General features: G+C 72.9%; 43 protein-coding genes (1 of these 43 only partly in view). 13 read left to right on the plus strand and 30 right to left on the minus strand.

Translation table 11 applies throughout. The annotated features are described in order from the left end of the window. On the plus strand, positions 1–165 hold the 3' portion of the coding sequence (locus ACZ4Z1_RS00225; protein WP_468484316.1) for a PP2C family protein-serine/threonine phosphatase. Its footprint begins 1,308 nt before the window's first position; 165 of the gene's 1,473 nt are visible here — the last part of the coding sequence; its start codon lies beyond the left edge, outside the window; its stop codon occupies positions 163–165. Between the two features lie 230 nt (positions 166–395). Here ACZ4Z1_RS00225 and ACZ4Z1_RS00230 read toward each other — a convergent pair whose 3' ends face one another. Beyond that, positions 396–1,904, minus strand: a complete 1,509-nt coding sequence (locus ACZ4Z1_RS00230; RefSeq protein WP_468484317.1) for a DNA-binding protein NsdB — start codon at positions 1,902–1,904, stop codon at positions 396–398. Positions 1,905–2,164: 260 nt separating this feature from the next. Here ACZ4Z1_RS00230 and ACZ4Z1_RS00235 point away from each other — a divergent pair, with 260 nt between their 5' ends. Beyond that, the gene (locus tag ACZ4Z1_RS00235) at positions 2,165–3,298 is read left to right on the plus strand and encodes an aminoglycoside phosphotransferase family protein (RefSeq protein WP_468484318.1); all 1,134 of its coding nucleotides are present in this window, start codon (positions 2,165–2,167) and stop codon (positions 3,296–3,298) included. 249 nt (positions 3,299–3,547) lie between these two features. Further along, positions 3,548–5,566 carry an N-acetylmuramoyl-L-alanine amidase gene (locus ACZ4Z1_RS00240; RefSeq protein WP_468484319.1) on the plus strand — a complete coding sequence of 673 codons (2,019 nt, stop codon included), beginning with the start codon at positions 3,548–3,550 and terminating at the stop codon, positions 5,564–5,566. Between the two features lie 58 nt (positions 5,567–5,624). Here the strand turns inward: ACZ4Z1_RS00240 and ACZ4Z1_RS00245 are convergent, their stop codons facing one another. The 5 genes from ACZ4Z1_RS00245 to ACZ4Z1_RS00265 all read right to left on the minus strand — a co-directional run bounded on the left by ACZ4Z1_RS00245 (position 5,625) and on the right by ACZ4Z1_RS00265 (position 13,652). Further along, entirely contained in the window at positions 5,625–6,125 is a 501-nt protein-coding gene (locus tag ACZ4Z1_RS00245; RefSeq protein ID WP_398351098.1) for a hypothetical protein, read from the minus strand. Between the two features lie 42 nt (positions 6,126–6,167). After that, a complete protein-coding gene (locus ACZ4Z1_RS00250) occupies positions 6,168–9,098 on the minus strand; it encodes an ATP-binding protein (protein WP_468484320.1) in 2,931 nt (976 codons plus the stop codon). A 264-nt stretch (positions 9,099–9,362) separates the two neighbouring features. Beyond that, entirely contained in the window at positions 9,363–10,739 is a 1,377-nt protein-coding gene (locus tag ACZ4Z1_RS00255) for a protoporphyrinogen/coproporphyrinogen oxidase (RefSeq protein WP_468484321.1), read from the minus strand. A 157-nt stretch (positions 10,740–10,896) separates the two neighbouring features. Further along, positions 10,897–12,081, minus strand: coding sequence for a terpene synthase family protein (locus tag ACZ4Z1_RS00260; protein ID WP_468484322.1), 1,185 nt, complete (start codon positions 12,079–12,081; stop codon positions 10,897–10,899). Positions 12,082–12,095: 14 nt separating this feature from the next. After that, complete coding sequence (locus ACZ4Z1_RS00265) at positions 12,096–13,652, minus strand: cytochrome P450 (protein WP_468484323.1); 1,557 nt, start codon at positions 13,650–13,652, stop codon at positions 12,096–12,098. Between the two features lie 522 nt (positions 13,653–14,174). On the opposite strand from ACZ4Z1_RS00265, the gene ACZ4Z1_RS00270 reads away from it, so the two are divergent. The 4 genes from ACZ4Z1_RS00270 (at position 14,175) to ACZ4Z1_RS00285 (ending at position 17,870) form a co-directional block, all read left to right on the plus strand. Then, on the plus strand, positions 14,175–14,423 hold the full coding sequence (locus ACZ4Z1_RS00270; RefSeq protein ID WP_468484324.1) for a hypothetical protein: 249 nt from the start codon (positions 14,175–14,177) through the stop codon (positions 14,421–14,423). A gap of 65 nt (positions 14,424–14,488) precedes the next feature. Then, on the plus strand, positions 14,489–15,283 hold the full coding sequence (locus ACZ4Z1_RS00275) for a DUF2637 domain-containing protein (RefSeq protein ID WP_468484325.1): 795 nt from the start codon (positions 14,489–14,491) through the stop codon (positions 15,281–15,283). A gap of 431 nt (positions 15,284–15,714) precedes the next feature. Continuing rightward, on the plus strand, positions 15,715–16,398 hold the full coding sequence (locus tag ACZ4Z1_RS00280) for a hypothetical protein (protein ID WP_468484326.1): 684 nt from the start codon (positions 15,715–15,717) through the stop codon (positions 16,396–16,398). 257 nt (positions 16,399–16,655) lie between these two features. Further along, positions 16,656–17,870 (plus strand): RICIN domain-containing protein, encoded by a 1,215-nt coding sequence (locus tag ACZ4Z1_RS00285; protein WP_468484327.1) that lies wholly within the window; start codon positions 16,656–16,658, stop codon positions 17,868–17,870. 264 nt (positions 17,871–18,134) lie between these two features. On the opposite strand, the gene ACZ4Z1_RS00290 is transcribed toward ACZ4Z1_RS00285, so the two are convergent. From ACZ4Z1_RS00290 to ACZ4Z1_RS00310, 5 genes are all read right to left on the minus strand, one after another. Then, positions 18,135–18,359 carry a DUF397 domain-containing protein gene (locus ACZ4Z1_RS00290; protein ID WP_032926544.1) on the minus strand — a complete coding sequence of 75 codons (225 nt, stop codon included), beginning with the start codon at positions 18,357–18,359 and terminating at the stop codon, positions 18,135–18,137. Positions 18,360–18,444: 85 nt separating this feature from the next. Continuing rightward, positions 18,445–19,641 carry a thiolase domain-containing protein gene (locus ACZ4Z1_RS00295; protein ID WP_468484328.1) on the minus strand — a complete coding sequence of 399 codons (1,197 nt, stop codon included), beginning with the start codon at positions 19,639–19,641 and terminating at the stop codon, positions 18,445–18,447. Next, positions 19,638–20,714, minus strand: a complete 1,077-nt coding sequence (locus ACZ4Z1_RS00300) for a thiolase domain-containing protein (RefSeq protein ID WP_468484329.1) — start codon at positions 20,712–20,714, stop codon at positions 19,638–19,640. Before ACZ4Z1_RS00300 ends, ACZ4Z1_RS00295 begins: the two co-directional genes overlap by 4 nt. Continuing rightward, positions 20,714–21,694, minus strand: a complete 981-nt coding sequence (locus ACZ4Z1_RS00305) for a Zn-ribbon domain-containing OB-fold protein (RefSeq protein ID WP_468484330.1) — start codon at positions 21,692–21,694, stop codon at positions 20,714–20,716. Before ACZ4Z1_RS00305 ends, ACZ4Z1_RS00300 begins: the two co-directional genes overlap by 1 nt. 95 nt (positions 21,695–21,789) lie before the next feature. Beyond that, a complete protein-coding gene (locus tag ACZ4Z1_RS00310) occupies positions 21,790–22,590 on the minus strand; it encodes a crotonase/enoyl-CoA hydratase family protein (RefSeq protein WP_468484331.1) in 801 nt (266 codons plus the stop codon). Between the two features lie 246 nt (positions 22,591–22,836). Between ACZ4Z1_RS00310 and ACZ4Z1_RS00315 the strand changes: the two genes are divergently transcribed. After that, positions 22,837–24,531 (plus strand): acyl-CoA synthetase, encoded by a 1,695-nt coding sequence (locus tag ACZ4Z1_RS00315; protein WP_468484332.1) that lies wholly within the window; start codon positions 22,837–22,839, stop codon positions 24,529–24,531. Between the two features lie 379 nt (positions 24,532–24,910). Then, a complete protein-coding gene (locus tag ACZ4Z1_RS00320; RefSeq protein WP_468484333.1) occupies positions 24,911–26,212 on the plus strand; it encodes a cytochrome P450 family protein in 1,302 nt (433 codons plus the stop codon). Between the two features lie 129 nt (positions 26,213–26,341). Here ACZ4Z1_RS00320 and ACZ4Z1_RS00325 read toward each other — a convergent pair whose 3' ends face one another. From ACZ4Z1_RS00325 to ACZ4Z1_RS00350, 6 genes are all read right to left on the minus strand, one after another. Next, positions 26,342–26,998 (minus strand): chorismate mutase, encoded by a 657-nt coding sequence (locus ACZ4Z1_RS00325; RefSeq protein WP_468484334.1) that lies wholly within the window; start codon positions 26,996–26,998, stop codon positions 26,342–26,344. 186 nt (positions 26,999–27,184) lie between these two features. Then, positions 27,185–28,843 carry an adenosine deaminase family protein gene (locus ACZ4Z1_RS00330; RefSeq protein WP_468484335.1) on the minus strand — a complete coding sequence of 553 codons (1,659 nt, stop codon included), beginning with the start codon at positions 28,841–28,843 and terminating at the stop codon, positions 27,185–27,187. A 199-nt stretch (positions 28,844–29,042) separates the two neighbouring features. After that, a complete protein-coding gene (locus tag ACZ4Z1_RS00335; RefSeq protein WP_468484336.1) occupies positions 29,043–29,495 on the minus strand; it encodes a hypothetical protein in 453 nt (150 codons plus the stop codon). A gap of 109 nt (positions 29,496–29,604) precedes the next feature. After that, positions 29,605–30,690: an RNA polymerase subunit sigma-70 gene (locus ACZ4Z1_RS00340; protein WP_468484337.1), complete on the minus strand. Its 1,086-nt coding sequence runs from the start codon at positions 30,688–30,690 to the stop codon at positions 29,605–29,607. Positions 30,691–30,820: 130 nt separating this feature from the next. Further along, positions 30,821–31,066, minus strand: coding sequence for a hypothetical protein (locus tag ACZ4Z1_RS00345; protein ID WP_468484338.1), 246 nt, complete (start codon positions 31,064–31,066; stop codon positions 30,821–30,823). 146 nt (positions 31,067–31,212) lie between these two features. After that, the gene (locus ACZ4Z1_RS00350; protein WP_468484339.1) at positions 31,213–31,911 is read right to left on the minus strand and encodes an alpha/beta fold hydrolase; all 699 of its coding nucleotides are present in this window, start codon (positions 31,909–31,911) and stop codon (positions 31,213–31,215) included. A 119-nt stretch (positions 31,912–32,030) separates the two neighbouring features. Between ACZ4Z1_RS00350 and paaK the strand changes: the two genes are divergently transcribed. Continuing rightward, complete coding sequence (gene paaK / locus ACZ4Z1_RS00355; RefSeq protein WP_468484340.1) at positions 32,031–33,395, plus strand: phenylacetate--CoA ligase PaaK; 1,365 nt, start codon at positions 32,031–32,033, stop codon at positions 33,393–33,395. A 309-nt stretch (positions 33,396–33,704) separates the two neighbouring features. Here paaK and ACZ4Z1_RS00360 read toward each other — a convergent pair whose 3' ends face one another. Both ACZ4Z1_RS00360 and ACZ4Z1_RS00365 read right to left on the minus strand, forming a co-directional pair. After that, positions 33,705–34,499 (minus strand): VOC family protein, encoded by a 795-nt coding sequence (locus ACZ4Z1_RS00360; protein WP_468484341.1) that lies wholly within the window; start codon positions 34,497–34,499, stop codon positions 33,705–33,707. A gap of 175 nt (positions 34,500–34,674) precedes the next feature. Further along, the gene (locus ACZ4Z1_RS00365; RefSeq protein WP_468484342.1) at positions 34,675–36,222 is read right to left on the minus strand and encodes an acyl-CoA synthetase; all 1,548 of its coding nucleotides are present in this window, start codon (positions 36,220–36,222) and stop codon (positions 34,675–34,677) included. 244 nt (positions 36,223–36,466) lie between these two features. Between ACZ4Z1_RS00365 and ACZ4Z1_RS00370 the strand changes: the two genes are divergently transcribed. Continuing rightward, positions 36,467–38,896, plus strand: a complete 2,430-nt coding sequence (locus tag ACZ4Z1_RS00370) for a penicillin acylase family protein (protein WP_468484343.1) — start codon at positions 36,467–36,469, stop codon at positions 38,894–38,896. Between the two features lie 16 nt (positions 38,897–38,912). On the opposite strand, the gene ACZ4Z1_RS00375 is transcribed toward ACZ4Z1_RS00370, so the two are convergent. Continuing rightward, entirely contained in the window at positions 38,913–40,478 is a 1,566-nt protein-coding gene (locus ACZ4Z1_RS00375; RefSeq protein WP_468484344.1) for an acyl-CoA synthetase, read from the minus strand. Between the two features lie 29 nt (positions 40,479–40,507). Further along, entirely contained in the window at positions 40,508–41,611 is a 1,104-nt protein-coding gene (locus ACZ4Z1_RS00380) for an NAD(P)H-dependent flavin oxidoreductase (protein WP_468484345.1), read from the minus strand. Between the two features lie 146 nt (positions 41,612–41,757). Here ACZ4Z1_RS00380 and ACZ4Z1_RS00385 point away from each other — a divergent pair, with 146 nt between their 5' ends. After that, the gene (locus tag ACZ4Z1_RS00385; protein WP_468484346.1) at positions 41,758–42,936 is read left to right on the plus strand and encodes an FAD-dependent oxidoreductase; all 1,179 of its coding nucleotides are present in this window, start codon (positions 41,758–41,760) and stop codon (positions 42,934–42,936) included. Between the two features lie 13 nt (positions 42,937–42,949). Here the strand turns inward: ACZ4Z1_RS00385 and ACZ4Z1_RS00390 are convergent, their stop codons facing one another. Further along, a complete protein-coding gene (locus ACZ4Z1_RS00390; protein ID WP_468484347.1) occupies positions 42,950–44,530 on the minus strand; it encodes a phytoene desaturase family protein in 1,581 nt (526 codons plus the stop codon). 191 nt (positions 44,531–44,721) lie between these two features. Between ACZ4Z1_RS00390 and ACZ4Z1_RS00395 the strand changes: the two genes are divergently transcribed. Beyond that, positions 44,722–45,996, plus strand: a complete 1,275-nt coding sequence (locus tag ACZ4Z1_RS00395; protein WP_468484348.1) for a glycoside hydrolase family 27 protein — start codon at positions 44,722–44,724, stop codon at positions 45,994–45,996. 88 nt (positions 45,997–46,084) lie between these two features. Here the strand turns inward: ACZ4Z1_RS00395 and ACZ4Z1_RS00400 are convergent, their stop codons facing one another. From ACZ4Z1_RS00400 to asnB, 8 genes are all read right to left on the minus strand, one after another. Next, the gene (locus tag ACZ4Z1_RS00400; RefSeq protein ID WP_468484349.1) at positions 46,085–48,328 is read right to left on the minus strand and encodes a serine/threonine-protein kinase; all 2,244 of its coding nucleotides are present in this window, start codon (positions 48,326–48,328) and stop codon (positions 46,085–46,087) included. A 301-nt stretch (positions 48,329–48,629) separates the two neighbouring features. Next, on the minus strand, positions 48,630–49,889 hold the full coding sequence (locus tag ACZ4Z1_RS00405) for an acyl-CoA dehydrogenase family protein (protein ID WP_468484350.1): 1,260 nt from the start codon (positions 49,887–49,889) through the stop codon (positions 48,630–48,632). Positions 49,890–50,091: 202 nt separating this feature from the next. Then, complete coding sequence (locus tag ACZ4Z1_RS00410; protein ID WP_468484351.1) at positions 50,092–50,436, minus strand: hypothetical protein; 345 nt, start codon at positions 50,434–50,436, stop codon at positions 50,092–50,094. 198 nt (positions 50,437–50,634) lie between these two features. Further along, positions 50,635–51,807, minus strand: coding sequence for an FAD-dependent monooxygenase (locus tag ACZ4Z1_RS00415; protein ID WP_468484352.1), 1,173 nt, complete (start codon positions 51,805–51,807; stop codon positions 50,635–50,637). Between the two features lie 74 nt (positions 51,808–51,881). Then, complete coding sequence (locus tag ACZ4Z1_RS00420; RefSeq protein WP_468484353.1) at positions 51,882–53,006, minus strand: polyprenyl synthetase family protein; 1,125 nt, start codon at positions 53,004–53,006, stop codon at positions 51,882–51,884. Positions 53,007–53,345: 339 nt separating this feature from the next. Further along, positions 53,346–54,671 carry an MFS transporter gene (locus ACZ4Z1_RS00425; RefSeq protein ID WP_468484354.1) on the minus strand — a complete coding sequence of 442 codons (1,326 nt, stop codon included), beginning with the start codon at positions 54,669–54,671 and terminating at the stop codon, positions 53,346–53,348. A gap of 429 nt (positions 54,672–55,100) precedes the next feature. Next, complete coding sequence (locus tag ACZ4Z1_RS00430) at positions 55,101–55,529, minus strand: MarR family winged helix-turn-helix transcriptional regulator (RefSeq protein ID WP_468484355.1); 429 nt, start codon at positions 55,527–55,529, stop codon at positions 55,101–55,103. A gap of 30 nt (positions 55,530–55,559) precedes the next feature. Beyond that, positions 55,560–57,404, minus strand: coding sequence for an asparagine synthase (glutamine-hydrolyzing) (gene asnB, locus ACZ4Z1_RS00435; RefSeq protein WP_468484356.1), 1,845 nt, complete (start codon positions 57,402–57,404; stop codon positions 55,560–55,562). Between the last annotated feature and the right edge of the window lie 267 nt (positions 57,405–57,671).

Consider the following 57,671-nt stretch of genomic DNA (forward strand, 5'->3'; position numbering starts at 1 on the left):
GGCACGCTCGCACCCCACGAAGGGACCCAGCGCCTCCTGTCACTGGCACCGCGGTTCGCCACGGCGCGGAACGCGCAGGACTGCGTCCGCGTCATCGCCGAGGAGTTCGGCAGTGCCGAGCGCGAGGACGACGCGTGTGTGCTGATCGCCAGGGTGAGCGGCTGACCCGCCGGCCCGGGGTGAGCGCGTGGCGGAGAGCGGCACCGTTACGCCACGGGGACACCCCGCCACAGGTCAAGTGGGGCACGTACGTACAGGCAGCTACGTACGCGTACGCACAAGGAGGTACGCGGCGTCCCTACGGCCAGGACCGGGGTCACGGGTCTTGGCTTTTCAGTAGGACCTCTCAGTAGGACTTCACTGGGCTTCCCGCTGCCCGCGGATGCCCGCGGACGTCAGATCCGCATGCTGCTGCTCACCGGGCCGATCCCCGGCCCCAGCCCCTTGGCCTTGGCCTTCGGCATCACCCGCTGGATCTCCTCCCGCAGGTCCTGGATCTTGGCGTAGTTCGCGTACTGGCCGGTGAGCCGGTACATCTCCCGCAGCCGGTCCCAGGTGCGGTGGGAGGAATTCTCCTTGATGGAGACCAGGGCCAGCCGGGCGTAGCGGTCGGCCTGTTCGGGATCGTTGCCGATGAAGCAGGCGGAGGCGAGCGAGAGGTAGTCGAAGATCTGCGACCGCTGCCGGCCGTTGTCCCGCAGCCGCAGCGCCTGCTTGGCGTGCGCCTGGGCGACCTTCGCAGCCCGGGGGTCGTGCTCGGCCAGCGTACGGAAGGCCAGTGCCTGCATACCGTGCAGGTCCGCCTCGTCGAACATCTGCATCCAGCTCGGCGGCGGCACGTCACCCCGGTCGGAGACGAACAGCTCCTCCGCCTGGCCCAGAGTGCGCCGCATGGCCTGCCCCTGGCCCTTGCTGGCCTGGGCCCACGCCTCGATGGTGTAGAGCATCGCGCGGGTCCGCGGCAGGGTCTCCCCGCCGGAGCCCGACTTGGCCAGTTTCATCAGGTCCAGGGCGTCGTCGGGACGGCCCAGGTGCACCATCTGGCGGGCCGCCCGGGAGAGCGCCTCGCCCGCGCGCGGCCGGTCGCCGCCCTCGCGCGCCGCGTGGGCGGCGATGACGAAGTACTTCTGGGCGGTGGGCTCCAGGCCCACGTCGTGGGACATCCAGCCCGCCAGGACGGCGAGGTTGGCCGCCACCCCCCACAGCCTGCGCTGCAGGTGCTCGGGGTGGCGGTAGGCGAGCATGCCGCCCACCTCGTTGAGCTGGCCCACCACGGCCTTGCGCTGCAGTCCGCCGCCGCGGGCCGCGTCCCAGGCGCGGAAGACCTCGACCGAGCGCTCCAGGGCGTCGATCTCCTGCGACCCCACGGGGGCCGCCTCGTACCGGTCGAAACCGATCTGGTCGATGGTGTTGTCGGCGAAGGGGTCGTCGAATCGGGGGGCGTCGGCTGCCAGCGCCGGATCGGTGTGCAGCCAGTCGTGCATGGCGCTGCTGAGTGCGGAGCCCGCGGCGAGCGCCGCGCCCGCGCCCACCAAGCCGCGTCGGTTGAGCATGAGGTCCATTCCCGTGAATTCCGTGAGGACCGCCGCCGTTCGCTCGGGCGGCCACGGGAGACCGTCCGTGGCCTGTTTCCTCCCCGCGCGCCCGGAACGACCGAACCCGAGGTCCTCGATGGTTACGACACGGCCGAGACGCTCGGTGAACAGGGCCGCCAGCACCTTGGGCACCGGGTCGCGCGGGGTCTCCCCCGTGTCGATCCAGCGCCGGACCCGCGAGGTGTCGGTCGCCAGCTGCGGATGCCCCATGGCGGCCGCCTGCCGGTTGACCAGTCTCGCCAGCTCGCCCTTGGACCAGCCGGCCAGGCCGAAAAGATCCGCGAGACGGGTGTTCGGCTCCCTGTCCACGTCAAGCCCCCAGGTTCCTCGACTGACTTGACAGTAACGGGCCCCGAAGGACGCCCGCGAGCATTCGCCAGGGTTCGCCAGGGTCCGCCAGATGGTCTGCCACCCGCGCCCGCGTGTTCTGTAGGAGTGCAGCCCCCGGCCCGGTGTCGGTACCGCATTCCCCAGGGTGCGGACACCGGATCCGGGACCTTCGGGCCCCGGGTCGCCGGGCCGGGAGCCGCACTGCAACTCGTCGGCGCACGAAGGGATCTGTCTCACCCATGTACGCAGCATCGTCCGCCGTGAGCGCCCCGAACCGGCCGTACCGTCCGCAGCCTCCGGGAAGCGGGCCGTATCTCGACCCCTCCCAGTCTCCGGGGGCGGTCTCCGGCCTCACCGGCGGCCGCAACCGGCGGGTGCAAGGGGGAGGCACCCAACCGCTCAGCGGGAGACTCGACTTGTCCGGCCCCCAAGGTGCTCAGCTGCGCGCCGCGGTCGCCTCCGTGCACCGCATCTGTCCCGAGTTCCATCCGGTCCAGGTGCTGCGCCGGAGCGGCAAATCTGTCCTCCTGGTGGGCACCACCGGCCGGACGACCGCGGTCGCCAAGTGTTTACTGGACCACTCCCCCGCCTGGGCCGAGCGGTTCCGGCACGAAATAGCTGCATATCGGTCCTTCGTACGCCACCGCCCGCCGGTGCGCGTACCCAGGCTGGTCGCCGCGGATCCTGACAACTGCACCCTGGTCGTCGAGCGGATGCCCGGCCGGGTCGCCTCCCTCCAACGGCATCCGACCGAAGCACCGCCGCGCGCCGACGTGCGGGCCGCACTCGGCGCGATCTGCCGGGTCAACCTCTGGCGGCCGCCGGCCGGGATGTTCGACGCGCCGCTGGACTACGCGGGCCGGATCGGGCGCTTCCACGACCTCGGCCTGCTGACCGACCGGGACCTGGGCGACCTGCAGAAACTTCTGCACGGCCTGGCCCACACCCAGGGCCAGTTCTGCCACGGCGACGCGCTGCTGAACAACGTCCTGCTCTCCCCCGCCGGCCCGGTGCTGCTCGACTGGGACCACGCCGGCTGGTACCTGCCGGGTTACGACCTCGCCACCCTGTGGTCGGTGCTCGGTGACGCCCCCGTGGCGCGCCGCCAGATCAGCCAGCTCGCGCAGGCCGCCGGACCGGCCGCGCGGGACGCCTTCCTGGTGAATCTGATGCTGGTGCTCACCCGCGAGATACGGCGTTACGAGACCGCCGTGCAGCGCACCATGCGCGAGCCCACGCCGACGGGCACGCCGGGGCCGGGACACCCTGGTGCGCTTGCGACGGGCGAGGAGCAGCGGCTGCTGCTGCGCCGGCTGCACGACGACTGCCAGATGGCGCGCCGTGCGGTACGGGCTGCGGTCGGCACCCGCTGATCCGCCGAGGGGGGTATGTGAGCGGCACGCCGTACGGGGCGTGCCGCTCATGTGTGTCCGGGGCCGCGGTGGTCCGCGTGCTCGCACGGGGTTCCGGGAGACGTGCTGACATACGAAACCCGTGCGCCGCGCGGTGATTGACGGATCGTCGGCCAGGCGATAGCTGTAGGGATTCCGTCCCGCGCACGGCCGTATGCACACCATCCGCCAGACGCCCCGGCTCGTTCCGGTCGGCCACAGGAGGCTGCATTGCGAGGATCCGACGAGAAGAGAGCCCCCCGCTCCAGAGCGCGCAGGGCCGCCACCGCTGTCGCGGCGGCGGCCTTGTTGCTGCCCCTGGTCTCCGCCGCGCCGTCCGGCCCGGCCGCGCCGTCCGGCCCGGCCGGGCCGTCCCGCGCCGCGGCGGCACAGCCCGCCGCCGGCGCCCTCCAGCAGGCGTTCGCCGACGCCGCCGCGCGGTACGGCGTCCCGCGGGACGTGCTGCTGGCCGTCGCGTACCTGGAGTCACGCTGGGACGGGCACGGCGGCGCGCCCAGCGTGTCCGGCGGTTACGGCCCGATGCACCTGACCGACGCCCGTACGGCGCTGGACGGGCGGCCGCACCACAGCGACGGCGACGAGGACCCGCGCGGCGACGACTCCCGGGCCCGCAAGCGGGCGCACGCGCGGCTTCCGGCCGCCACCGAGCTGCCCGCCCGGCTGCGCACCCTGGAGCGGGCGGCGCGGCTGACCGGGCTGCCCGCCGAACGGCTGCGGCGCGACCCGGCCGCCAATATCCGCGGCGGTGCGGCGCTGCTGGCCGACGAGCAGCGCCGTCTCGGGCTGCGGACCGCCGACCCGGCCCGCTGGTACGGGGCCGTCGCCCGCTATTCGGGCGCCGACGACGCCCGGACGGCGGCGGGCTTCGCCGACGACGTGTACGACGTGCTGCGGCAGGGCCAGTCCCGTACGACCGACTCGGGCCAGCGGGTGACGCTGCCCGCCGCGCCGGGGCTGGGAGCGGACCGGGCCCAGCTCGGCCGTCTGGGGCTGCGGTCCGCCGCCGCGCCGGCGGGCGGGTCCCGGCTCGAATGCCCGCGTACGGTCTCGTGCGTGTCCGTCCCCGCGCCGTACGAGGAGTTCGGCGACGGTGACTACGGCAACCACGACAAGGCGGACCGGCCGCGGGACCAGCGGGTCGACGCCATCGTCGTCCATGACACCGAGGGGTCGTGGGAGACGACGCTGAAACTGATCAAGGACCCGACGTACGTGTCCTGGCACTACACGATCCGGTCGTCGGACGGGCTGATCGCCCAGCACGTGCCGACGAAGGACGTCGCCTGGCACGCGGGGAACTGGTACGTCAACGCGCACTCCGTGGGCATCGAGCACGAAGGTTTCCTCGCGGCTCCGGACGCGTGGTACACCGAAGCGATGTACCGGGCCTCGGCGCGGCTGGTGCGCTACCTGGCGCGCAAGTACGACCTGCCGCTGGACCGGCAGCACATCATCGGCCACGACAACGTGCCCGGCACGACGCCCGCCACGATCAAGGGCATGCACACCGACCCGGGCCCGTACTGGGACTGGGCGCACTACTTCCGGCTGCTGGGCAAGCCGTTCGTCCGTACGGCGGGGCCCCGCGGCGGGCTGGTCACCATCCGTCCCGATTACGACCGGCACCGGCCCGTCTACACCGACTGCGGGAAGCCGGGGCAGCCGTGCCCGCCGCACGGCTCGACGGCGGTGCGCCTGCACACGGCACCGAGCGGGAGCGCGCCGCTGGTCCGGGACATCGGGCTGCGGCCGGACGGCAGCCCCTCGACGACCGGCGTGAACGACACCGGCGCCCGCGCCACCACCGGCCAGCGGTACGCGGTCGCGGAGCGCCGGGGCGAGTGGACCGCCATCTGGTACCTCGGCCAGAAGGCGTGGTTCCACAACCCGCCGGAGCAGCCCACCGCGGTCGACGCGAAGGGGCTGGTGATCACGCCGAAGGCGGGCCGGGCGGACATTCCGGTCTACGGACGGGCGTACCCGGAGGCGACGGCCTATCCGGCGGGCGTACCCGTACAGGCCGTCACTCCGCTCCCGTACAAGCTCCTGGCAGGCCAGCGCTACGCGGTCGGTAACCGCGTCCGCGGCGAATACTTCTACGCCCCGACGTACGACCTGTCCCGGCACGCGGTCGTGCGCGGCAAGGATGTCTACTACGAGATCCAGGTGGGGCACCGGGTCGGGTACGTACGGGCGGCGGACGTCGACGTGCGGCTCTCGAACAGGTAGCACGCAGGCGGCGCCGTGCCCGGGAACGTCCGGGCGCGGCGTCCGGCCGGCCGAAGGCTCAGCCCTGCTGGAACATCTCCGCCGGCAGCGGCTTCAGGAGGGCGTACAGGTCGTCGGTGATCGGGCGGTCCCAGCTGGCGATGGTGACCAGCACGCCGTCGCTGCGGTCGAACTGGGCGCAGGAGATCCGGCCCTCCGAGCACTTGACGCGCTTGACGATCAGCAGGTTGTCGTCGTGCATGACCGGGGTGTCCTCGGTCTCGACGACGGTGACCGGCTCGTCGTTGCCGAGCGCGGCGAGCAGCTGTGCCACCTCGAACGGCACCTGGCCGTCGGCCAGGTCGCGCGCCGGGGAGCCCTCCGGGAGGTTGCCGATGATCATCGCGGGGCCGCGGCCGCCGAACAGGTCGTAGCGCAGGAAGACCCCCTGGCAGCTGCCGTCGGGAGCGGGCAGCAGCCCCGCTCCGAGGTTGCCGGGCCAGTCCCCGGGGTCCATGGCGAGGACGTCGAAGTCAGGCCCGGCGGGCGTGGCTGCGCTGCGGCGGCGGAGGAAGGACATACCGCCATCGTACGTGGCCGCCGGCGGCCGGCGGGCCCGGCGTCAACCCGGCGGCGGCCCGTCCGGGGCCGCACCCTGGGCGGACATCTCCAGCAGCCGTGGCAGGCCCGCGTAGTCCGTGCCCATCTTGCGGCAGACGCTGGACAGCAGGCGGGTGACGACCGTCTCCGGGGCGGCCAGCTCCTCGGCGATGCGGCGGGTGGGCCAGCCCAGCGCGAGCCGTTCGGCGGCCGCCCGCTCCTGGGCGGTGAGCGCCTCGGTGCCGGTGCTGTGGAGCTGGAGCGGGCGCAGGCCGGCGGCGGACAGCTCGTCGCGGGCGCGTTCCGCCAGGCCGTCGGCGCCGCAGTGCACCGCGCCCTCCAGCCCGCGGTAGAGGCGTTCGGCGGCGTCCTGGGGCAGGCCGGCCCGGCGCAGGGCCGCGCCGTGGTCGACCAGGGCCTCGGCCAGCGCGTAGCCGGCGGGTGAGTGCTCCAGCTCCCGTACGGCCTCGGCGAGCAGTTTCAGGGCCCGGCCGCCGCCGATGACGGTGGCGGCGCAGTGCAGCGCCTCGCCGACCGCCGTGGCGGTGCCGAACCTGCGGGCGCGCCGTACGCCTTCCTCGGCCAGCTCGACGGCGCGCGGGCTGTCGGTGAGGGCGGTGGCGCGGGCGAGGTGCAGCTGCCAGGGGCACCAGGCGGGGTTGCGCATGCCGCGGGCCTCCAGGCGCCTGCCGACCGCCTTGAGGTGGTGTTCGGCGTGCCGGTGCAGTCCGCGGGCCAGCAGCAGTTCGCTGTAGACCGTGCGGGAGTCGGGGTAGACGACGGCGTTGGGCACGACGTCGCCGTAGCTGAAGCGGTCGGCGAGATCCTGGGCGTCATCGACGCGGCCGCGGGCGAGCAGGATCTCGATGAGGATGCCGATGGCGTACCACTGGGCGGGCACCGCGCCGCCGACGCGCTCGGCGATCCGCAGCCCCTCGCGGACCAGCGTCTCGGCCTCGGCCAGCGCGCCGCGGCGGTAGCGGATGTAGCCGAGCAGGGCGTGGCCGAAGGCCAGGTGGGCGCCGCGCCAGCCCTTGCGCTCGCATTCGGCCATGCCGCGGGTGAACAGTTCCTCGGCGCGGCCGGGCTGGTCGCAGTACATGAACGTCATGGCGACGGCGACCGGGACCTCGAACCCCCGGTTGTCCTCGGTCCAGCTCAGCCCGCCGACCAGCGCCGCCTCGGCGTAGCGCAGGGCGGTGGTGGCGGGCTCGCCGTGCACCACGCAGTCCCAGGCGCGCAGGCCCAGGATGTAGCGCTCGGCGAGGCCGTCGCCGGTGAGGTGGTCGGCGAGCCGGGCCAGCCTGCGGGAGCGGGCGGCGGAGTCCGGTTCGTCGGCGCGGAAGGCGCTCCACACGAAGTTCTCGGCCTGCATCCGCAGCCGGGTGCCGGGCAGGCTGGTGCGGCGGGCCTCGTCGGCGGCGAGCGCCGCGGCCTCGGCGACCTGGTCGGTGTGGGCGAGCGCCTGGGCCAGCCGGTAGGTGACGGCCTCGCGCAGCTCGGGGTCTACGTCCGGTTCCTCCAGGGCTTCGCGCAGGTAGTTGACGGTGACCTCGGGGGCCGAGAGGAAGGTGGCGGCGCCCAGTTCGAAGAGGACGGCGGCACGGTTCTCGGGCGGGGGCGGCTCGCGCAGGGCGCGGGCCAGGACGCGGCGGGCGGCGTCGGGTGCGCCGGCCCGTACGTACTCCCGCGCGGCCTGGCGCAGCCGGTGGACGACCCAGTCGTCTCCCTGGCAGGGCACCTCCAGCAGGTGCCGGGCGGCGACCGTCGGCCCCAGTCCGGCTTCCACCACGGCTTCGGCGGCCATGTTGTGCATACCGACGCGCAGCGCGGTGGGGATCGCCCGGTGGACGGCGGTGGCGATCAGCGGGTGGGCGAACTGCAGGACGCCGTCCGGGGCCTCGGCCTGGGCCAGGATGCGCGCCTCGCGCAGCTGGGCGACGGCTTCGACGGCCGACTCGGTGCCGAGCGCGGCGACGCCCGCGGTGATGTCGGGGGTGGCCGAGGTGCCCAGGACGGCGACGGCCCAGGCGAGGCGGACGGCGGCTCCGCCGAGCCGGTCCAGCCGGTCGGTCAGGCCCTTGCCCTTGACGGCGGAGGCGAGTTCACGCAGGGCGGGCAGGTCGTCCCGGCTGCCCTTGAGGCCGCGGTCGCGGAGTCCGGCGGCGAGTTCCACGGCTTCGAAGGGGTTGCCGTCGGTGACCGCCCAGCATTCGGTGCAGAACTTGTCCTCGGCGCTCGCGCCGATCGCCTCGCGGATGATGCTGGCGACCGCTTCGCAGGTGAGCGGGGTGAGGGTGAAGGGGCGGGTGGCGTGGCGTTCGGCGAGTTTGCGGAAGGGGGCCGCGTCGCGGGGCAGTTCCTCGGGCCGGTAGGCGACCACCACGAGCATCGGCAGGTCCTCGGCCCGGGGCGCGAAGGCGGTGAGCCAGCTCAGGGACTCCTGGTCGGCCCAGTGGGCGTCGTCCAGGACCAGCACGGTGGGCGCCTGCTGCACGGCGAGGCGGGTCACCAGCCAGTCCAGGCCGTCGCGCACACCGGTCGGGTCGGGCACGCTGCCGCCCGCGTCGGCCACCAGGCCGAGTGCCGGGGCGACGATGTCGTACCAGCTGCCCAGGACGGTGCGGGAGGCGGCTTCGTCGTACGCGGCCAGGACCGGCTGTACGAGCTGGCGTACGACGTGGAAGGCCATGCCGTGTTCCTGCTCGCCGCCGCGTGCGGAGAGGACGGTGCAGCCGCGCGCGGCGGCGCGGGTGCGGACCTCGGCGAGCAGCGCGGTCTTGCCCATGCCGGCCGGTGCGGCGAAGGAGAGCAGACCACCGCGCGGTGCGGTGGCGGGGCCGCCACCAGGGCCGCAGAGTCGGGCCAACGCCGCTTCCAGGGCGCTGATTTCGGCTTTCCGTTCGAGCAGGACGCGTCGTGCATTGCGCACCTGCTCCCATGCGTTGGCCATGACTGAATCCGTTCGCCGCGTGGGTGCTCCCGCCCGCCGCCAGTGCGGGCCCGTCCGGCCGCACTCTGCCTGCGATAGCGCAGAGCGTACGCCCATACGGACCCGCGGTAACCAGGATGGGTGACATGCTGCACACCGGCGGCCGGGCCGTGCTATAAGCGCCCGCGCACAGCCGTTCCGGCCAGCCCGGGACACCCGGGAGCAGCCACTCCCGCAGGTGAACCAGGGGTGTTCCGGGGGTGGTTGACCCGACCGGTGCACGGGTCAGCGGCTTGCCGGCGTGAGCGCCCCTTCGGTACGCAGCCGGGTCACGAGGTTGCGGGCGGCCCGCTCGCCGGAGCAGACGCTGCTGTTGGTGGTGGAGTGCCCCAGCATGTCGCCGCCGGCGAGCTGGACGCGGCCGTGCGCGTCGAATCCGGCCGCGAAGCGGGCGACGGCGCGGTAGTCGCCCGGCCGCCGGCCGATCAGGCACGGCGAGACGCGCCAGATGTGCGTCATCGTGGTGTGGCGTTCCAGCTCGGGCAGGATGCCCAGCCGCCGGACGCCCGCCAGGACGTGGTCCACCACCTTGTCGTTCCCCAGATCCCAGTTGCGGTCCGACCAGGCGCCCCGCAGGTGGGTCATGACCAGACCGGTCCCCTCGGGTACGCGCTGCGGGGAGAGGTTGTGCTCCAGCACGAAGGCGCAGAGGTCCGGGTGTTCGACGCGGGACGCCTGGACCAGCATCGCCCGTTCCGCCGTCGGGCGGTCCAGTCCGAAGGCGACGTGGATGCTGCGGGCGTACGGGGCGTCGTCCAGGAATTCACGCTGATCGGGTGTGAGTTGGCCGTAGAGCGGCGGCACCTGCGGCGGCGGTACGGCCAGCACGCACGCGGCGGCGGTCTCCAGGTGCTCCGCCTCGCCCGGCCGGTGCCAGGTGACCGCCACCTCGTCCCCGCGGTCCTCGACCGAGGTGACCCGGGCGCGGTATTCGACGGTGAGCTGCCGGGCCAGTCCCTTGGGCAGGAAGCCGACGCCTTCCCTGGAGGTGAAGAAGCCGCCGCCGCAGAGGATGACGTCGATGAAGACGAACGGCATCGCGGCCGAGACCTCTTCCGGCTCGCCCAGGCACAGGCCCGAGACGAGCGGGTCGAGCAGGTACTCCAGCGTCTCGGGCCGCAGGCCGCGGCGGGTGGCGTACTGGTGGACGGACTCGAAGTCGGCCGCGGCCATCGGGGACATGTCGTGCGGGGCCAGCAGCGGGCGCATGCGGCGGTAGTCGCGCAGCAGCTTGGCGACGTCGCCGAGGGGGAAGCTGGTCAGCAGTCCGCCGGTGGCGAGCTGCCGGCGGGAGCCGAGGCGGACGCGGTCCACCCGGCCGCCGCGGACCAGACCGAACAGGTCGCTCCCGGGGACGACCTCGCCGGCCAGGCCGGCCGCGGCGATCAGGCGGATCAGTTCGCGGTAACTGTGGATGAGGATGGTCGCCGCCCGGTTGACCGCGAATCCCGAGACGTTGACGGTGGCCATCCGGCCGCCGGCCATCTCCGGTCCGGCACTCTCCAGGACGACGGTCTCGCAGCCGGCCCGCTGGAGCCGGAAGGCCGCGGACAGGCCGGCGATACCGCCGCCCACCACGACGACACGGGGTTGTGCACTCACAACGGTTCACCCTTCCTGCCGGTGCCCGGCGGCGCCCGCCGGGGCGCCGGCACGGGGACCGGGACGTGGGGACAAGGCCGAAGGGTCCGCGGAGGCCGCCGGGAGGGGGCCGGCCCCCGCGGACCGCGGAGCCGGGGGACGCGGCGTCCCCCGGGGTTCACATCGCGGGGCTCAGCTGGTCCCACCACCACGCGACCGGGCGCAGCGGCAGCGGTTCGAGACTCCCATCACTGGGCGAGTCCGCCCAGACACCGAACGCGGGCGCCGGATCGGGGGCGGCGCCAGGGTCGGAGCGGTAGCGCGGGGTCACGGCACTGTAGTCCAGGTTTCCCCGGATGAAGTGGTCCAGTTGTCCGAGGTAGCACCGCACCTCGGGAGCGGCCCGCGCGGCGGTCTGGTCGCGCAGGGTGACGTACAGGCACATCAGACGGTCGTGCAGCGCGGCCGCCCTGACCATGGCTTCCTGGGGTGGCACGCGCAGTTCGTGCTCCAGGACGCCGACGAGGTTGGACTCCAGGGACTGCTCCTTGACCTCGCGGTGGTACGAGTACACGTCGTTGGCGAAGGTCACCAGCGCCGACGCGATCTGCGTCAGGGCTCGTATTCGGGGTGTCTCGGCCTCCTCGTTGGGCAGCGAGGTGCCCTCGGCCATCTCGATGACGGCGATGGACGCCTTGGTGCCGCGGTCCCGCGGGCCGATCACGAGGTACTCCTCCAGGCTCGGTACGGTGCCCGAGGCCCGCTGGCCCATGCCGACGCACGCGGCCAGGAACCATTCGGCGACACCGTCGACCCAGCGCCGCACGACCGTGCCGGAGGCGTGCCGCCGGTAGCGGTGCGAGACCTCGCCGAAGGCCGCGGTGTAGGGGTCGGCCGTCGAGTCGTCGGTGGTCTCGGGGTGGTCGGCCCCGTGGATCACCTGGACGGCCATCGGGAGGAAACGTTCCGGGTTCCGGCTGAAGAGCCCGCCGTCCAGGTAGACATCGTCCAGCAGCAGGCCCAGGCAGGACCAGTCGGCCCCGATCTGCAACGGGTCGGTGGCGCCGTCGGGCGCGATCCGGCACGCCCACTCGGCGGTGCGGTTGGCCAGTACCTGTGCGTGGTGGAAGTCGTCGTCGCAGAAGCCGAACCGCGCCATCCAGTCCACCACCCGCCGCTCGATGCCGGCGGTCTCGTGGTGCGGCGCCGCCGGGATGGGGCAGAAGAGCTGGGGGACGACGACGGCGGCGTGCGTCGCCGTCGTGTCCGGGTCGTTCTCCGGCCGGGTCCCTGATAACGGGACCGTGGCCGAACGGGTGGCGGGGATCTCGTGTTCCGGGGCGCCGTAGCCTGTTGCCTGCATGGTTCTCTCCATGTTCACGGTGCTTGAGGCGGCACTTCCGGCGCTGCGCCGCCGTCCGGCCTGCCGCGGAGCTCGCAGACCATGGGCAGCGGGCCCGGGCTCAGCACGGCCGCCGGGACCGGTCGTACGGTCCTGGCGGACGGCGGGCGCAGGCGCCAGCGCGCGGTGATGGCGGCAAGGGCGAGCACGGCTTCGGTCATCGCGAAGTGGTCGCCGATGCACTTGCGGTTGCCGGCGGCGAACGGGAGCATCGCACCGCTCGGAACGCTCCCCGCGCGTTCCGGCAACCATCGGTCGGGGTCGAACCGTTGGGGGTCGGGGAAGGCCACCGGGTCCTGGTGCAGCACGTACGCGCTGTACAGGACGGTGCTTCCCGGTGCCAGCCGGTGGCCGGCCAGGGTGGTCTCGGTGGTGGTGACGCGGGTGAGCGCCCAGCCGGGCGGATACATGCGCAGGGCTTCGGTGACCACGCGCCGGGCGTGGCCGAGCCGGGGCAGGTCCGCGGGGGCCGGCGGGCGGCCGGCGAGCACGGTGTCGACTTCGGCGTGCAGCCGGCGTTCCTCCTCGGGGTGGGTCGCCAGGAGGTGGAAGGTCCAGGCGAGCGCCAGCGCGGTGGTCTCGATCCCGGCCACCAGGAAGGTCATCAGCTGGTCGTGGGCCTCTTGGTCGGTGAGCGGTTCCTGGGCGTGGGGTGCCTCCCGGGTGGTGGGGGCGGTGGCGGGGCGGCCGGGCGCCGGGCCGTCCGCGCGGGGGGCCGGGGCGTGCGAGGCGTCCGGGGCCGGGGCGTCGCCGGTCGCGGGGCCGCCGTCGTCCGTGGCCTGGAGGAGTGTGGCCAGCAGGTCGTCGTGTTCGGCGGGGTTCGCGCGGCGTTCGGCGATGATGCCGTCGATGATGCGGTGCAGCCGGGTCAGGGCCCGGTCGAAGCGAAGGTTGCCGGGGGTCGGGAACTTGTAGAGGGGGCCGAGCGGGACGACCGCGCGCAGCAGCACGCCGCGCATGGCGGTCGCCAGGCAGGCGCGTACCTCGGCGGCGATGCCCTGGTCGAGGGAGGTGGACATCAGCACGCCGGTGGTCACCCGGGCCGAGAGGTCCATCATCGCGTCGGTGACGTCGAGTGTCCGGCCCGGCCGCCACTCCTCGACGACGGCGCCGATCTCGGCGCTCATCACCGTCGCGTAGTCCGCGATCCGGGACGGCCGGAAGCAGGGCTGGGCCAGGCGGCGCTGCCGCCGGTGCGCGTTCTGGGGGCAGGTGACCAGGCCGTTGCCGAGCACCATGCGCATCGTGTCGTACAGCGGCCCGCCTTTGTCGTACGTACGCGGGTCCATGAGGATCTGCTGCACCAGGGCCGGGTCGCAGGCCAGCCACACGCGCTGCGGCCCGAGGCGGATCGCGACCAGGTCGCCGTGGGCGGGCAGCGAGGCGAGGAATTCGAGCGGGCGCCGCCACAGCGGGAGCGCGTGCCCCAGCAGCGGGACGCCGCCGGGTGCCGTCGAGACGACCCAGGGGTCCGGTGCGGCGGCCGCGGGGCCGTGCGGGGCGCGGACGCCCGCCTCTCCAGGTATTCCCATCGGGTACCACCTCGGTGTTCGGCCGGTGCCCCGGGCCGTCGTCGGACGGGCCCGGGTGCGGAGGGGACAGGTAGATGTGACGCACCATTACCTACCCGGGGCACCCTGGCGGTCCCATGGACATACTTTCTGGAGGGGGCGCGTCGGAGTGGGGGCCAGCTCACCGGAGCGGCATACGCTGAAACGGTACGGCGCGCGCCGGAGCCGCCCCGACGTCGGCAGTAACGATTCGCTCCCGAGGTGGGCGCCCTTGGGCGCACAGCCGTTCGTGCGCACGCGGCCGCGCGCCGCGGCCGTCCGCCCGAACACGCCGTTCCACGCCGTGGTGACGCGCGACGGGGGCCGGTGGTATAGGGGCGCCCGCACCGGCGGCCGGTGGACGGCGCCGGCGGCGGACCGGATGTGAATCATCCGCCTTTCCGATCACCTCCTCTTCGCACCCTCCACCTCTTCTTGAGTTCACTTCGGTTCGACAGGACCGGCTACCCGTCCCTTTGTGACGGGCGAATTCGTTCCGCATGTATGCCTGACACTCCTGTGGATCAGCCGGTACGACGTCTCGGCCGGCGCTTCTTCAAGCCCGTTGGCATCTCCGACTCCCCCGCAACCGACCGGCCACAGGCCGAAACGGAATGCGAAAGGGAATACTTCCGCCCGGAACTCTCCGCCGATCTGCTGGACCGCCTCGGCGCGGAACTCGACCGGATCAAGGCGACGCTCTGGTCGCAGCAGACCGAAGCCGAGTACGGCACCGGGCCCCGGCGGTGCTGAGGGCGGCCCGCGCCGCCTGACAGCCCGGGCCTCGACGCCGCCGCCCAGCCCGCAGGGAAGTTGCCGTGTACGATCCCCCCACCCTCCACCTGCTGATGCCGTCCACCGCCGACGGGTACCGGATCCCCGCCCAAGTCACCTCCGAGCCCGACCTGACGGCCGGGTTCGGCCTCGCGGATGGTCCCCTCTTCCGCGACCAGCCGGCCCACGAGAGCCTGGCCGACGCCTACGACGCCTACGCGGCGGCACCGATGGCCGTCCCCGACGACCTCGACGCCGAACTGGCGCAGCTGCTGGACACCGCCGAGCAGCCGCCCGTCGCCGCCGAACAGCCGGTCTCCGAGCGGCACAGCCACCGTAAGCCGTCCCTCCTGCGCGCCGCCCGCGAGGGCCGGGAGGGCGGCACCCGGTCGTGGCGGCGCACGCTGAGCCTGGTCACCGTCACCCTGACGTCCGTGATCGTGGTGGCGGTCGCCATGCTCGCCGCGGTGGCGTCCTACCCGCCGCTGCGGGCCCTGGCCGGTGAGGCCACGACACCGCGCATCGCCCAGGTGTGGCCGCTGCTGGTCTACGGGCCGTGGGTGGCCGCCATCCTGTCCATCCTGCGGGCCCGCACCCACCGGCGCCGCACCGCCCACTCGTGGTGCGTCGTGATCTTCTTCGCAGCCGTGGCCACGGTGCTGTGCATCGCCAAGGCGCCCACCACCCCGGCGGGCATCACCGTCGCGGGGCTCCCGCCGGTGACCGTACTGCTCTGCTTCCACCAGCTCATCCGCCAGCTCGACCCCGGGCCGCCGGCGGCCGCCACCCGGCACGCGTACTCCCACCGCGGCGCCCACCGGCACCGTTCCGGCCGCTGAGCCCCGCCGGCCGTCCGCGGCCCCGGCGGCCCTTCACGCGAAGGGCCGCCGGGGTGCGGCGGTCTTCGGTCCCCGTTGTCCGGTCCTTCTCCTTTTACCGTGCCGTGGCTCTCGGACGGCGGCGGGAAACAATTCTCGGCGTTTCTCCTGGCGTTGCCGAAATACTTGCCGGCAAACGGCCGTCCGATCCTCCGATCAGCCTGCCGAGCGGGCTCGTCGCGGCATGTCCCGGAATGCCGGTGGCATTTCGGGCGGTCGTGCGCGGGCGCTCCGGCACCCCTGTCTGCCTACGCCCCCATGCGCCCGGCTGTCCGGAGGAAACTCCACCGCAGAAACGTTGTTTGACCCGGGCGAGCGTATCCGGTAATTCCGTTGTTCGTTGGTGGAGGCGTGAACCCGTGCGTCCGTGCCCGACGAAGGAGTGAGCAGCGATGGCAGTGAGTTGGGCGAAGAGAATCGCTGTCACGGAACCCGCCCCGAAGCCCGTCCGCTACGCCCGTTACCTGGCGCCGCACTGGCAGGGTCTGCTCCGGGTGGACAGCGAGAACGGGATCGGCATCGTGCCGGCCGTCGCGTTCTTCGGCGTGCTCGCCTCGGTCCTATTCGGCGCGGGCGGCGCGGGGGTGGCGCTGCTGGTCGGCGCGGCCATGGAACGCGACCACATGGCGCGGGCGTGGGTGACGTTCGACCTGGTGGCGGCCGCGGCGCTGTCCCTCTCGTACTGGCTCGTCGGCCGGTACGGCCTGCGGTTCTACGACATCGACCCGGCCACCAACGACCTGTGGCGGCTGATCACCGTCGCCAACACCGCCTGGCGGTCGCTGCCCCGGGCGCACCGTACGGCCCAGAAGCCGCGGCTGCGTGCCGTGAACACCGCCGCCCGCATCCTGCTGGCCGACCCCGAGGACACCCGTACGCACCAGATGCTGCACGCCCACGCGGACGTGCTGCGGCACCTGGCCACCACGGTCCTGGCGGACCCCCAGCAGGGCCCGCCGCCGGAGCCTCCCACCGCGTACGCGTCCCGCGCCGTGGACCCGGCTGACCACCCCGAGCACGGCCCCGCCCAGGCGAACTCGCTGGAGCGCGCCCGCCCCATTCCCAACCAGCACTGACAGCACGGCCCTTCGGGCACCGCCGCGCGGGTGGCGGGCGCCTTTCCTGCGTGCTGTTCCGGTCGTTGCTGAGGTGCCGACCGGAGCGACGGAGTGCGGCCGCCGGGAATCGGGCCTTGTGGGCGGTGCGCACCCGGCCGGGGGCCGGGACCTGACCTTGGCCGGTCTGGTGGCCGCACCGTCGCGCCCCGGGGAGCGGGCTCCTAGGGTGGGACGCCGGAACCGGAACTCTTTCCGTCCGCTCCCAGGAGGTCCCCGTGAGCGTCAGCGCCAAGGGCACGTACCTGATCAAGAACGTGAGCAGCGGCCTGTACCTGACCGTCAAGGGCCACACCAAACAGTCCCCCGCGGACATCGTCCAGGAGCGGCTGTACGACTGGCCGCAGCGGGCCGCCCAGGCATGGCGGCTGGAGTCCGCGCCGGGGGGCGAGCGCACCTTCCGGGTGCAGAACCAGCACAGCGGCGGGTACCTCCAGGCCCGCAGGTGCGGCAAGGACAAGGGCACGCCCCTGGTCCAGGAGCACCTGGAGGAGAACACCCCGGCGTACCGCAGCCAGTCGTGGCAGCTGGTCGACGAGGACCCGTACCGCATCGCCAACCTGCACAGCGGCCTGTGGGTGAACGTGCGCGACAACGCCGCCGCCACGGGCGCGGTGATCGACCAGTCGACGGAGAACACCGGCGCCTACCGCTCCGCCGAGCAGTGGATCTTCGAGCCGGTCGAGGCACGCGGCGGCGACCCGGTCTTCGACGCGCTGTCCGGGCTGCTGGTGGAGCCGGGCGGCGGCATCATCTCGACCGTCACGCACGTCTTCAAGGCGTCGCTGGAGGCCGCCGGGGGCGTCTTCGGGACCGTCGCCAAGTACGTGCCGGGCGACACCACGCCGTACGTACGGTTCGAGGGCTTCCGCGGCGACGAGGTGATCCGGTTCTCCTCGCGCAACCGGGTCGAGGAGGGGCCACGGAAGATCAGTACGCGCTTCCCGCACCTGCCCAAGGAGTTCCACGGCGGCTTCGACTTCGTCACGCGGGCCCCGCGGCACAGTGCCCGTACGTACCTCGGAGTCAAGGGTGACCTGACGGTCGCCTTCTCCGAGAAGGGCGACGACGGCATCGACCGGACCGAGGAGTACTTCCCGTCCCGCGAGCTGGAGCCGTACGGCCGGGTCCTGGAGGCGGCGCCCGCGCGGCCCGACGACTCGCAGTACCTGCTCTTCTGCGAGCAGGCCACGGTTCTGATCGACGGCCGGTTCCGCGCGCCGGATCTCCGCGAGGTGCAGCCGGTGCCGCTGGACCAGCTGCCCGAGGGCTGGCAGGCCCCGGACGCGCTGGCCTCCGCCACCGTGGGCGACGAGGTGCACTTCTTCGCCACCAAGGGCACCGAGTACACCGTCTTCACCCTGCGCGACCTCGTCCAGGGGCCCGCGCCGGTCCTGAACGCCTATCCGTTCCTGCTGGGACTGTGGGCGTAACGCAGCGGCCGCGCGCGGCCGGGTGACCGGCGGCCGTCTCCGCCCGGTCACCCGGTTCCGCCCGCCCTGACAGGCGGGCCGGGCCGTCCGCCGGCCTGCGTGCATGACATGCGCGGCAACGGTCCGCACGAAGTACCGCACTGAATGGCCTAGTTGCCGTGCCCGGAAAAGCTGGACCTGCGCCGGAACGCCGTGGACCACGACGCGCCATCCCTGCGCGAGCGCGGCTGTGTCACGCCTGTCCGAGAACGCCCCCGCTGAACGTCAGGTGAGGTCGAACTCCCCGTCCCGGGCGCCGAGGACGAAGCCGCGCCACTCGGCCGGCGTGAAGACCAGCGCGGGTACGTCCGGCGTGCGCCGGTTGCGCATCGCGATCCAGCCCTCGACGAAGGCCACCTGCACGTCCCCCATTCCCTGGCTGCTGGACTGCCACGCGGCGCCGGTCAGGTCGAGCTCCGGCCTGGTCCCGTCCGCGAGCCGCTGTTCCATGATGCCCTCGGCCACGTCGCTGCTCCTCCCGGTTCGGCGTCGCGGTCAGCCTAGTCACCCCGCCCGGTGTCGGACAGGGCGCGCCTCAAGTGGCGGGCGGTTCGGCGCCCACGAGCCACATCGAGAAGAACTGGGAGCCGCCTCCGTAAGCGTGGCCCAGGGCCCGGCGCACGCCGGGGACCTGGTGTTCCCGCGCCTGCCCGCGTACCTGGAGCGCCGCCTCGGCGAAGCGGATCATGCCGGAGGCGCCGATGGGGTTGGCGGACAGCACCCCACCGGAGGGGTTGACGGGCAGGTCGCCGTCGAGTTCCGTGGCGCCGGACTCGGTGAGCTTCCAGCCCTCGCCCGGCGCGGCGAAGCCCAGGTTCTCCAGCCACATCGGCTCGTACCAGCTGAAGGGCACGTACATCTCGACCGCGTCGATCTCCCGGCGCGGGTCGGTGATCCCGGCCTGCCGGTACACCGCCGCCGCGCAGTCCTTGCCCGCCTGCGGGGAGACGAAGTCCTTGCCGGCGAAGAGGGTCGGTTCGCTGCGCATCGCCCCGCCGTGCACCCAGGCGGCGGGCCGGGGCGCCCGTCGCGCGCCCGCGCGGTCGGTCAGGATCATCGCGCAGGCGCCGTCGGAGGACGGGCAGGTCTCGGAGTAGCGGACCGGGTCCCAGAGCATCGGGGACGCCTGGACCTTCTCCAGCGTGATGTCGTGCTCGTGGAGGTGGGCGTACGGGTTCTTCAGCGCGTTGCGGCGGTCCTTGTAGGCGACCAGGGAGCCGACCGTGGCGGGCGCGCCCGTACGCCGCATGTACGCGCGTACATGCGGGGCGAAGAAGCCGCCCGCACCGGCCAGCAGCGGCTGCTGGAACGGCACCGGCAGCGACAGCCCCCACATCGCGTTGGACTCGGACTGTTTTTCGAAGGCCAGGGTCAGGACGGTGCGGTGCACCCGGGCGGCGACGAGGTCGGCCGCGACCAGGGTGGTGGAGCCGCCGACGGAGCCGGCGGTGTGCACGCGCAGCATGGGTTTGCCGACGGCGCCGAGCGCGTCGGCGAGGTACAGCTCGGGCATCATGACGCCCTCGAAGAAGTCGGGGGCCTTGCCGATGACCACCGCGTCGATGTCCCGCCAGGTCAGCTCGGCGTCGTCGAAGGCGCGTCGGGCCGCCTCGCGGACGAGCCCGGCCAGGGAGACGTCGCGGCGCGCGGCGACGTGCCGGGTCTGGCCGATGCCGACGACGGCGACGGGCTCTTTGGAGGCTGCGGCCCGGGACGCTCCGGCCTTGCTCATCGCGGCTCCCCTTCGAGTACGGCGACCAGGTTCTGCTGGAGGCAGGGCCCCGAGGTGGCGTGGGCCAGCGCCCGCCGCGACGCGCCGCGCCGGATGCGCAGCGCGGCCTCGCCGATCCGGATCAGGCCGGTGGCCATCATGGGGTTCGCGGCGAGCGCGCCGCCGGACGGATTGACGCGTACCGCGTCGTCCAGCCGCAGCGCCTTGCGGAGCACCACCTCCTGCGAGGTGAAGGGCGCGTGCAGTTCGGCGGTGTCCACCGGCCGTTCGAAGGCCCCGGCGCGTTCCGCGGCCAGCCGGGTGGAGGGCGAGTCGGTGAGGTCCCGTACGCCGAGCCCGTGGGCCTCGATGCGGTGGTCCATGCCGCGGATCCAGGCGGGCCGGTCGCACAGCCGCCGCGCGGTGTCGCCGGCCGCGAGGACCACGGCGGCGGCGCCGTCGGTGACGGGCGGGCAGTCGCCGGTGCGCAGCGGCCGGACGACGTAAGGGCCGTGCCGCACGGTGCCGCTGAGCTGGGCGTGCGGGTTTTCCGCCGCGTCGGCGCGGCTGCGTGCCGCGACCCCGGCCAGCGCCGCCTCGTCCGTGTCGCCCGCGTCGATGAGGGCCTGGGCCTGGAGGGCGGCCAGGGAAACGGAGTCGGGCCACAGAGGCGCGAGGTGGTACGGGTCGAGCTGGCGGGTCAGCACGTCGCGGACCTCGCCGGGCGAGGACTTGCCGTACGCGTACACGAGCGCCGTCTCGGCGTCACCGGTCAGCAGCTTGACCCACGCCTCGTACAGCGCCCAGGCACCGTCCGTCTCGACGTGCGACTCGGCGATGGGCGGCCAGGCACCGACGCTGTCCAGCGCCATGGTGAAGGAGAAGGCCCGCCCGGCGAGGTAGTCCGACGACCCCGAGCAGGTGAAGTCGATCTCCCCGGCCCGCAGTCCGGCCTGGCCCAGGGCGTCCTGGAGCACCGGCAGCAGCAGCTCGGCCTCGGAGACCTCGGCGGTGTCGCGGGTGTGGTCGCTCTGCGCGAAGGCGACGACCGCGATCTCGCGCGGGGGCCCGGCCGGTTCGTGGCTCGCGGGCATCAGACCAGCTCCTTGTAGCTGTCGTAGTCGGCGTCGGGTTCGCCGGTGGGCCGGTAGTGGTCCGGGTAGCGGCCGTCACCGCGCCACACCGGCTCCACCCGCAGGCCCATGCGTACCTCGTCGTACGGGATGCCGCCGATGCGCGCGTGCAGGGCCAGGTCCGCGCCGTCCAGGGCGATGTGCGCGTAGACGTACGGCACGTCGATGTCGAGGTTCTTCGCTTTGATGTTGACGATGCAGAAGGTGGTGACGGTGCCCTTGGGGCCGACCTCGACCTGGTCCCGGGTGGCCACGCCGCAGGTGGGGCAGGCGCCGCGGGGCGGTACGTACACCTTCCGGCAGGACGGGCAGCGCTCGCCGACGGTCCGGTGCCCGGCGAGGGCGGCGAGGTAGCGGGACTGGGCACGGCCGGGTGAGTAGGTGTAGTCGAGGCGGGCGGGGGCGGTGATGCCGGTGACGGGGTCGGTGAACTCGCCGCTGTGGGGGGCGGCTTCCGCCGTCGCGGCGCCCTCGTACGGCCCGGCGGACTCGTACGGCTCGAAGCACGCGATGTCGGTGATGGCTCCGGTGCGCTCTCCCGCCCATCGGACACGCACCCGCATCCCGGTGTGCACGGCCTCCGGCCCGGGTGCGTCCAGGGCGTGCAGCAGCGCCGTGTCCGCTCCGTCGAGGCGGACCAGTGCCCAGGCGAACGGCGTGTCCAGGGGCTGGTTGCGGCGGGGTGCCGGGTTCCAGGCCCAGGTGGTGACGGTGCCGGTGGCGCCGACCTCGACCAGGTCGCGCAGTTCCTCGGCGGTGGCCGGGTCGTACTCGACGGGCGGGACCAGCACCCGGCCGTCGACGGTCCGGACGCCCAGGACGACCCGCTCGCGCAGTCCGGTGAGGAAAGCGCTCTGCACGGGTCCGAGGGACCGGGTGAAGGGGAACTCGACGACGAGCGGGGCCGACAGCACGTCGGGGGTGCGGGAGGTCGGGGGCATTCGGGCTCCTCGCTTCCGTACGGGTCGGGCGCGGCCAGGGCCGGGGTCGGATGCGGCCGGCCGTGAGGCGCGGCAGCGGGCAGGCACGCCGGCCGTCAGGCGCGCCGGAAGACGGGCGGGCGTTTCTCGGCGAAGGCCCGGGCGCCTTCCTTGGCGTCGGCCGTGTCGAAGACCGGCCAGCCGCGTTCCAGTTCTGCCTTCAGCCCGTCCTCCTCGGTCATCGCGGCGGTCTCGTAGACGGACGCCTTGACCGCCTCGACGGCGAGCGGGCCGCACGCGTTGATCTGTGCGGCGATCTCCAGGGCCGTGCCGAGCGCGTCGCCGTCCGGCACGACGCGGCCGATCAGCCCGATGCGCGCGGCCTCCTCCGCGGTGTAGGGGCGCCCGGTGAGCAGCATCTCCAGGGCGTGGGTGCGCGGGATCTGGCGGGGCAGCCGGACCGTCGATCCGCCGATGGGGAACAGTCCGCGCCGTACCTCGTAGAGCCCGAACGTGGCGCTCCGCCCGGCCACCCGGATGTCGGTGCCCTGGAGGATCTCCGTGCCGCCGGCGACGCACGGCCCTTCGACGGCGGCGATGACCGGCTTGCGCGGGCGGTGGTGGCGCAGCATCGCCTTCCAGTGCAGGTCGGGGTCGGCCTTCAGGCGCTCGCGGTACTGCTCGCCGTCCATGCCCCGGCCGGCCAGCGCCTTGAGGTCCATGCCGGCGCAGAAGGCGCCGCCCGCGCCGGTGAGTACGACCGAGCGCACGGTGTCGTCCTCGTCGGCCGCGGTCCAGCCGTCGTACAGGCCCACCAGCATCGGCAGGGAGAGCGCGTTCTTCGCCTCCGGCCGGTCGAGGGTGAGCACCAGGGTCGCGCCGTCGCGTGCCACGGTGAGGTGTTCGGTCCCGCCCATGCGTCCTCCTGTCCGTACGGTCGCGAGCCGTGCGGTGCCGGCCGGGTCGCTCGCGAGCCGTGCCCGTACGTCGCCGCCCGGCCGGCGCCCGTCCGCCCGGAACGTAGAACAGGTTGCAGTAGCCCGGGGCCGACTTCAAGAGTTTCCTGACACTCAGTCAGTTTTGGTTGCCGGGCCCCTTCCCCCGTACGGCGCGCGGCGCTCTAATGACCGCGAGCCGACGCCGCCGCCCGTTCTGGAGGAGACGTGGAATACAACCTCGCCGATCTGTTCGAGTCGGTCGCCGACACGGTTCCCGGACGCGAGGCGCTGGTCTTCCTCGACCACCCGGGTACGGGCGCGGAGCGCCGGCTCACGTACGCGGAGCTGGACCGCGCCGCCACCCGCCTCGCCCACCACCTGCGCGACCACGGCGTCGCCCCCGGCTCCCACGTCGGCCTGCACCTCTACAACGGCGTCGAGTACCTCCAGACCCTGTACGCCTGCCTGAAGATCCGCGCCGTCCCGGTCAACGTGAACTACCGCTACGTCGAGGACGAGCTGGCCTACCTCTACCGGGACGCCGACCTCGTCGCGCTGGTCTTCGACGCGGAGTTCACCGGCCGGGTCGCGGCCGCCCTGCCACGCACGGAGCGGCTCTGCCACCTCGTACGGGTGGGCACGCCGCCCGCGGACGCCCCGGAGCCCGCCGTCGCGCCGGTGCCGTTCACGGACGCCGAAGCGTCCGGATCACCTGACCGCGACTTCGCCCCGCGCTCCGGCAACGACCGGCTCGTCATCTACACCGGCGGCACCACCGGGATGCCCAAGGGCGTCCTCTGGCGGCACGAGGACATCTTCTTCTCCGGCATGGGCGGCGGCGCGCCGACCGGCGAACCCGTACGGCGCCCCGAGGAGCTGGCCGAACGCGTCGCCGCCGGCGGGGACGGGCTCGTCTTCTTCCCCACACCCCCGCTGATGCACGGCACCTCCACCCTCACCGCCTTCATCGCCTTCCACTTCGGCCAGAAGGTGGTCCTGCACCGCAAGTTCGTCCCGGAGGAGGTGCTGCGCACCATCGAACGCGAGAAGGTGACCAGCGTCTCGCTGGTCGGCGACGCGATGCTGCGCCCACTCGTGGACGCGCTGGCGGGCCCGCTCAAGGGCACCGACTGCTCCTCGCTGTTCAGCGTCAGCAGCTCCGGGGCGGTCCTCTCGGAGACCGTACGGGCCCAGTTCGCCGCCCTCGTGCCGGGCGCCCTGCTGCTCAACAACTTCGGCTCCTCCGAGTCCGGCTTCAACGGCACCGCCACCGAGGACTCGGGCCCCGGCCGGGGCTTCCGGTTACGTGTCAACGCGCACACCGCGGTGGTCGACCCGGCCTCCCCCGTACACGCCCGGGTCGCGGCGGGCGAGGTGGGGCGGCTCGCGCTGCGCGGGCACGTACCGCTCGGTTACTACAACGACCCGCGCAAGACCGCCGAGACGTTCTTCGAGGCGGACGGCGAGCGGTGGGTGCTGCTGGGCGACATGGCAACCGTCGACGAGGCGGGCATCGTCACCGTCCTCGGCCGGGGCTCGCAGTGCATCAACTCGGGCGGCGAGAAGGTGTACCCGGAAGAGGTCGAGCAGGCGCTGAAGGCTCATCCGGACGTGTATGACGCGCTGGTGGCCGGGGTGCCGGACGAGCGGTGGGGCAGCCGGGTCGCCGCGGTGGTGCAGCTCCGGGACGGAGCCGCGCCGCTGGGCCTGGAGGCGGTGCAGGACCACTGCCGCACGCGGCTGGCCGGTTACAAGATCCCGCGGTCGGTCGTCTTCACCGGGCACATCCAGCGCTCCCCGAGCGGCAAGGCGGACTACCGGTGGGCGAAGGCGGTGGCTTCGGGGGCCGGGGCTTCCGGAGTGGTTGTTTCGGAGGCGGGTACTTCCGGAGTAGGCGCTTCCGGATCGGGTGCTTCCTGAAGCACGGGGATCACGGGGCGCGGGCTGCCGGACACGGCTCCGCACCGTACGGGCCGGGTTCCGGCCGCCGCCCCGACGGCGGCCGGAGCCCCTGACCGGCTGGTTCAGGCGGTACGGCGGTGGTGGCGGCGCGGCCCACACACCGGGGAACCGGTGTGCGCCGCGCCGGGCCGGGGTATGACGGCGAGAATCTTCGGCATGAGGACGTTCTCCTGAGTGGGAGGAAGGGGACATCCGCACGGTTGCCCGCACCCCGCGCCGGGTCGACAACCGGTCCCGTCCCTTCACCCGCTTGGCACACGCCGCGCCCCCCGAATGCAGCAAGCCGGGGCCCGCGCCAAGGGTGGGAAGGGGCCCGGCGGCGGTTCTAACCTGAAGCATGGACTTCGACGGCGTGGAGCTCGGCGGCGCCCCCTCCGGTCCGTACGGCAACCCGGTACGGCTCGACCCCGCTGCGCACGACCCCCGCTCCGGCACGGCCGCACTGTGCGCGGCGGGCCCGGTGGTGCCCGTACTGCTGCCCGGCGGCGTGTCGGCCTGGCTGGTGACCCACCATCAGGCCGGGCGCGCGGTGCTGGCCGACAGCCGCTTCGTCAAGGACATCGGCACCTGGCGCGCCTGGCGCAGCGGTGAGATCCCGCGCTCCTGGCCGCTGGCGCCGCTGCTGACCGTCGCCAACATGACCACCGCGACGGCGGGCGACCACACCCGGCTCCGCGCCCCGCTGGCCCGCGCGTTCACCGCGCGTCGCGTGGAACAGCTCAGGCCGCGCATCGAGGAGCTGTCCGGGGAACTGCTGGACGGCCTCGCCGAGGTCCTGCCGGGAGAGCCGGTCGAGTTGCGTGCCCGTTACGCCCATCCGCTGCCGATACGGGTCATCTGCGAGCTGTTCGGCGTGCCCGACAGCCGCCGCGACCGGCTGCGGTCGCTGTGCGGGGCGCTGTTCGGCGCCCCGGCGGACCCGTCCGAGGCGCTGGCGGTCCACCGCGAGCTGCGCGCCGCGCTCGCCGGCCTCCTCGGCGAGAAACGCGAACGGCCCGGGGACGACCTGACGAGTGCGCTGGTGGCTCCCGGCACCCACACGCTCAGCGCGGCCGAACTCGTCGACACGCTCCTGCTGATGATCGTGGCCGGACACGAGACCACCGTGAACCTGCTGGTCAACGCCGTACACGCGCTGCTCACCCACCCCGGCCAGCTCGCCTTGGCGCGCAGCGGGCAGGTGCCCTGGAGCGCGGTGGTCGAAGAGGCGCTGCGCTGGGATCCGCCGGTCGCCCACTTCCCGTTCCGCTACGCGCTGTGCGACGTGGACGTGGCCGGCCGGACCGTCCGCGCGGGCGATCCGGTGATGCTCTCGTACACCGCGTTCGGCCGCGATCCGCGGCAGCACGGGCCCACGGCCGGGCGTTTCGACATCACCCGGCACCCCACCCGCCACCTCACCTTCGGGCACGGCATCCACCACTGCCTCGGCGCGCCGCTCGCCCGGCTGGAAGCGGCCGTCGCCCTGCCCGCGCTCTTCGCCCGCTTCCCGGGCCTCGCCCTGCACGATCCGGAACGGCCGCCCGCCCGGCGTCCGTCCCTGGTCTTCAACGGGTTCGACGAGCTGCGGGTGCTGCCGACGGCGTCGCGGGAGGGACGGCGGGCGGCGCGTCCGCAGCGGCCGCCGGACGGTTCATGACGGCGGGCCGGTTCCGGTCGTGACGCCGGGGCCGGGGGTCGGGATCGTGGCCGGGATCGGGGCCGGTTCTGGCGTTGCGGCCGGTCGTAGGGTTGCGGCCGGTCGTAGCGTTGGCGCCGGAGCCCGTCTCTACCTGCCGCACACGGACCGTACGGAACGCGCCAGCGCCACCGTGTGCAGGACGTCCAGGTGCCGTTCCTGTCGTACGCGCGCGGCGGCGCCCGCCAGCGACGGGACGCAGCGCGGTGACGTCCGCGCCTCCCCGGACGTGGCGATCGCCCGTACCAGCGCGTCGTTGACCCGGTTGATCTCCTGACGCACTTCGCCGAGGTCCGGCCGCTCGGCCGGTGCCTGCGCGGGGTCGGCGGCCCACCGGCGGTGCAGTCCGCGCTGCACGGTCTTGTTGGCCTCGATCTGGTCCCGGAAGATCCGCGCGGTCCGCCGCGGGTCGGTGCCGAGTTCGGCCGCCTGCCGCGCGACCGTGTCCAGTACTTTCTGCTCGCGTGCCGGATCGTCGACGGGGCTGCCGGTGCCCCACTTGGCGGCGGCCACCAGGTCGGCGGCGGCGAGGCGGCGGGCGGACAGGACGGCGAGGGGGCGCAGCGCGGCCGTGTCCCACATCGCGGGGGCGGTGGCGGGGGCGCGGTGGGCCGTACCCGACGCGCGGTGGGCCGTGGGCGACACGGGATGGGCTGTCGCCGTCGTCGGCGTGGCGGTGAGGAGGACAGTCGTGGCGGCGGCCGAGGTCAGCAGCCGGCGCAAGGGAGTTCGCGCGTTCCGTATCACCAGTGCCACCCTCAGCCCTTCCGGCCGCTCGCTGGTCGTCGCCGGCCGCCCCGAACGATACGGGAAGGGGCACCGGTACGGGAGCGAGGGACCGCTCTCGCTCCCGTACCGTGCCGCCCCGCCCCTTCCGCTTCTTACCTCCCTTGCATCCCTAGCATCCTTTGCATCCCTTGCGTCTCGTCCCGCTCAGCGCCGCGCGTGCAGAATGCGGTGCTCGAAGCGAGCGAAAGCCACCTCTTGCCGCCACTCCAGGGCCGCCTTCAGGTTCTTGGCGAGGAACCGCGTGCAGGCCGCGCGCGGCTCACGCACCCCCGGGCGTTCCATACGGCACGGGCGCGCCAGTTCGTACGCGCGCTGCCCGATACTCCGGTCGCCCCACAGGCCGCGCCCAGGGAGGAAGGCGTGCTCCAGGGAAGCGCGCGCCAGGTCCTTCAGTTCCCGGTACCGCAATCCGTAGGTGACGGCCGCGTACCGGTACTCGTTGCCGATGTTGCTGCGCGAGATCCCGGGGTCGTCGGTGGCGAGCACCACCGGTACGCCGTAGCGCCGGTAGAGCGGGAACGGGTGGTCGGCGCCGGAGACCCCGAGGATCTGCCGGTTGCTGGTGAACGGCACCTCCACCGCGATGCCGCGCCGGGCCATGGTGCGCAGGAGGGCGGGCGCGTTGTCCTCGTGCGCCACGTCGACGCCGTGGCCGATGCGCTCCGCGTGCCCGGTGCGTACCGCCTCGTTGATGTGGAAGCGCAGGTCCTCGGGCTTGACCAGGCCGGGCACGAGTTCACCGGCGTGCAGGGTGATGTGGGCGCGCGGGTAGACGCCGTGCAGGTAGTCCAGCATCCGCATGTGGAGCCGGTAGTTGCGCAGCGCGTTCTTCTCGTCCTCCGGCTGTACGAGGTTCACCGCGACGTACCGGGGGTCGCGTTCGGCGAGGCGCATACCGAGCGCCATCTGGGTGAAGACCCGCTCGGGCGTACTGCCGCGCGAGACCTGCGAGATGTAACGGACGGTCATCCGGCAGCCGGGCCCCGGCCTGCCGGTGTCACAGCCCGCCGCCTTGCGGAACTCCGCGTTGCCCTTGTCGATCTCCCGGCCCGCGTCGCGTACGAGCCTGTCCAGTTTGCCGCCTGCGACCAGCAGTTGGTGCATCCGGCGCAGGTCCGCGTGGTAGCCGACCTGCTCGGCCAGCTTCTTGCTGCCGCCGGAGGCGGGCGTCAGCATCGTCTCCAGGTAGAACTGGTTCTGCCGCGCCGCGGTGTTCGCCACGTCGGCCAGCAGCTTGCCGCCATGGCGCCAGCTGACCTCACCGAACTTCCCGAAGGCCGCGAAGAAGTGGTCGTGCCCGGACTCACCGGACGCCGACGAGAAGTCCTGCATCGACCAGGCCCGCAGGATCTGCCGGTGGAAGGCGCGGTCCTTACGGGCCTGCACCGCCGGACGCGTCCCCGGCCCGCACGGGGCGGGCTTGGCGGTCATCGTCCTGGTCTCGATGCACAGGCCGTCGTCCCCGGCCAGCTTGATCAGCAGTTCGGTGGAGGCCGCGCCGGACAGGTGATTGTGCAGGTCGCCGCCCTTGGGCAGGCCGCGGAAGAAGGCGCGCAGCGCGGCGGGCCGCTTCCTGATCCCGTCGAGGTAGGCGGAGACCCGCCGTTCGGCGCCGGTGGGGGCGGTGACCGCCTGCGGGAAGGCCGCCTCCGGGTCAGCCGGATCCGAGACGGTGGCCTCCGGGGCCGGTGGCGCGGCGAGCGCGGAGGAGGGCAGCAGCGACAGCACGGCCAGAACGCCCGTACCCAGTACGAGCGGGACGGACCGGCGGTGCCGTCGGCGATGGCGAGGGGTAGTGATCACCGGCTCATCCTGGCGATTCCGGCGGGCCGGCCGGCGACGGCAGGCGGGGCTGCGTCCCCTTGGGTGAACAAGATCCCGCCTACGCGCGGAACGGCCATACGGAACGGCCGTACGGAAGAGCCACACGGAACGCTCGTGCGGAGCGAGTCGACGCGTTGCGGTGGCCGGGGTGAAGGCCCGCCCCGGCCACGGCAGACGGTCAGCCGACCCGGGTCATCGTGGACTCGTAACCGCCTCCGCCCGGGTAGACCCAGGCGCCGACGAGGGTGTTGCCGTCCGCGGCGAAGGTGCCCCGGAAGTACGCGGGCGAGCCCTTCTCGCCGCCCCAGATGGTCAGGGTGTCGCCCGCCACCTCGTACACGTAGTCGAAGGTGTGGCCCTCGTTGTCATAGAAACGCGACGCGATGTCGTCTCCCGGAACTCGCGCTCCGAAGGGCTTCTCCCTGCCGATCACCTCAATACCGGTGATCTGCCGGCCGTACTGCTCCAGCTCGACCTCCTGCACCAGGAAGAACCCTCCGTCGAGACGCCGGTAGGTGACCGTGCCGGTCGCCCCGCCCTCGACCCTCCAACGGCCCACGAGCCGCTCCAGTTCCCTGATCCCCTCGTCCAACCGCGCCACTTCGGCGGCCTCGGGCTGCTGTTCCGTCACGACAGTCCCTCCGTTCGTCCCGTACCTGTCCGCGTGCGGCCGGGGCGCCGCACTGCCCATACGACCGGCGGGCTCCCGGAAAGGAATCGGTGACCGGAGGTGACCTGCGTCACTCTCGGCCCGCGGTGCCGTTCCGGAGGTCGTCGGGCGTCAGGGCGGAAGCCAGACCGAGGGCCGGCAGCAGGTCCGGCGCGAAGGTGGTGATCTCGGCGATCCGGCCGTCCTCGACGCGCAGCACGTCGATGTTGACCGCGGTGTACGACGGCGCCCCGGGCAGCCGTACGTAGTTCACGGCGGCCGGCTGCCGGTTCACGGCGAGCGGTACGGCGTACCAGTCACCCCACGCCTGCTCGCCCTCCAGCACCGCACGCCACATGCCGATGATGGCCGCACGCCCGTCGAAGACCAGGTGGGCGGGCGGCATGGTCTGCCGGGCGTCCTCGCGCAACAGGGCGGCCAGCGCGGTGACATCGGCCGCCCGCGAGGCCGCGACGAACCGCTGGAGGAGCGCACGTTCGGCCTCGGTGGGCCCGGTGTCCCCCCGCCCCCAATCGGCGCGCCGCTCGGGCAGCCGCTCGCGCAGTGTGGCGCGGGCGCGTTGCAGCGCGCTCTTGACCGCGGCGACGCTCAGTTCGAGCATCCCGGCCGTCTCCGCGGCGGGCAGGCCCACGACATCGCGCAGGATCAGTACTGCCCGCTGCCGGGGCGGCAGGTGCTGGATCGCCGCCAAGAAGGCCAGTTCGATGGTCTCCCTGGCGATCGCCGCGGCTTCCGGACCGCTGCCGGCCGGTGCGGCCAGGTCCAGCAGGGCGTCCGGGTAAGGCTGCAACCAGGTGACCTCGGCCGGCGCGGAACGTGCCGGTGCGCCTGCGCTGTCGACCGCCACTGCGATCTCCCGGCTGCGCGCGGGACTGGCCAGCGCGTCCAGGCAGGCGTTGGTGGCGATCCGGTACAGCCAGGCCCGGAACGTCGCCCGCCCCTCGAATCCCGCCCTCTTGCGCCACGCCCGTAGCAGCGCCTCCTGCACGAGGTCCTCCGCGTCGGCGAAGGAACCGAGCATCCGGTAGCAGTGCACGCGCAGTTCGTGCCGGTAGCGCTCGGCGAGACGCGCGAACGCCTCCTCGTCCCCCGCACGGACCGCGGCCTCCGCCCGCTCGTCCACTCCTGGCACCCCTCCGGCCCTCTGCCCCCGCACGCCGCCCCCTCCTCGTACCGCACCGTGCCCACACCGTGTCCGTACCGCCGCCCGCCCGGTCGGAAACGGTAGGGCCGGGCAGACGGCGGCGTCGGTGCGGGGCTTGACCAGACCGCTCAATCAGCCCCGATCAGTCACGGTCCGACACGCTGGTGACGCCGACGTTGGCGTTCTTGGTGAGGCCGTCGACCGGGAACAGGAACCCGCCCTTCGAAGGCAGTTCGACCCTGCCGTGGCTACCGGAGGCGGGGCGCCCGCCCGACGCCCCGTCGTCCGAGTCGGCGTGAGCCACGGCGGGCAGCACCGCGCCGGACAGGGCCACGGCTGCCAGAAGACCGAGCGCCGCACGGATGGTCATACGAAGTGATGTACGCATGATGTTCCTTTCGAGGGTTTGCGCGGTCAGCGCACCACGGGAAAGGAGCACCGCGGCGGCATTGGGCCGTACGTGGGCGCGCCCACCCCCTCCGTACGGCTCCGTAGCTCCGTACGGCTCCGTACGGCCCCGAAATCCAGGAGGCCCTACGGATTGGGCACGAGGAACGTCCGCACCGCACCGAGGAACTCCAAGGGGCGCTCCTCGTGCACGAGATGGCCCGCACCCTCGACCGTGACCAGACGGCAGTCCGGGATGCGTTCGGCCATGTCCTGGAGCTGCTGCTGCGGGATGTGACTGGTGGGGCCGCCGGCGATCACCAGGGTCGGTGCGGTGATCTTCGCCAGGCTGTCCCACCACACGGGGTCCGGCGCGTTGCGCTGCGCCACCACGGCCACCTTGGCCTGCCAGTCGAAAGCCGGCGGCCCCGGCGGCGGGTCCGGGACCTCCTGCGGCGGTGACGCCGGGACGGGCGGGGCGGCCTCCTCCAGCACCAGGCGTTCCACCAGCTCCGGGCGGTCGGCAGCCAGCAGCAGCGCGGTGACCGCGCCGAGGGAGTGACCGATGAGCGCCACGGGGCCCAGCCGCAGCTCCCGGAGGAAGCCGGCCACGTCGTCACGCCACCGCTCGAAGCCGTACTCCCCCGGCCAGTCACTGTGGCCGTGCCCCCGGAGGTCCAGCGCGTACACCCGATGGGTGGTGGCGAGCTGGCCGACCACGCCGCGCCAGTCCTCACCGTCCTCGCCGAGGCAGTGCAGCAGCACCGCCGGGGGCGCGTCCGCGTCGCCCCAGCACCGGTATGCCAGGCGGACGTCACCGACCTGCACTTTCTGAACGTCGCTCATGCGCTCGAAGCTACCCGCGAAGGACTTCGTCACGCCCCTTGACGCGTTCGCCGCCCGCTGATTACTTGGACCGCAGCCAGCTACCGAATGATCGGTCGGGACACGGAACGGTGACACACATGCCGGATGCGCGGAGTTCGGGTACGGGAACGGGCGGGGTCTCGGGTAGGACCGGCCCGCACTTGGACGCGGACACGGTCACCGGCGCAGTCGAGGCGGTACGGCGCCTGTCCACCGACGAGCTGCGGGCCCGGCAACTGGAACGGCTGCGCGCCTCGTTGCACCATGCGTACGCGAACGTCCCCTTCTACCGGCAGTCCTTCGACCAGGCCGGAGTCCACCCCGACGACTGCCGGTCGCTCGCGGACCTGACCCGCTTCCCCTTCACCGTCAAGGACGACCTGCGGGCCAACTACCCCTTCGGCATGTTCGCCGTCCCGCAGGACGAGATCCGCCGTATCCACGCCTCCAGCGGCACGACGGGCCGCCCCACGGTCGTCGGCTACACCGGACACGATCTGTCCGTCTGGGCCGACGTCGTCGCCCGCTCGATCCACGCGGCGGGCGGCCGGCCCGGCCACAAGGTCCATATCGCGTACGGGTACGGCCTGTTCACCGGCGGTCTCGGCGCGCACTACGGTGCCGAACGGCTCGGCTGTACGGTCGTCCCGGCCTCCGGAGGCATGACCGCGCGACAGGTGCAGATCATCCGGGACTTCCGGCCCGAGATCATCATGGTCACGCCGTCCTACATGCTCACCCTCCTCGACGAGTTCGAACGGCAGGGCGTCGATCCGCGGACCACCTCCCTGAGGACCGGGATATTCGGCGCGGAACCGTGGACGGAGGAGATGCGCCGCGAGATCGAGGAGCGCTTCGCGATCGACGCGGTCGACATCTACGGCCTCTCGGAGGTCATGGGCCCCGGCGTCGCCCAGGAGTGCGTGGAGACCAAGGACGGGCTGCACATCTGGGAGGACCACTTCTACCCGGAGGTGGTGGACCCGGTCACCGGCGACCCGCTGCCGGACGGTGAGCACGGCGAGCTGGTGTTCACCTCGCTGACCAAGGAGGCCCTGCCGGTGGTCCGCTACCGCACCCGGGACCTGACCCGGCTGCTGCCCGGCACCGCCTGCCCCGCCTTCCGCCGGATGGAGAAGGTCACCGGCCGCTGCGACGACATGATCATCCTGCGCGGCGTGAACCTCTTCCCCGCCCAGGTCGAGGAGATCGTGCTGCGCACACCGGGCGTCGCACCGCACTTCCAGCTGCGTCTGACCCGCGAAGGCCGCATGGACCACCTGACCGTACGCGCGGAAGCCCGCCCGGGCGCCACCCCGGAGGAGCGCACAGCCGCCATCGCCGGGATCGCCCGCGGCGTCAAGGACGGCATCGGCGTCTCGGTCGCCGTGGAAATCGTCCCCCCGGAAACCCTGGAACGCTCCCTGGGCAAACTGAAACGCATCGTCGACACCCGCACCTGAGACGCACCGGCCCCCGTACGGAATGCCGGGACTTCCGCACGTCCCCTGCGAGGCCCCCTTCTCCTCCCCCCTCCCCCCCCCGCAGAGCCGGGGGGAAGGTACGAGTGACCCCGGGCACAGGTAGTAGCCCCCAGCCCTGTCCTGCCCCCGGCCCAGGCTCCAGCCGCAACCTCGGCCGCAGCGACAGCCGCAGCCGCGGCTCGGCTACGGCCGCAGAGCAGGCCCCCGTGCTCACCACCCACACCGCGGCCCCATGCCTCAGCTCCCCTTGCCCCCTCTCCCCCTCCCCCCCCCGCTTCCTCTCCCTCCCTACCGAGAACTCGGCGTGATCAGCGCATACGGCGCCCCGAACGGATCCAGCAGCATGGCCAGCCTGCCTATGCCCTCGGCGTCCGACGGCGGGACGACGACTGTGGCGCCGCGTTCGGTGGATGCGGCGGTTGTCGCGTCGCAGTCGTCGACGCCGAAGTACGGGTGCCACTCCGATGTCGAGCCCGCGGCGACGTAGTCGGAAGTCAGCTGCATGATGCCCGAGTGGCCGGCGTCGCCGGACGGGTCGGTCCCGGTGGGCGAGGCGACCGTGTAGGTCATGCTCTCGCCCATCTCGTTGTCCTGCGTCTCCCAGGCGAAGACCGTGCGGTAGAAGTCCTTCGCGGCGGCCGCATCGGTCGTGTACAGCTCGGTCCAGCATGCCGCGTTCGAGACGCTGACCGCCTCCATCCCCTTGATGTCGCCGGGCTGCCAGACCGCGAACTCGGCGCCGGTCGGGTCGGTGAACCCGGCCAGCCGGCCGGCGGTGAACACGTCGCACGGGCCGAAGCGGACCGTGCCGCCGGCCTGTTCGACCGTCTTGGCCAGGGCGTCCACGTCCGGGCTGTGGAAGTGGACGGTCCAGGCCGGGCTCGCGCCCTCCTCGGTCAGCGGTCCGGCACCGGCGACGGTCTGCCCGTCGAGCTGGAAGAAGCCGTACCCGCCGGCGTCGGGGCCGGCCGGCCGGAACGTCCAGCCGAAGACGCCGCCGTAGAACGCGACGGCCGCGTCGATGTCGGGAGCCCCCAGGTCGAGCCAGTTCGGCGCACCCGGGACGTACTGGTTCGTGAGCATGATGATCTCCTCCGGCGTCCTGTCGTCGCGGCGCGACGCGGGCGGCCGCCGAGCGAGCACGTACGCCCTCGTCACCGGGGATCACGCGGTGTCGGTCGGTGCTTTCCCCCGGCACTTCTCAGCATGGCAGGGGGGTCTGACAATCGCCCTCCGCGACCGCCCGGGGCAAGATCTTTCAGGCCCCGCCGGAGCGGAACCGGTCCCGGAGTTCGCGCTTGAGGATCTTGCCGCTGGCGTTGCGCGGCAGCGCCTCGACGAACAGCACCCGCTTGGGCACCTGGAACCCGGCCAGCCGTTCCCGAGCGGCCGCGATCAACTCCGCCTCGTCCGGCGTCCCGGCTTTCGTACGGGGCACGACGACGGCGGTCACCGCCTCGATCCAGCGCTCGTCCGGCAGCCCGATCACCGCCACCTCGGCGACCGCGGGGTGCGCGTACAGCGCGTCCTCGACCTGCCGCGAGGCGACGAGCACGCCGCCCGAGTTGATGACGTCCTTGACCCGGTCGACGATGGTGAAGTAGCCCGCCGCGTCCCGCACCGCCAGGTCCCCGGAGTGGAACCAGCCGTCCCGGAACGCCGCCGCGGTCTCCGCCGGTTCGTCCCAGTAGCCCGAGCACAGCTGGGGCGAGCGGTAGACGACCTCTCCGGGCGTGCCGTCGGGCACGTCGAAGCCGCGTTCGTCCACCACCCGCGCCTCCACGAACAGCACCGGCCGGCCGCACGAGTCCATCCGCCCGTCGTGCTCGTCCGGTCCCAGCACGGTGGCCAGCGGGCCGATCTCGCTCTGCCCGAAGCAGTTGTAGAAGGCGAGGCCGGGCAGCCGGGCGCGCAGCCGTTCCAGCACGGGTACCGGCATGACGGAGGCGCCGTAGTACGCCTTGCGGAGGCCGCCGAGGTCGCGGGTGGCGAATCCGGGGTGCTGGGAGAGGCCGATCCACACGGTGGGCGGCGCGAAGAGGCTGTCGGCCCGGCCCGCCTCCACCAGTTCGAAGATCCGGTACGGGTCCGGTGCGTCGAGGATGACGTTCTCCGCGCCCACGGCGAGGTACGGCATCAGGAACACGTGCAGCTGCGCCGAGTGGTAGAGCGGCAGGCTGTGCACGGGCCGGTCGGACGCCTTGAGGTCCAGGGCGGCGATCGCGGACGCGTACGCGTGGACCAGCGCGCCGTGCGTCATCATCGCGCCCTTGGGCAGCCCGGTCGTGCCGGATGTGTAGAGGAGCTGGACCAGGTCGTCGGAGCCCGAGCCGTACGGGCCGCCCGTTCCGCCCGTCTGCAGGATCATCGTCCCCTCCGGCAGCCCCTCCTGCGCGCGTTCCAGCAGTGATCCGGTGGCGTCGCGCAGCGGCATGGTGCGCACGCCGGACGGCAGCCGGTGTTCCAGCGCGGGGTCGGTGAGGACGAGGGAGCTGCCCGACTGCTCGATGATGTAGCGCAGTTCGTCGCCGGTGAGATGGTGGTTGACGGGTACGTGCACCAGGTCGGCGCGGGCGCAGGCCAGGAAGCCGATCACGTACGCGTCGGAGTTGTGGCCGTAGGCCGCGACCCGGTCGCCGGGCACCGCTCCGCCGTCCAGCAGGGCGCACATGGCAGCCGTCACCGCGTCGTCCAGTTCGCGGTAGGTCCAGGACCGGTCGGCGTAACGCACCGCCGTGCGCTCGGGCGTCCGCTGCGCGCTGCGCCGCAGGACCGCGTCGACCGTGTTCGCCCGCACTGCCGTCATGCCGTGATCCTGTGCCCCGGCCCGGGGCGGGTCAAGGGCGCCAGGCCGGACGGGATGGCGGGCCGGACGGACAGGACGGAATGTTCCGAGCCAAAGAACCGGCGGTACGGCCTTGTGGCCATCGATCGCCGTTACCCTCAACGCCCCTCACATTCCCACCAGTTGGCACACGCGACGCGCACGGCAACGGCCGGACAGGCCGGGGACATCAGAAACGTCACGACCACAGGGAGGACCACCCGATATGCGCGACCGACTCAGAAAGCTCGCCGTGGCCGGGGTGGTGCTGCTGACCGGGGCGGCGCTCGCACCCGCCCCGGGCGCGGCGGCCGCCGCCGAGGCGTCCCGTCCGGCGGGCGGCGGCCTCACGGCCGACATCCGCTACACGGAGTACGGCATTCCGCACATAGTCGCCGACGACTACCCCGGCCTGGGCTTCGGTGTGGGCTGGGCGCAGGCCGCCGACCAGGTCTGCACCCTCGCGGACGGATTCGTGACCGTACGCGGTGAACGTTCCCGGTACTTCGGTGCCGACGGCAGGCCGGACGGTACGCACTCCTCCGCGAGCACGAACCTGGCCAGCGACCTCTTCTTCACCGGCGTACGGCGGACGGGCACCGTCGAGAAGCTGCTCCGGCAGCCGGCGCCCGCCGGTCCGAGCGGTGAGATGAAGGAGCTGATGCGCGGCTGGGCGGCCGGGTACAACGCCTGGCTGGCGCAGCAGAAGATCACCGATCCGGCGTGTGCGGGCAAGCCCTGGGTCAAGCCGGTCACCCAGGTCGACGTGGCGGCCGGCGTCCACGCGCTCGCGATCACAGCCGGCCAGGGGGACATGGTGGACGGCATCACCGCAGCCACGCCGCCCACGGCCGGCACCGCCTCAGCTCCCGGAACCCGCCGGACCGTCCGGCCGACCCCGCACAAGGCCATCTCCGCCATCCGTTCCCACCTGGCGCACCGCGCCGGAAGCATGGCCTCGAACGCCGTAGCCTTCCGCGGCACGACCACCGCCAACGGCCGTGGCCTGCTCCTCGGCAATCCGCACTACCCGTGGTCCGGCGGCCGCCGCTTCTGGCAGTCGCAGGTCACCATCCCCGGCGAACTCGACGCCGCGGGCGGCTCGCTCCTCGGCGCCCCCACCCCGTCCATCGGCCATAACGCCCATGTCGCCTGGAGCCATACGGTCTCCACCGGGGTGCCCTTCAACTTCCACCAGCTCACCCTGGACCCCGCCGACCCGACCGCGTACCTCGTGGACGGCAGGTCCGAGCGGATGACACGTCGGACCGTAACCGTTTCGGTCAAGAACGGTCAGGATGTTCGGCGCACCCAGTGGTGGACGCGGTACGGCCCGGTCACCACCGGCTACGGCGGTCTCGACCTGGCGTGGACGGCCCGCACGGCGTACGCGCTGAGCGACCCGAACGCGGCCCAGCTGCGCATGTTCGACACCGCGCTGGGCTTCGGCAAGGCGCGTGACGTGGCGGGCGTGCAGCGCGCGGTACGCCGCTCGCAGGGGCTGCCCTGGGTGAACACCGTCGCGTCCGACTCCGCGGGCCGCACGCTCTACACCCAGTCGCAGGTGCTGCCGCGCATCACCGACGATCTCGCCGAGCGCTGTTCCACCGCGCTGGGCCGGGAGTTGTACCCGGGCACCGGTCTGGCCGTGCTGGACGGGGCACGCTCCGACTGCGCGCCGGGCCGCGACCGGGACGCCGTACAGCCCGGCATCTTCGGCCCGTCCGCGATGCCCACGCTCACGGACACGCCGTACGTGGAGAACTCCAACGACAGTGCCTGGCTGGCCAACGCGGACCGGCCGCTGACGGGCTACCCGCGGGTCTTCGGCGACATCGCCACGCCACGCGAACTGCGCACCCGCGGCGCCGTCGAGGACGTCTCGGCCATGGCGGACCGGGGCGGCCTGACGGTGGCCGACCTCCAGCGGCAGCAGTTCGCCAACCGGGTGCCCGCCGGTGATCTTGCCGCCGCGGACACCGCGCGGGCCTGCGCCGCGCTCCCCGGCGGCACGGCGACCGGCAGCGACGGCAAGCCCGTGGACGTGTCGGAGGCGTGCCGGGTGATCGGCGACTGGGACCGTACGGTGCGGACGGACAGCAAAGGCGCGCTCCTTTTCGACCGATTCTGGCGCGGACTGACCGCCAAGGTGCCGCAGACCGACCTGTGGAAGACGCCTTTCGACCCGGCCGACCCCGTACACACCCCGCGCACCCTGAACACCGCGGCCCCCGGCTTCGCGACCGCGCTCGCCGACGCCGCGGCCGAACTGCGCGCCGCCCGTATCCCGCTCGCCGCCCCGCTGGGCGAGCACCAGTTCGTCGTACGCAACGGCAAGCGCATCCCGGTCAGCGGCGGCGCGCACGGGCTGGGTGTCTGGAACATGAGCATCGGCCGGTGGAACCCGGCGGACGGCGGCTACACCGAGGTCCGGCACGGTTCCAGCTACATCCAGGCGGTGTCCTTCCAGGGCGGCGGCTGCCCGGTGGACGCCCGTACGCTGCTGACGTACTCACAGTCCTCCAACCCGCGCTCGCCGCACTACAGCGACCAGACCGAGCTGTACTCGGCGAGCCGGATGCTGCGTTCGCGTTTCTGCGAGCAGGACGTGCTGGCCTCACCGGAGCTGCGGGTGGTGCGCGTGCGCCAGCGGTGACCTGCTGAAACGGCTTCTACACGGCGCGCTCCCGGCCCGTCCAGTACGGGTCGCGGAGCCGCCGCTTGTAGAGCTTGCCGTTCGGGTCGCGTGGCATGGCCGCGATGAAGTCGACCGACCTGGGACGCTTGTAGCCTGCCAGCCGCTCCGCGCAGTGGGCCAGGATCGCGTCGGCGAGCGCCGGGCTCGCCGGGTACCCGTCGGCGGGCTCGACGACGGCCTTGACCTGCTCGCCCCAGTCGTCGTGCGGGATGCCGAAGGCCGCGGCGTCGGCGACGGCGGGGTGGGTGAGCAGGGCGGCCTCGATCTCGGCGGGGTAGATGTTGACCCCGCCCGAGATGATCATGTCGATCTTTCGGTCGCGGAGGAAGAGGTAGCCGTCCTCGTCCAGGTGGCCGAGGTCGCCGACGGTGAAGAAGTCGCCGATGCGGTTCTTGCGGGTCTTGCCCTCGTCCTTGTGGTAACTGAAGCCGCCGGTGGTCATCTTCAGGTAGACGGTGCCCAGTTCGCCGGGCGGCAGGCGGTTGCCGTCGTCGTCGAAGACCGCCAGTTCGCTGATGGGCCAGGCCCGGCCGACCGTACCGGGCTTCTTCAGCCAGTCCTCGGCCGTCGCGAAGGCGCCGCCGCCCTCGCTCGCCGCGTAGTACTCCTCCACGCAGCTTCCCCACCAGTCGATCATGGCTCGTTTGACGTGGTCGGGGCAAGGCGCGGCGCCGTGGATCGCGTGCCGCATCGAGGTCACGTCGTAGCGCGCCCGTACCTCCTCCGGAAGGGCGAGCAGGCGGTGGAACTGGGTCGGCACCATGTGCGTGTGGGTGCAGCGGTACGTGTCGATCAAGCGCAGCATCTCCTCGGGCGTCCACTTGTCCATCAGGACGATCTGGTGCCCGATGTGCAGGGACGCGCCCGCGAATTGCAGTACGGCCGTGTGGTAGAGCGGTGAACAGACCAGGTGCACGTTGCCGTCGAAGGGCCGGATGCCGAAAATGCCGAGGAAGCCGCCGAGCGGGGACTCCTCGGGCAGCTTCCCGGGGAGCGGGCGGCGGATGCCGCGGGGGCGGCCGGTGGTGCCGGAGGTGTAGTTCATGACCCAGCCGAGGGTGCGGTCCTCCGGCGCGGTCTCCGGCTGTCCGTCGAGGAGTGCGGTGTACGGCCGGAATCCGGGCACCTCGCCGACGGCGTAGCGGTGCTGCGGTGGCAGTCCCGCCTCGTCGGCGGCGGCGCGGGCCGCGTCGGCGAACCGTTCGTGCGCGATCAGCGCCTTGGCCTCCGAGTCACCGACGATCCAGGCGATCTCCGGGCCGACCAGGTGGTGGTTGACCGGTACGAGATAGAAGCCCGCCTGGGTGGCCGCGAGGTACGCCGTGAAGAGCTCCACGCCGTTGGGCAGCACCACCGCGAAGGCGTCGCCCCGCTCCAGGCCCGCCGCGCGCAGCCCGTGCACCAGGCGGTTGCAGGCGGCGTGCAGCCGGGCGGCGGTCCACTCCTCGCCGTCCGGGGCGATCAGTACCGTACGCCCCGGACCGGTGGCGGCCTGCGCCCAGAAGCCGTTGGGGGTGGGTGACGCCATGGATGCCGACATGCGTGTCCTCCTCGGCTCGGAGACTGGTCTCAACCGCGCCCGGCGATGCGGTCGATACGGTCGACGGCCCGCTCGAATCCGCGGGTCAGGTCGTCGAAGACCGCCTGCACACTGCGTTCGGAGTTCATCTGCCCGACGATCTGGCCGACCGGTGTGCCCAGCAGCGGCTCGACCTCGTACTTCTGGATACGGGAGACGGCCTCGGCGACCAGGAGTCCCTGGAGGGGCATGGGCAGCGGCCCTGGACTGGACGGGTCGTCCCAGGCGTCCGTCCACGCCGTACGGAGCTGACGGGCGGGCTTGCCGGTCAGCGCGCGCGAGCGGACGGTGTCGCCGGGGCCCGCGGCGAGCAGCTTCTCGGTGAGCCGCCGGGAGTGCAGCCCGGCCTCCTCGGTGGTCAGCCAGACGGAGCCGAGCCAGACGCCCTGGGCTCCCAGGGCCAGCCCGGCGGCGATCTGCTCGCCCGTACCGATGCCGCCGGCCGCGAGCACCGGCAGCGGGTCCACGGCGCGGACGACCTCGGGGGTGAGCACCATGGTGGCGATCTCTCCGGTGTGGCCGCCGGCCTCGTAGCCCTGGGCGACGACGATGTCGATACCGGCGTCCTTGTGGTGCCGCGCGTGCCGCGGGCTGCCTGCGAGCGCGGCGACGAGGATGCCGTGCGCGTGGGCGCGCTCGACGACGTCGGCGGGCGGTGAGCCGAGCGCGTTGGCCAGCAGCTTGATCGGGTATTCGAAGGCGACGTCGAGCTGGGAGCGGGCCACCTGCTCCAGCCAGCCGGTGATGCGCCAGCCGGAGGCCTCGCCCGCGGGCAGTTCGGGCACCTGGTGCTCGGCCAGGGTCTGTGTGACGAAGCGGCGGTGCCCGGGCGGGATCATCGCTTCGATGTCCGCTTCCGTGACGCCCTCCACCTTCTTCGCGGGCATCACGACGTCGAGGCCGTACGGTCTGCCGTCGGTGTGCCGCTCGATCCAGTCCAGGTCGCGGGCCAGGTCGTCGGCGGCCGCGTAGCGGACCGCGCCGAGCACGCCGAAGCCCCCGGCGCGGCTGATCGCGGCGGCCACCGCCGGGAACGGGGTGAACCCGAAGACGGCGTGCTCGACTCCCAGCCGGTTGCTCAGCTCCGTCTGCATGGCCGCAGGATGCCGCAGGGAGCCGGACGAGGGAAGAGGGTTCCTGATGGCTCGTCAGAAAAAGGGGCTCCGCCTCGTGTCACATCCGCGGGCCGCGGTCCGTCCGGGAGGGCGGACACCTGAGCGGCGGAGCCTGGAGGCACAGCATGCGGACGGACATCACCGTCATCGGCGGCGGTACGGCGGGCCTGGTGGCCGCCATCGCCTGCGCGGAGGCCGGAGCGGCCGTCACGCTCCACGAGGCGCACGGCTCGCCGGGCGGCCGCGGGCGCGCCACGCCGGCCCCGTACGTGGCTCACGAAGGGCCGCACGTCTTCTACTGCGACGGCCCGCACTGGACCTGGCTGGCGGAGCGCGGTCTGACCGGCCGGCTGGGGCGGCCGTCCGCCCGCGACCTGCTGCGGGTCTCCTTCGTACGGGACGGGCGGCGCACACTCCGGCCACCGGCCGGGTTCCTGCGGATGATCACGGTGGGCCGGTCCCGTACCGCCCCCGTCGACGAGGACTTCCACGGCTGGGCGTCCCGGCACTTCGGCGAGGAGGCGGCGCGCGCCGCGGCCCACGCCATCGCGGCCGTGACGTACGACGCGGACACCGGCCGGCTCTCGGCGGCCTTCGTGTGGGAGCTGATCCGCCGCGTGTTCGCGCCCGGGGTGCCGACCGTACGGTGGGTGGCCGGCGGCTGGCAGGCGGTCGTGGACCGGCTGGCGGCCCGCGCCCGGCAGCTCGGCGTACGCGTCGAGCTGGGCTCGCGGGTCACCGAACTCCCGGACCGCCCCACCATCGTTGCCACCGAACTCTCCTCCGCCCGCGCCCTGTTGCGCGACGACTCCCTGCGCTGGGAGAGCGGCCACTGCGTCCTGCTGGACCTCGCGGTCCCGCACGGCAGGCAGGATCGGTTCCTCACCTTCGACCTGGACTCGGGCGGCTTCCACGAGAGCTACTCGATGCAGGACCCGACCACCGCGCCGCACGGCACGTCGCTGTTCCAGCTCGACATGCCCGTACGCGCCGGGGAGAGCCTGGCCGGCGCCCGGCAGCGGCTCGAACGTTTCGCCGGGCTGACCGTACCCGGATGGCGCGACCGTGCGGTGTGGCGGCGCCAGGGCACCGCGCGCGGCCGGACCGGCGCCCTGGACCTGCCGGGGCTGACCTGGCGGGACCGTCCGGCGATCGACCGCGGGTACGGGATCTTCCTGGCCGGGGACATGGTCGCGGCACCCGGTATGCGCGGCGAGATCGCGCTCAACAGCGCCGTACGGGCCGCCGCGGGGGCGGTGCGGGCGGCCGGGCTCCGGGGGCGCGGAACGGCCGGCGCCGCCTGAGAGGCGCCGGCCGTCATCCCTGGCCGAGCACGGCCATGGCGGCGTTGTGGCCGGGAATTCCGCTCACTCCGCCGCCCCTGACCGCGCCCGACCCGCAGAGCAGCACGTTGGGGTGCGCAGTCCGCACACCCCAACGGGCCGCCGCGTCGTCGCCGTCGGTCCGCGTGCCGTGCTCCGCCCCGTCTTCCGGGCTGTACGGGAACGCCAGCTCGCGGTGGAAGATGTTGCCGCCCGGCAGGCCGAGGTCGCGTTCCAGGTCGAGCGGGCTGCGGGCCTCGATGCAGGGGCGGCCGTCCGCGTCGGTGGCCAGGCAGTCGGTGAGCGGTTCGGCCAGTACGCCGTCGAGCTGGGCGAGGGTCGCCGCGAGCAGGCGCTCCCGGGTGGCGTCGTGGTCCCCGGTGAAGAGGCGGGCCGGGGTGTGGAGGCCGAAGAGGGTCAGCGTCTGGTAGCCCTGGCGTACCAGGTCGGAGCCGAGGATGGAGGGGTCCGTCAGGGAGTGGCAGTAGATCTCCGAGGGCGGCGCGGCGGGGAGTTCGCCGGCTGCCGCCTGCCGGTAGGCGGTCTCCAGTTGCTCGTAGCCCTCGGCGACGTGGAAGGTTCCGGAGAAGGCCAGGCGCGGGTCGACGCTGGTGTCGCGCAGCCGGGGCAGCCGGGTGAGCAGCATGTTGACCTTGAGCTGGGCGCCCTCGACGGGTTCCGGGGGCTGCTCGCCGAGGAGAGCGGCGAGGGTGTGCGGGGCGGCGTTGACCAGGACGTGGCGCGCGCCGGCCGTGCCGTACGCGGAGGTGATCTCGGCCGTGCTGCCGTCGGTGGCGATCCCGGTCACCGGGCAGTCGGTGACGATCTCCGCGCCGGCCTTGCGGGCGGCGTCGGCGAGCGCGTCGGTCAGCGCGCCCATGCCGCCGATCGGCACGTCCCAGTCGCCGGTGCCGCCGCCGATGACGTGATAGAGGAAGCAACGATTCTGCGCCAGGGCCGGGTCGTGGGCGTGCGCGAACGTACCGATCAGCCCGTCCGTGAGGACCACACCCCGCACCAGGTCGTCGGCGAACGCCGCCTCGACCGTCTCACCGAGCGGCCGCTCGAAAAGCGCCTCCCAGGCCGCGTCGTCGCCGACCCGGGCGCGCAGCGCGGCGCGCGTCGGAAGCGGTTCGGTGAGGGTGGGGAAGACGCGCTCCGCGACCCGCCGGGTCATGCCGTGGAAACGCTGCCAGGCCGCGTACTCCCGGCCCGAGCCGGTGAGCCGGGTGAACGAGGCACGGGTGGCGTCCTCGTCGGTGCTGACGTACAGGCCGGTGGGGCGGCCGCCGCGTACCGCGGGCGTGTACGAGGAGACCGAGCGCCGGCGGACCGCGAAGCGCAGGCCCAGATCGTTCACGATCTTCGGTGGCAGCAGGCTGACCAGGTACGAGTAGCGGGACAGCCGCGCGTCCACGCCGCGGAAGGCGCGGGTGGAGACCGCGGCGCCACCGGTGTGGCCGAGCCGCTCCAGGACGAGCACCCGGCGCCCGGCGCGGGCCAGATAGGCGGCGGCGACCAGGCCGTTGTGCCCGCCACCGACGATGACCACGTCGTACGAAGTCCGTTCCGGCATGTCTCTTGGTAGCACGCGGTGATCGCCGCCACCAGGTACGGAAGGCTGAATTCCGAAGGACCCGCAGCGCGGCGCCTTGCTCCCCTCCTCCTACGTTCCTAACGTCCGACGATGCGTTGAATCGGCCTGCTCCGCTCCCCCGTGAGGTGCCTGTGCACGTTTCGTCGGCAACGCGTCCCCCGAGGCGCACCGTGACCCGCCTGAGCGCCGCCGCCCTGAGCGCGGCGGGTGTCCTGTCCGCGGCCGCCGCCTTCCCGGCGGCGGCCACCCCCACCGCACCGGGCCCGGCCGGGCCCCGCGCCGCCGCGGTCTACCCGAACCTCACCCCCAGGCCCCCGATGGGCTGGAACAACTGGTCGTACTACATGTGCGACATCGACGAGAAGGTGATCCTCGGCAACGCGCGGGCCCTGGTGAAGTCCGGCCTCGCGGCCAAGGGCTACGACACGGTCACCGTCGACGACTGCTGGATGCTCAAACAGCGCGACGCCAAGGGCAACCTCGTCCCGGACCCGGCCCGCTTCCCGCGCGGCATGGCGTACGTGGGCCGCGAACTGCACCGGATGGGCCTGAAGTTCGGCATCTACGAGGACGTCGGCAAGCTGACCTGCGAGAAGTACCCGGGCAGCTTCGGCCACTACCAGCAGGACGCCGACCTCTTCGCGAAGTGGAAGGTCGACTACCTGAAGATGGACGGGTGCAACCTGCCCACCGCCCCCGGCAAGACCAAGGAGCGGACCTACCACGACGCGTACCGTGCGGTCAGCCAGGCCCTGCGCAGGACCGGCCGCGACATCGTCTTCTCGGTGTCGGCGCCCGCCTACTTCCAGTACGACGGCGACCAGGTCTGGCACCAGGTCATCCGCTGGTCGTCGCAGGTCGGCAACTTGTGGCGGGAGGGCCGCGACATCGCGGTGGAGAAGCACGGCGGCGCCAAGAAGTGGTCGTCGATCAAGTACAACTACGCGTACAACGCCAAGCTGGCGCACTTCCAGCGGCCGGGCCGCTGGAACGACCCCGACTTCCTGCTCGCGGGCGACTCCGGGCTGACCACCCGGCAGATCCAGAGCCAGATGTCACTGTGGGCCATGATGGCCGCGCCGCTGATCTCCAGCACGGACCTGACGAAGATCTCACCGGCCGCGCTGCGCGTCCTCGGCAACCGGGACGTCATCGCCGTCGACCAGGACCCTAAGGGCGTGCAGGGGCGCGTGGTCCAGCAGGGCCCCGGATACGACGTACTGTCCAAGCCACTGCAGAACGGTGACCGGGCGGTCGCGCTCTTCAACTCCGGCGACGCGCCGCGGACGCTGTCCACGACGACGAAGACGGCCGGCCTGCCGAAGGCGAGCTCGTACGAGCTGCGCGACCTGGTCACCAAGCGCGCCTCCCGCACCACCGGGAAGATCTCCGTACGGGTGCCGGCGCACGCGACGGTGCTCTACCGGGTGCACCCGGTGCGCTGAGCGGCCGCCGGGCCGGGTGCGGAAGGCGCAGCCCTCCTTCAGCCCCGGCCCGGCCGGCCCGGCCCCCTATCCGGCCGGCGGCCCGCCCTCAGCCTCTCCCCGGCGCCCGCCGCTGCCGCAGCGCGGCGACCCGGCGGTACAGCGCCACCGCCTCGGCGGAGCGTCCGAGCTGCTCCAGGCACTGGGCCTCGTCGCTGCGGCTCGCGAGCGCGTCGGGGTGGTCGGCGCCCAGCACCCGTTCGCGGGCCGCGGCGACCTGCCGGTAGACCGCCAGCGCGTCGGGCCAGCGGCCCAGCCACCCCAGGGCGACAGCGATCTCCCGGCGGCTGACGAGGGTGTCCGGGTGGTCGGCGCCCAGCACCTGTTCGCGGAGCGCGGCCACCGACCGCGCCTCGGACAGCGCCTCTTCCCAGCGCCCGAGGCGGCCGAGGTTGACCCCGAGCCCGTGCCGGGCACGCAGCGTCTCGGAATCGGCAGGGCCCTGCGCGGTCGTACGGGCGTCGACAAGGTCCCGGTACAGCTCCAGCGCCTCCGCGCTGCGTCCCAGGCGCCCCAGGCTTATACCGACCTCGTAGCGGGCGGCGAGCGTGTCCGGATGGCCGGGCCCCAGCGCCTGCGCCCGGTCGGCGGCCACTTCCCGGTACGTCTGCAACGCCTCCGCCCACCTCCCCAACTGCCCCTGCAAGTAGGCAACCTCGTACCGCGTCACAAGGGTGTCCGGATGCTGCGCCCCCAGCACCCGGGCGCGTGCCGACGCCACGTCGCGCGCCATCCGGTACGCGTCCTCCAGCCGGCCGAGACGGCTGAGGTTGAAGGCGAGGTTGTGCCGGCAGCGCAGCGCGTCGGGATGCCCGGGACCCATCGTGCGCTCCCGGGCCGCGAGGACGGACACATACACCTGGTGCGCCTCGAAGTGCCGCCCGAGGCGTCCCAGCGCGTACGCCGTCTCCTGGCGGGCGGCCAGCGTGTCCACGTGGTCGGCGCCGAGGCTCCGTTCGCGCCCGGCGGCCACCCGCTCGTACTCGCGCAGCGCGTCGGCGGGCCGGCCGGACCGGGCGAGGGTGAAGGCCACCTCGAACCGGCTGGCGAGGGTGTCGGGGTGATCGGGCCCGAGCGCGTGCTCCCGCTCGGCGGCGACCGCGCGGTGCACCTCCCCCGCCTCCGTCCACCGCCCGAGCCGGCCGAGGCTGAGCCCCGCGTTGTGGCGGGCGGCCAGCGCGGCGAGGTGTTCGGGCGAGGGCGCGGGGCGCTCGGCGACGTACGGGGCCGGGGTGTCGCGGCTGAGCGGCGGCAGACCGCTCGTCCACGAACCGGTGAGCCCGGCGGCGCCCTCGGCGCCGGACCCCCGCGGCGCACGGGGTCCGGCCAGGGTCCCGCCGCTCATCCCCTGCGTCCAGGACGGCAGACGGCAGACGGCACGGGTCGGCGTGCGGCCGCCCGGCCGCGCCGGGAGCGTCGCCTCCACGGTGGGGTACTCCGGCGGCCTGCGCGCCGAGACGAGTCGTTTCACCAGTTCAGCGGCGTCCCGGGGCCGGTCCTCCGGATCCTTCGCCAGCAGGTCCAAGACGATGCGCTCGTACGCTTCGGGCAGGTCGGGGCGGTGCCCGCGCGGCGGCTCCGGTGCCGTGTCACGGTGCCCGACGAGCACCGCCCACGCGTCGTCGAGATCGAACGGCGGCACCCCCGTCGCCAGCTCGTACAGCACACATCCCAGCGAATACAGATCACTCCGGTGATCGACCGTCCCGGCGCCGATCTGCTCGGGCGACATGTAGTGCGGCGTGCCCATCGCCACGCCCGTACCGGTCAGCCGGGCGGTGAACCCGATGTCGTGCCCCAGCCGGGCAATGCCGAAATCACAAATCTTCACCGTCCCGTCCGCGATCCGCACGATGTTCGCGGGCTTGAGGTCACGGTGCACGATGGACTGCTCGTGGGTGTACGCCAGGGCGGCCGCGACCTGCTCGGCGATGTCCGCGAAATCCGGCACGGGCAGCGGATCGTGCCGGTTGTCCTCCAGCAGCTGGCTCAGATTCCGCCCGTCCAGCAGCTCCATCACGAGAAACAGGATCCCGTCGTCCTCACCGAAGTCGTGGACGACCGTGACACCACGGTGCTGAAGCGCCGCCGCCACCCGCGCCTCCCGCCGGAAACGCTCCCGCAGCACCCGCATGAACGACGGATCGTGCTGCGGCCCGAGCGGCTTGAGGCACTTGACCGCGACCTGCCGCCCCAGCGACTCGTCCCGCGCCCGCCACACCTCCCCCATCCCACCGCGCCCGATCAGGTCGAGCAACCGGTACCGCCCCTGAACCAGCCTGCTCTCCACCATCGCCCGCCCGCGCCCCCGTCCCCGCCACGTCAGCCGCCGCGATCCCCCTAAGGGCGCTTCTGATGGATCTCCGTGGCCTCGCGACGCCCGGCACGCACCCTCGCCGCACGGCGCGAAGGGACAGGTGGCTCCGCCACATGACCCTTCACACCGCACTCCGAGCGCACGCACCGAACGCCGCTCGGTGCCCTCCACGGAGATCCATCAGAAACGCCCTAGGTGTACTGCCCGCTCAGTATGGCGGGGCGGGGGCTGGGGGTGTAGGGCGCTGAGGGGGCGTCGCGGGGGCGGCGCCCGCGCGCTACCGCCGCACCCGCGGCATCCCCAGCCCGATCCACGCGATGATCTCGCGCTGGATCTCGTTGTTGCCGCCGCCGAAGGTGAAGATGACCGCGGAGCGGTAGCCGCGTTCCAGTTCGCCGTGCAGGACGGTGCCGGCCGAGCCGTCCTTCAGGGGGCCGGCCGCGGCCACGACCTCCATCAGCCAGGCGTACGCGTCGCGGCGCGCCTCCGAGCCGTAGACCTTGACGGCGGAGGCGTCCTGCGGGGTGAGCGTGCCGCGCTGGAGGGCGTCCACCATCTGCCAGTTCAGCAGCTTCATGGCGTCCAGCCTGGTGTGCGTACGGGCCAGCAGGCCGCGTACCCAGCCGAGGTCGATGACGCGCCGGCCGTCGGCCAGCTTCGTTCCGGCGGCCCAGCGCTGTACGTCGTGCAGGGCGCGGACGGCCATCGTGCCGTGGGCCGCGAGGGTGACGCGCTCGTGGTTGAGCTGGTTGGTGATGATGCGCCAGCCCTGGTTCTCCTCGCCGACGCGGCGGGTGAGGGGGACGCGGATGTTCTCGTAGTAACTGGCGGTGGTGTCGTGCGAGGCGAGGGTGTTGATGCGGGTGCAGGAGTAGCCGGGGTCGGAGGTCGGCACGAGGAGCAGGCTGATGCCCTTGTGCGGCGGCACGCCGTCCTCGGCGGGGGCGGTGCGCACGGCCAGCCAGACCCAGTCGGCCGTGTCGCCGTTGGTGGTCCAGATCTTCTGCCCGTTGACGAGGTAACCGTCACCGTCGCGTACGGCCCGGGTCCGGAGCGAGGCGAGGTCCGTACCGGCGTCGGGTTCGCTGTAGCCGATCGCGAAGTCGATCTCTCCGGAGAGGATCCTGGGCAGGAAGTACGCCTTTTGCTCGTCGGTGCCGTACCGCATGATCGTCGGGCCGACGGTGTTCAGCGCCATCAGCGGCAGCGGGACGCCCGCCTGCGCGGCCTCGTCGAAGAAGATGAACTGCTCCATCGGCGTCATGCCCCGGCCGCCGTACTCCTCGGGCCAGCCGACACCGAGCCAGCCGTCCGCGCCCAGGCGGCGGATGGTGGCGCGGTAGAAGCGTTTCTGGGGGGTGGGGCCCGCAGCGGCCGTGGGGGTGTTCGAAGATTCTGTGGCGGGCGTGGCCGGTGAGTCTGAGCCGGTGTCGGGGCCGTGGAAGCGTGCGTACGCGCCGTCGGGGACCAAGGCGGCGAAGTACTCCCGCAGTTCGGACCGCAGCCGCTGCTGTTCCGGGGTGTATTCGAGGTGCATGTGGCCCCTCCTGGTCTGACCGGCCCGGCTCATGCGGTCACGCATACGCGCCCCGACGCGCTACGGGCGCGGCGCGACCGGCGATGTTCCTGACGGCCCGTCGGGTGACAGGTCGTGGGCACAGTAGAACGTGTTCCACCGATACGGAAGGGCGTGGGTGGCGGGCCCGCCGGAACGGCGGTGGGGCGGGGACAGTGCCCGCCTACCTCAGCAACTTGAGGAAATCCACTTGTCCCGTGCCGGGGTACCTGTTGTCCACGACGGGCTCGGACGACGTGTGCTCGATGCCGGGATCGTCGTCCGGGGCTTCGTTGCCCTGCTTGTTGCCGGGCAGGTCGGCGCTGCCGCAGTGGTTGAGCGGACTGCCGAAAGGAATCTGCCCGAGCAGGCCGGCGGCGCTCCCGGTGCCGTGCGTGGCGGCCCCGTTCGCGGCCATACCCGGCCCGTTCATGCAGGTGTTGTTGTGGGACGGAGACCCGATGACGATGATCCCACCGGCTGACGCGGGTCCCGCACCGGCCAGTGCCGCCGCTGCTGATGCGGCCATGACCGCGCTGGCTGTGAGTGTTCTGTGGCTGGCCATGGGCTGAGAACGACGGCCGGGCCGGTACGTCATCTTCGATGCGCCAACTGGCCTCTCGCGGGCGCGGGCGCCAGGGGGACCAGGGGGAGGAGGGTCTTCCCTCAGGTCATGAGGCCGCCACAGCCCACAGGAGTGGCGGGGCACGCAGGAACCGGGCCGCGATCACAGCGGCTGCGGCAGCAGACGCAGGGCCAGTGGCCGGGTGAGCGGGCTGTGGGACAGCCGGATGGCGGCACGGCGGACCCGTGCGACGTTGCGGTTGGCGGGCAGGAACAGGTGCTGCATACGGCGTGCCCGGTCGGCATGGTGGCGGGCCGTGGGGCGGGTGCGCCGCTCCCACTCGGCGACCGATCGGACGAGCGGGCGCCCGTCCCGTACCGCGACCGCGTCCGCGAGACTCGCGGCGGCCTCCACGGCCAGGCAGGCACCGTACGCCGAGTACAGGCTCAGGCTCCACGCCGCGTCGCCCAGCAGGACCACCCGGCGGTCCGTCCACCGTGGCATCCGGATCTGGCTGACCTGGTCGAAATGGACGGTTCCGGCGGCTTCGGCCGCGTCGAGCAGGCCGGGCATCAGCGGGCCCGGATAGTCGCCGAAGACCCGGCGCAGTACAGCGGCCGAGGGCTGCCGCAGCTCGGCCTCCGGGTCGTCGCTGCGGTACAGGAAGTACGCGACGGGGCCGCAGTCGCGGAACCCGGCCACCCATGCGGCGCGTCCCGCGTCGGGCATGACGGCGGTGTCGCCCGTGGCCAGTCCCGCCAGTGGCCGTCCGACCATGCACGCGGCGACGACGTGCCCGAAGTCGTACCGGTAGGCCCGCTCGGGGCCGAAGGCCAGGCGGCGTACCGCCGAGTGGCTGCCGTCCGCGCCGATGAGCAGGTCGGAGCGGATCTCGGTGGCGTCGTCGAGGGTGGTCAGCACATGGTCGGGGGCCTGGCGGACACGTACCGGTGAGCGGCCGTACCGTATCGGGACGCCGTCGGGCAGGCGGTCGTGGAGCGCGGCCTCGATGTCACCGCGTAGCAGCGTCAGGGAGCGGCGGCGCGAGTCGGCGGGCAGGCGCATGCCCGGCAGCGTGCGCCCGTGGCGGTCGATCTCGAACCACCGGCTGTCCGGGCCGAGACGGTCCCGCAACCGGTCGGTCACCCCCAGGCGGCGTGCCGCACGGTAGCCGTCACCGCGGAAGAAGACCAGGTAACCGCCTCTGCGGCGGGCCGGGGCCCGCTCGACGATCGTCGCGTCCCAGCCGGCGGCGCGCAGAGCCAGCGCCGCGGCCGTACCGGCTATGCCGGCACCGATGATGAGGGCGTGCGGGCGGGCCGTGGGAGCAGGCATGGGACTGTGGACCTCGGGCGTCGGGGATTGTGGTCTTCTGGCGTCGGGGCGGCCGGACGGGCGGGACGCCGGGCTCAGTCCGTACGGAGCCGGGCCTGACCGGCGGCGTGACCGGCGGTGAGCGGCTGCTGCCGGCCGGAAGCCGCCGCGTGCCCTGCCGGAGCGCCCGCCACCGGAGCGCCGGCCTCCGCGTCCGCCGCGTCCGCCGTACCCGTCACATCCGCCGTGGCCGCTCGCGCGGCGGCCGCGTCGACCAGGGAACGCAGCGCCGTGGTGAACTCCGAGGGCACGGCCAGCTGATCGAGCAGGCCGTGGGCCTGCCGGTGCAGGCCGTCACGTACCGCGAGCGTCGCGGCCTGCACGGCGGGGTCCAGGAGCATGGCCTTGATCTCGGCCCGGCCGTCGGGGCTGTCGGCCGCCTCCCGCACGAGCCGGAGGGCCCGCTGCCGTTCGTCGCCGGAGAGCCGGCGCAGGGCGCACACCAGGCGGTAGGTGGCGGTGCCGTTACGGATGTCCTCCTCCCGCTCGTCGCGCAGGTCCTCCTCGTCGTTGCGGAACTGCAGGAGCGTGCCGACCACGTGTCCGAACGTCCGCCACGCCCCGACCGCCGCGTCGTCACAGCCGGCGATCCGCGCGGTCATACCGCAGGCCATGGCGTACGAGGAGCCGCTCTTGTGCTCGTACGTCGTGAGTACGGTCTGCGGGTCGGCCGTCGCCGCGGTGTTGAGCAGGTCCCTGATCTGGCCGTCGTTGGTCAGGGTCCAGCCGTCGAGATAGTCACTGACCAGGCGTTCGCGCAGGGCGGCGGGGAGGTCGAGGGCGGCGAGGGCACGCAGCGGCAGCCCGTGGCCGCATTCGAGCGCGGCCATGAGGGCGGGCCCGGTGCCGACCCCGTACATCGCGGCGCCCGCGTCCCCGTCCGCGATGTCGTCGAAGGCGTTGGCCGCCCGCCACCACAGTGCGTGGGCGGCGGCAACGGGCACGGCGGGCTCCGGGACGCCGGTGATGGCCGCGTGGGTCAGCAGCGGCAGCGCGGTCTCGTTCCGCTCGTGACGGCCGTGCTCGATCACCTGCCGCACGGCGGTGCGCAGCGGTCCGCAGGCGTCCGGATAGTCGGCCAACTGCCGGTCGATGAAGGCGGCGACTTCCGGCAGCAGTCGGGCGATCACGTCGTCGGCCCGTGCCGTCGTGCTGGACATGCGTACCTCCGGTGGGACGAACTCAGAAGGTGCTGCTCCGTCAACTGGGCTGGTTCGGTTCCACGTTCGGCTACCCGGGTCCTCCTGGCTCATGCGCGGCGGCCCTGCCGCCCCGCTTCGGGTCCTCGATGCCGCCCACCGGCGGTACGCCGACGGAAGGGAGGCGGCCGCAGATCCACCACTGCTTCGGCGACGAGCAGAGTCTGGTCCTGGTCGCCATCGACCAACAGGCCGTCACCGAACGCGCTGCGGCAACGCACTGTGCTGGACGGCCTGGCCGGCACCGAGGCACTGACGGGAGTGGTGCGACGAGGCGGCGGGCCGGCAGAGCACGGCGGCCTAGGCCGGAAGCCGGAAGGCCAGCGCCGCCGCGCCGGCGGAGACGGCTGCGATGGCCGTGGCCGTGAGGGCGAAGGCGGTGGCGGAGGCCGCTCCGGAGTCCACGAGTCCGTAATAGATGAGCCCGAGGAGGCAGACGCCGACCGCGGCGGCTGTCTGCTGGACGGTGGAGACCACGCCGGACGCCGAGCCCGCGAAACGTTCCGGCGCGGTGCGCAGCGTCGCGGTGAGGGCCGGAGTGATGAACAGCCCCTGGCCCGCGCCGACGACGGCCAGTGAGCACAGCAGCCAAGCCGACTGCCCGGCCAGAGCACTGCCGGCGGCTGCCGCGTACCCGAGGGCGGCCGCGCAACCGCCCCAGACGAGCAGGTGCCGCGAACTCACCGCGCGCAGCCGCGGGACGAGCAACGACAGCACGGCGAAGAGACCGGCCAGGGGCAGCATCGCGCTGCCCGCCTCCATCGGCTCCCAGCCCAGGCCCTGTTGCAGATGAAGCCCGAGGACGAGGAAGAAGGCGTTCAGGCCGCTGTTGAACAGGGCGATCAGCAGCAGGCCGGTGGGAAAACGGCCCGCCAGGAGGGCGGGTGGCAGCAGCGGCGCCCGGTTCCGGCACTGGGCCCGGCGTTCGTGGAACGCGAAGGCGGTGCCCGCCGGCACGGAGAGGCCCAGGCACACCCAGACCCACCAGGGCCAGCCCAGATCCCGGCCGAACGCCGGCGGTACGGAGAAGGCCGCCAGCGCCACGGCGCCGAGCAGCAGCCCCGTACCGTCCAGGCTCATCCGCCCGCGTCCGCCCCGTACGGCCACGAAGGGCAGCGCGCACAGGGCCGCCAGCCCGATCGGGACGTTCACCCAGAACACCGAACGCCAGCCCAGGCCGAACACATCGGCGCCGATCAGCCAACCCCCCAGCAACTGCCCGGACACCGCCCCCAGCCCCATGACGGCTCCGGCCGCTGCGAAAGCCGCCCGCTGCTCGCGCTCTCGGAACAGGGTGCGGGCGGCGCTGTAGACCTGCGGTACGAGCAGTGCCGTACCCGCGCCCTGTACCAGCCGGGCCACGACGAGCGCTGTAGCGGTGGGTGCCAGCGCGCACGCCACCGAGGCGATGACGAACACGGTCATGCCCACCGCGAAGACGCGGAAGATGCCGTACATGTCGCCGAGGCGGCCGCCCGTGATCAGGCCCAGTGCGTAGACGAGCTGGTAACCGGCCAGCACCATCTGCTGCTGGCCGTCACCGGCGCCGAGGTCGCGGGAGAAGGACGGGACGGCCACGACGACGATGAACACATCCAGGTTGGCCAGCAGCGTCCCGCACAGCATGACCGCGAGCGCGGCCCAGCGCCGCGCGCCGGGGACGGGTGGGGGTGATGGTGGGCGTGGGGGTGATGGCGAAGACGGGGGCGGCTCGGATGTGAGCGGTTCCGTCCCGGGCCCCTGCGGCCCGCACTCCCCCGCCCTGAAGCCTTTTGTCCCGGAACCTTCCGTTCCGGTCTCTTCCGTTCCGGCCCCTTCCGTCTCGGACGGCCCGGTCGTCGGTGATCGCTCCGTCATGCTCCCAGCCTGGCCCATCGCACCGAGGAAACGGCGGATCTCACCGCCCGGGCTCCGTCTACCCGGGCGGACCGGCAACAGTCGAAGCAGTACGGCAGCAGCCGGAGCGGACCGGCAGCAGTCGTAGCGGTGCGGCGGACGCCGCATCCGGCCGGTCCGACCGCCCCTTCCCTGGCCGGACCAGCCCCGCCATGCCCGTCAGTCCCCCGCCTCCGCCAGGCGCCGCAGCAGCGGTTCGACCTCGGCGAGTTGGCGGATCTCGTCGGGCCGCAGCGCGACGAGGCGCTTGGCCAGCACCTCGGCCTCGCCGCGTGCGACGTCGGCGAGCGCGGTCGCGCCGCGTTCGGTGGCCAGGACGCGGCTCGCCCTTCCGTCCGCGGGGTCGGGTTCGCGGCGGATCAGACCGGCGGTCTCCAGCCCCAGCACGGCCGCGGTGGCGGTCGGCTGGGAGCAGGGGACCCAGGCGGCGATCTCTCCGATCCGGGAGGGGCCACGCTGCGTCAGCATGGCCAGGACGGCGAGTTGGGTCGGCTGGATGCCGCCCGCGGCGGCGGCCCTGCGCAGGCTGCGCGTCAGCCGGTGCAGGGAGATCACCAGTTGGAGTGCCGCATCGTCACCGATTGTCATCGCTCAGCCCATCCCGCCGCCCGGTTCGGGTCAGGAAAGGGTAAGGCGGGGCCGGTAGATGTCCAACCACAGGGCCAGGTCCAGGGTCTTTTCGAGGCCCTTCCGGGACGCCTGGGTGATCTGCGGCGCGGCGTGGTCGACGGCCCGCTTGAGCCAGGCGCGGTCGACGATCTCGAAGACCGGGTGCGAGGAGCTCGACAGGAGGTCCTTGGCGTGCTGCTGGAGCGCGACCGCGTACTTGGGGTCCTGCGTCGACGGGTACGGGCTCTTGACCCGGTCGTACACCGACTTCGGCAGGACGTCGGCGGTGGCCTCGCGCAGCAGGCTCTTCTCGCGGCCGTCGAAGGACTTCAGCGCCCACGGCGTGTTGTAGACGTACTCCACCAGCCGGTGGTCGCAGAACGGCACCCGCACCTCCAGGCCGACGGCCATGCTCGCGCGGTCCTTGCGGTCGAGCAGGATGCGCACGAACCGGGTCAGGTGCAGGTAGCAGATCTTGCGCATCCGGTACTCGAAGTCGCTCTCCCCGTCGAGGCGCTGTACGTCCTTGATCGCGGTCCGGTAGCCGTCCTGCACGTACGAGCGCAGGTCGAGGGAGTCGGCGAGTGCGGGGACGAGGATGTCGCCGTCGTCGCCGAAGTGCTCGGCGACGCGCACCAGCCAGGGGAACGTCTCGGCGCGGCGGGCCTCCTCGTCGAAGAACTGCTTGTAACCGCCGAACACCTCGTCGGCCGACTCCCCGGAGAGGGCGACGGTCGAGTGCTGCCGGATCGCCTTGAAGAGGAGGTAGAGCGAGGCGTCCATGTCGCCGAAGCCCATGGGTATGTCGCGCGCCCGGATGACCTTCGCGCGCACCTCGGGGTCGGCGAGGGCGTCCGAGTCCAGGACGATGTCCTGGTGGTCGGTGCCGGAGAGGCGGGCCACGTCGTGCACGTACGGCGTGTCGGGGGTGGCGCGCAGGTCGTCGGCCACGAAGTGTTCGGTCTGGCCGACGAAGTCGACGGCGAAGCTGCGTACGGTCTCCCCCACGTCGCCCAGTTGACGGGCGGCCAGCGCGGTCATGGCGGAGGAGTCGAGGCCGCCGGAGAGCAGGGTGCACCGGGGGACGTCGGAGATGAGCTGGCGGCGGACGATGTCGTCGAGCAGCGTACGCACGTGGGCCACGGAGGTGTCCCGGTCGTCCTCGTGGGCGCGGGCCTCCAGCGACCAGTACACGTGCCGGCGCAGGCCGCCGCGGTCGACGGTGACGACCGTGCCGGGTTCGACCTCGTACATGCCGTCCCACACGGCGTGGCCGGGCGTCTTGACGAAGGCGAAGAGTTCGCGGACGCCGTCGAGGCCGACGCTGCGGTCGGCGAGCGGGTTGGCGAGGATCGCCTTGGGCTCGGAGCCGAACAGCACGCCGTCGGACGTCTCGTAGTAGTAGAACGGCTTGATGCCCATCCGGTCGCGGACCATGACGAGCCGCTGGCGCTGCTCGTCCCAGACGGCGAACGCGTACATGCCGTTCAGCCGCTCGGCGACCGCCTCGCCCCATTCGAGGTAGCCGCGCAGCACGACCTCGGTGTCGGATTCGGTGCTGAACCGGTGTCCTCGGGAGGTGAGTTCCTCGCGCAGTTCGCGGAAGTTGTACGCCTCGCCGGAGTAGACGATGGCCACCGGGCTGCCGTCCGCCTTCTGCGCGGTCATCGGCTGGCGCCCGCCCGGCAGGTCGATGATCGCGAGGCGGCGGTGGCCGAGAGCGGCCGGTCCCTGCACCCATGTACCGCGGTCGTCGGGCCCGCGGCAGGACATCGTCTCCGTCATCGCGTCGACGGTCTCCTGCTCGGAACGCAGGTCACGATCGAAGGAAATCCAGCCGGTGATGCCACACATGCCATGTCCTCCTGTGTCCGGCCCGGGAGGCGGTCCGCCCGGCAGCGGCCAGCCGTGCGCGGGCACGGCGGAGCCCGGCGGCGCTACGCCCTCGCGGGTCAGTTGTATCGAGCACCTATATAACGAGGGTGTTCCTCGCGATGCCGCTCCGTCAACCTGCCCGTAACACAGGGCGACCCGCCCAACGCAACCCGCCGCCCGGCGACTTGAGGGCTCGACACGGGTTCTGATCTGCGGGTTCGGTGGGTGGGGCGGACCGGGGAGGGC

This window comes from Streptomyces sp. NPDC030165 (assembly GCF_055573595.1).

What these genes read in the sequence shown, in the direction of transcription:
- ACZ4Z1_RS00235 (WP_468484318.1), top strand. Translation starts at nt 2,165, where the DNA reads ATGTACGCAGCATCGTCCGCCGTGAGCGCCCCGAACCGGCCGTACCGT.
- ACZ4Z1_RS00245 (WP_398351098.1), bottom strand. Translation starts at nt 6,125, where the DNA reads ATGTCCTTCCTCCGCCGCCGCAGCGCAGCCACGCCCGCCGGGCCTGAC.
- ACZ4Z1_RS00250 (WP_468484320.1), bottom strand. Translation starts at nt 9,098, where the DNA reads ATGGCCAACGCATGGGAGCAGGTGCGCAATGCACGACGCGTCCTGCTC.
- ACZ4Z1_RS00260 (WP_468484322.1), bottom strand. Translation starts at nt 12,081, where the DNA reads ATGCAGGCAACAGGCTACGGCGCCCCGGAACACGAGATCCCCGCCACC.
- ACZ4Z1_RS00265 (WP_468484323.1), bottom strand. Translation starts at nt 13,652, where the DNA reads ATGGGAATACCTGGAGAGGCGGGCGTCCGCGCCCCGCACGGCCCCGCG.
- ACZ4Z1_RS00270 (WP_468484324.1), top strand. Translation starts at nt 14,175, where the DNA reads ATGCCTGACACTCCTGTGGATCAGCCGGTACGACGTCTCGGCCGGCGC.
- ACZ4Z1_RS00280 (WP_468484326.1), top strand. Translation starts at nt 15,715, where the DNA reads ATGGCAGTGAGTTGGGCGAAGAGAATCGCTGTCACGGAACCCGCCCCG.
- ACZ4Z1_RS00290 (WP_032926544.1), bottom strand. Translation starts at nt 18,359, where the DNA reads ATGGAACAGCGGCTCGCGGACGGGACCAGGCCGGAGCTCGACCTGACC.
- ACZ4Z1_RS00295 (WP_468484328.1), bottom strand. Translation starts at nt 19,641, where the DNA reads ATGAGCAAGGCCGGAGCGTCCCGGGCCGCAGCCTCCAAAGAGCCCGTC.
- ACZ4Z1_RS00300 (WP_468484329.1), bottom strand. Translation starts at nt 20,714, where the DNA reads ATGCCCGCGAGCCACGAACCGGCCGGGCCCCCGCGCGAGATCGCGGTC.
- ACZ4Z1_RS00305 (WP_468484330.1), bottom strand. Translation starts at nt 21,694, where the DNA reads ATGCCCCCGACCTCCCGCACCCCCGACGTGCTGTCGGCCCCGCTCGTC.
- ACZ4Z1_RS00310 (WP_468484331.1), bottom strand. Translation starts at nt 22,590, where the DNA reads ATGGGCGGGACCGAACACCTCACCGTGGCACGCGACGGCGCGACCCTG.
- ACZ4Z1_RS00320 (WP_468484333.1), top strand. Translation starts at nt 24,911, where the DNA reads ATGGACTTCGACGGCGTGGAGCTCGGCGGCGCCCCCTCCGGTCCGTAC.
- ACZ4Z1_RS00345 (WP_468484338.1), bottom strand. Translation starts at nt 31,066, where the DNA reads ATGCGTACATCACTTCGTATGACCATCCGTGCGGCGCTCGGTCTTCTG.
- ACZ4Z1_RS00350 (WP_468484339.1), bottom strand. Translation starts at nt 31,911, where the DNA reads ATGAGCGACGTTCAGAAAGTGCAGGTCGGTGACGTCCGCCTGGCATAC.
- paaK (WP_468484340.1), top strand. Translation starts at nt 32,031, where the DNA reads ATGCCGGATGCGCGGAGTTCGGGTACGGGAACGGGCGGGGTCTCGGGT.
- ACZ4Z1_RS00360 (WP_468484341.1), bottom strand. Translation starts at nt 34,499, where the DNA reads ATGCTCACGAACCAGTACGTCCCGGGTGCGCCGAACTGGCTCGACCTG.
- ACZ4Z1_RS00365 (WP_468484342.1), bottom strand. Translation starts at nt 36,222, where the DNA reads ATGACGGCAGTGCGGGCGAACACGGTCGACGCGGTCCTGCGGCGCAGC.
- ACZ4Z1_RS00370 (WP_468484343.1), top strand. Translation starts at nt 36,467, where the DNA reads ATGCGCGACCGACTCAGAAAGCTCGCCGTGGCCGGGGTGGTGCTGCTG.
- ACZ4Z1_RS00375 (WP_468484344.1), bottom strand. Translation starts at nt 40,478, where the DNA reads ATGTCGGCATCCATGGCGTCACCCACCCCCAACGGCTTCTGGGCGCAG.
- ACZ4Z1_RS00380 (WP_468484345.1), bottom strand. Translation starts at nt 41,611, where the DNA reads ATGCAGACGGAGCTGAGCAACCGGCTGGGAGTCGAGCACGCCGTCTTC.
- ACZ4Z1_RS00385 (WP_468484346.1), top strand. Translation starts at nt 41,758, where the DNA reads ATGCGGACGGACATCACCGTCATCGGCGGCGGTACGGCGGGCCTGGTG.
- ACZ4Z1_RS00390 (WP_468484347.1), bottom strand. Translation starts at nt 44,530, where the DNA reads ATGCCGGAACGGACTTCGTACGACGTGGTCATCGTCGGTGGCGGGCAC.
- ACZ4Z1_RS00400 (WP_468484349.1), bottom strand. Translation starts at nt 48,328, where the DNA reads ATGGTGGAGAGCAGGCTGGTTCAGGGGCGGTACCGGTTGCTCGACCTG.
- ACZ4Z1_RS00405 (WP_468484350.1), bottom strand. Translation starts at nt 49,889, where the DNA reads ATGCACCTCGAATACACCCCGGAACAGCAGCGGCTGCGGTCCGAACTG.
- ACZ4Z1_RS00410 (WP_468484351.1), bottom strand. Translation starts at nt 50,436, where the DNA reads ATGGCCGCATCAGCAGCGGCGGCACTGGCCGGTGCGGGACCCGCGTCA.
- ACZ4Z1_RS00415 (WP_468484352.1), bottom strand. Translation starts at nt 51,807, where the DNA reads ATGCCTGCTCCCACGGCCCGCCCGCACGCCCTCATCATCGGTGCCGGC.
- ACZ4Z1_RS00420 (WP_468484353.1), bottom strand. Translation starts at nt 53,006, where the DNA reads ATGTCCAGCACGACGGCACGGGCCGACGACGTGATCGCCCGACTGCTG.
- ACZ4Z1_RS00425 (WP_468484354.1), bottom strand. Translation starts at nt 54,671, where the DNA reads ATGCTGTGCGGGACGCTGCTGGCCAACCTGGATGTGTTCATCGTCGTC.
- ACZ4Z1_RS00430 (WP_468484355.1), bottom strand. Translation starts at nt 55,529, where the DNA reads ATGACAATCGGTGACGATGCGGCACTCCAACTGGTGATCTCCCTGCAC.
- asnB (WP_468484356.1), bottom strand. Translation starts at nt 57,404, where the DNA reads ATGTGTGGCATCACCGGCTGGATTTCCTTCGATCGTGACCTGCGTTCC.